The sequence below is a fragment of the Pseudomonas sp. GL93 genome (assembly GCF_003408955.1).
Taxonomy (GTDB): Bacteria; Pseudomonadota; Gammaproteobacteria; order Pseudomonadales; family Pseudomonadaceae; genus Aquipseudomonas; species Aquipseudomonas paracarnis.
Window position 1 is genome coordinate 1 of record NZ_NKRF01000061.1, and the last position, 56,965, is coordinate 56,965.

Consider the following 56,965-nt stretch of genomic DNA (forward strand, 5'->3'; position numbering starts at 1 on the left):
TCCACATATCTGCGCAGGGACAGTTGATGTGTGGCGATGTCTTACGGAACGCAGGGTGTGCGCGTAACCGATGAGGTAATCGAAAGCATGCCACATCACTGCCATTACTTTCATTGTCACGGCCGCCCCCCCCGGGGTGTTGCGCTCGGCTTATCGGCGGACGCGTAGGATGTATAGGAGAGACAGCTTCTGAATATCCTCAAACCCGCCGTTTAGCCTTTTGCCTCCATTGACGCTCCCCGGCCAACCCTCTTATCTAGCGCCTTGAGGATTGGATCCCATCCCGGCTACTGACTGAATCGTTCCTTTCGAATCGCCCTGTGCCTATGCGCCGAAGGTTCGGAACGATTACTGCTGGCTGCAACAAGGAGATTACTTATGACACACACTCAAACCCTGGCCATGCTGCCTGCCCCAAAGCTGCCCCAGGCGGTAGGAAACGGCATCAGCGCCCTGGCCTCCACCCATCTGCAGGTCGACATATCCCCCTACTCGAGCATGGAAGAAGGCGACCTGATCGAACTGTTCTGGAATAACTGTTTCGCCGCCTCGCGCAAGGTGACGGCGTGCAAGATCGGCACCTTCACTCATCTGTGGGTACCGGAAAGCTTCGTGCAGGACGGGCCGGCACGCGTCCACTACCAGGTCCTGCAAATCGGCCATGGCCCGATGCGCTCGGCCGTCGCCCTGGTGCGGGTCAAGACCAACTACCCCGGAGGCCAGCCTGCGCCATGCCTCAACCACGAAAGTGATGAAAACCAGAATCTCGCCCCCGTGGGTTTGCCCGAGACGATCCGCCGCTATGGCGTCAACACCAACCAGGTTCGGCGCGGCATTCCGCTGACCATCGAACCTTACTTGAACATGAGTACCGGCGATGCCATCACACTGCGCTGGGGTGATGTGCGCCTGGACCTGCCGAAAATCCAGGCCAAAAACGTTGGCCTGGCAGTGCAGGTGTGGGTGCCGTCCCAGATCATTGTAGAAGCAGGCGACGACTGCCGGTTGGAAGTCACGTACTGCATTCTCGATCGCGTGGGCAATAATTCCCGCTGGGCACCGGCCCGCACGCTACGTATCGCCGCCTGCACGCCAGTCGCGCCAATCCCACCTGCCTCGCCCGCGCCGGGCTATCAACCGCGGCGCTTCAACTCACCCTGTGAACCGGGGTGACAGCCTTCTATGCATATTCCTAAAAGTTAGTTTATTTAAATAATTAACACGCTTAGGGTATATGCACCGGACCACCGGACATTCCTGATTTTTCTGTTTATTTCATTGAATGCGAGGTCGGTATGGTCAGAATTACCCCGGTGCGCAACGCCAGGGCATTGCGTGCAGCCAAGGAGCGGCGCTGATGTCTAACTTGGCTCTAACACCCCCCCAGAGTGATCTGGACGTAGCTCCCCTGCTGTTGCCCGCCACAGTGCTGCGCAACGACGCCCAGGCGCTGAGCGCCGCCCACGAGCTGGCCCAGGCTGCGCGCGCGCAGGCCGCCCAGCGCGACCAGCAACGCAAACTGCCCTGGGCGCAGCTCGAACAGTTCACCCGCAGCGGCTTGGGCAGTATTTCCATTCCCCGTGAATACGGCGGCCCCCAGGTGTCGTTTGTGACCCTGGCCGAAGTCTTCGCGATTATCAGCGCGGCCGACCCGGCACTCGGGCAGATCCCGCAAAACCATTTCGGCATCTTGCACGTATTGCAGGGCACCGCCACCGAGCGTCAGAAAAAGCAGCTGTTCCAGAGCGTGCTCGATGGCTGGCGCATCGGCAACGGCGGCCCGGAACGCGGCACCAAAAATACCCTGGAGCTCAAGGCGCGCCTCACGGCCGAAGGTGACGGTTACGTGCTCAGCGGGCAGAAGTTCTACTCCACAGGCGCCCTGTTCGCCCACTGGGTGGCAATCAAGGCCCTGAACGATGACGGCAAGCAGGTCATGGCATTTGTGCGTCGCGGCAGCGAAGGGCTGCGCATCGTTGATGACTGGTCCGGCTTTGGCCAACGCACCACCGCCAGCGGCACCGTGCTGCTTGATCGCGTAGCGGTGGACCCGGACTTGGTCATCGACAACTGGCGCCTGGGCGAAAGCCCGAATATCCAGGGTGCCGTGTCACAACTGATCCAGGCCGCCATCGACGCCGGCATCGCCCGTGGCGCCCTCGACGACGCCATTGCCTTCGTGCGGGAGCGTTCACGCCCGTGGATCGACGCCAAGGTCGAGCGAGCCAGCGACGACCTGTATGTGATCGCCGATATCGGCAAGCTGAAGATCGAACTGCACGCCGCCGAAGCCCTGCTGCGCAAGGCCGGCCAGGTACTGGACCAGGTCAGCGCCGCACCGATCACCGCGCAGTCCGCCGCCCACGCCTCGATTGCCGTGGCCGAGGCCAAGGTGCTGACCACCGAAGTGGCATTGCAGGTCACCGAGAAGCTCTTCGAACTGGCGGGCAGCCGCGCCACCCTGGCCGAATTCAACCTTGACCGTCACTGGCGCAACGCCCGGGTGCACACCCTGCACGACCCGGTGCGCTGGAAATATCACGCCATCGGCGCCTATCGACTCAACGGCACCTTACCGGCTCGTCATTCCTGGATTTAACCAACCAGAACACTTTTTCCACGAGCTTCTGGAGAAACTCATGACCCTTTCTCACCCCGTCGCGGTCATCACCAGCGACGAACAAGCGCTTATTGTCGCCAGCGACCTTGCTGAAGACTTGCGCCGCGACAGCGCTCAACGCGACCGCGAACGCCGCCTGCCACTGCCCGAGCTGGACGTGTTTTCCCGCTCTGGGCTGTGGGGTATCAGCGTGCCCAAGGCCTACGGCGGCGCGGGCGTGTCCAACGTCACCCTGGCCAAGGTCATCGCACTGATCGCCCAGGCCGATGGCTCGTTGGGCCAGATTCCGCAAAACCATTTCTATGCCCTCGAAGTACTGCGGGTGAACGCCAGCCCCGAACAGCAGCAACGCCTGTACGCCGAAGTACTGGCCGGCCAACGCTTCGGCAACGCCTTGGCGGAGCTGGGCACCAAGACCGCACACGACCGTATCACCAGCCTCACCCGCGACGGCGACGGTTTTCGCATTAACGGGCGCAAGTTCTACGCCACCGGCGCGATCTATGCCCAGCGCATCCCCACCTCGGTGGTGGATGCAAATGGCGTGCAGCAACTGGCCTTCGTCCCGCGTGACAGCGCGGGCCTGACGGTGATCGACGACTGGAGCGGCTTCGGCCAGCGCACCACCGGCAGCGGCTCAGTAGTGTTCGACAACGTGTGGGTCGCGGCGCAAGACGTGGTGCCGTTCCAGAGCGCCTTCGAACGCCCCACCACCGTCGGCCCGCTGGCGCAGATCCTCCACGCAGCCATCGACACCGGCATCGCCCGCGCAGCCTTTGAGGACGCCTTGCATTTTGTGCGCACCAAGACCCGCCCGTGGATCGACGCCGGCAACGACAAGGCCACCGAAGACCCGCTGACACTCAAGAGCTTCGGCCACCTGAGCATTCGCTTGCACGCCGCCGAGGCGTTGCTGGAGCGCTCGGGTGAATTCCTCGACCGCGCCCAGGCCGACAGCAATGCCCAGACAGTCGCCGCAGCCTCCATCGCCGTCGCCGAAGTACGCGCCTTGAGCACCGAGATCTCCCTGGCGGCCGGGAGCACCCTGTTCGAACTGGCCGGCAGCCAGGCGACCCTGGCCGAGCATGGCCTGGACCGCCACTGGCGTAACGCCCGGGTGCACACCCTGCACGACCCGGTGCGCTGGAAATACCACGCGGTCGGCAACTACTACCTCAACGATGAAAACCCACCGCTGCGGGGGACCATCTGATGAGCAAAAAAAAGATCCTGCTCAATGCCTTCAACATGAACTGCATCGGGCATATCAACCACGGTATGTGGACTCACCCACGGGACACGTCCACCCAATACAACAGCGTCGAATACTGGACTGAACTGGCGCAGATCCTGGAGCGCGGGTTGTTCGACGGTTTGTTTATCGCCGATATCGTCGGCGTGTATGACGTATACCAGGGCTCCGTCGACGTGCCGCTCAAGGAGTCGATCCAGTTACCGGTCAACGACCCGCTGCTGCTGGTGTCGGCCATGGCCGCCGTTACAAAACACCTTGGCTTCGGCCTCACCGCCAACCTCACCTACGAACCGCCGTACCTGTTCGCCCGGCGCATGTCGACGCTGGATCACCTGAGCCGTGGCCGGGTGGGTTGGAACATTGTCACCGGCTACCTCGACAGCGCCGCCAAGGCCATGGGCCTCACCGAACAGGTCGAGCATGACCGACGCTACGACCAGGCTGATGAATACCTGCAGGTGTTGTACAAACTCTGGGAAGGCAGCTGGGAAGACGACGCGGTGCGCAACGATCGCCAAGCGCGGGTGTACGCGCAACCGGGCAAGGTGCACAAGGTAGAGCACCACGGCGAGTTCTATCAGGTGGAGGGTTATCACCTGTGCGAGCCCTCGCCCCAGCGCACGCCGGTGCTGTTCCAGGCCGGCAGTTCCGAGCGTGGCTTGCTGTTCGCAGGGCAACATGCCGAGTGCGTGTTTATCAGCGGGCAAAACAAAGCTGCGACCAAGCGCCAGGTGGACAAGGTGCGCGCCAGCGCAGTGGAGGCTGGGCGCAACCCGGACGACATCAAGGTGTTCATGGGTCTTAACGTCATAGTGGGCGCCACTGAGGCGCTGGCCTGGAAGAAGCACGCCGAGTACCTCAGCTACGCCAGCGCGGAAGCCGGCGTGGCGCATTTCTCGGCCTCGACCGGAATTGATTTTGCCCAGTACTCATTGGACGAGCCGATCCAGTACGTCAAGAGCAACGCGATCCAGTCGGCCACCCAGAACCTGCAGAACAACGACTGGACCCGGCGCAAGTTGCTCGACCAGCATGCCCTGGGCGGGCGCTATATCACCCTGGTGGGCTCGCCTGAACAGGTGGCCGATGAGCTGGAATCCTGGATCAGCGAAACCGGGCTGGATGGTTTCAACCTGACGCGCATTGTGACGCCGGAGAGCTATGTGGATTTCATTGAGCTGGTGATACCGGAGTTGCAACGACGGGGCTCGTACAAGACGGAATATGCGCCGGGAACGCTGCGGGAAAAAGTCTTCCACGACACGGCCCGCTTACCCAACCAACACACCGGCTCTACCTACCGCCACCACGCCCTGTTTTGATCGTTCCCACGCTCCGCGTGGGAATGCCTCTTGGACGCTCTGCGTTCGCTTATGGGACGCGGAGCGTCCCTGGCTGCATTACCACGCGGAGCGTGGGAACGATCTCGCTACCTAAGACCTTATGACTGGAAAACCACTATGAAAAAGACGTTCTTAAACCACCCAGTCAAAGCACTGGCCCTGGCCTTCGGCTTATTCAGCTCGGCGGTATTCGCCGCCGACGCCCCGTTGAAAATCGGCACCACCGCTGCCTTCGCCATTCCGCTGGAAGCCGCCGTAGAAGAGGCCGGCAAGCAGGGCCTGAAGGTCGAACTGGTGGAGTTCACCGACTGGATCGCGCCCAACGTCAGCCTCGCCGCCGGCGATATCGACGTGAACTACTTCCAGCACATCCCCTTCCTGGAAAACGCCAAGGCCGCCGCCGGGTTTGACCTGGTGCCGTACGCGCCGGGCATCATCAATAACGTCGGGCTGTATTCGAAAAAATACAAAAGCTTTAACGAGCTGCCCGCAGGCGCCAGCGTGGCGATTGCCAATGACCCGATCAACAGCGGTCGCGGCCTGCAACTGCTGGCCAAGGCCGGGCTGATCACCCTCAAGCCGGGCGTGGGCTACAAAGCCACCGAAGAAGACATCGTCGCCAACCCGAAAAACATCAAGATCCTGCAAGTGGAAGCGGTGCAACTGGTACGCGCCTATGACGACGCCGATCTGGTGCAGGGCTACCCGGCATACATCCGCCTGTCCAAGACCTTCGATGCCGAGTCGGCGCTGCTGTTCGACGGCCTCGACCACCCGGAATACGTGATTCAGTTCGTCATCCAGCCCAAGAGCAAAACTGACCCACGGGTGATCAAGTTCGTCGATATCTACCAGCACTCGCCGGTGGTGCGTGCGGCTTTGGACAAGTCCCTCGGCAAGCTCTACCAGGTCGGCTGGGAAGCTAAACCATGAGTGCCGCCAACGCCCGATTGCGCGACCTGGACCCTGCGCCCAGCCACGCCGAACAGACTGAACTGCACCCGGACTTGAACCGCGCCCATGTGCGCTTCATCAATCTGGGCAAAACCTATGACGGCACGGTGCATGCGCTGCAAGGCATTGACCTGGCGATCCAGCGTGGCGAAGTGTTCGGCATCATCGGCCGCAGCGGCGCCGGCAAGTCATCGCTGATCCGCACCATCAATCGCCTGGAACAACCCAGCAACGGACGGGTGCTGATCGACCAGGTGGACATCGGCAGCTTCGATGAAGACCACTTGGTGGCGTTGCGGCGACGCATCGGCATGATCTTCCAGCACTTCAACCTGATGTCGGCCAAGACCGTGTGGCAGAACGTCGAGTTGCCGCTCAAGGTCGCCGGTGTGCCCCAGGCACAACGCGCGCGAAAGGTGCATGAACTGCTGGAGCTGGTAGGCCTGCAAGACAAACACAAGGCGTACCCGGCGCAGCTGTCCGGCGGGCAGAAACAGCGCGTCGGCATCGCCCGCGCGCTGGTGCACGACCCCGAGATTCTGCTGTGCGACGAAGCCACTTCGGCCCTCGACCCGGAAACCACCCAGTCGATCCTCGGCCTGCTGCGCGAGATCAACCAGCGCCTGGGCCTGACCATCGTGCTGATCACCCATGAGATGGCGGTGATTCGCGACATCTGCGACCGCGTGGTGGTGCTGGAACACGGGCGTATCGTCGAGCAAGGCCCGGTGTGGCAGGTGTTTGGCAACCCACAACATGAGGTCAGCAAGACCCTGCTCGCACCGCTGCAACACGGCTTGCCGCCAGAGTTGCAAAGCCGCCTGCAACCCACGCCAGCCTCGGCCGACGCCGCACTGGTGCTGCGCCTGCAGTTCACCGGCAGCGACACCCTGGAGCCAGATCTCGCGGCGCTGTTCAGTGCCCTCGGCGGCCGTGTGCGTTTACTGCAAGGAGGCGTGGAACGCATCCAGGGGCATGCCTTGGGGCAACTGCTGCTGGCGGTGAATGGATCGCTGCACAACGCCGAAGAATTGCGCAAACGCGCGGCCAACTGGGCACAACAGGTGGAGGTGCTGGGCTATGTGGTTTGATCGTTTAGTGCAGGGCGCCATCGACACGTTGTTGATGGTGGGGGTGTCATCGCTGATCGCGCTGCTGGTGGGCATTCCGCTGGCGGTCTTCCTGGTCACCAGTGACAAGGGCGGCATCTACCAGGCACCGGCCCTTAACCGCGTGCTGGGAGCGTTCGTGAATCTGTTCCGCTCCATACCGTTCCTGATCCTGATGGTGGCGCTGATCCCGTTCACGCGCCTGATCGTCGGCACCACCTATGGCGTCTGGGCGGCAGTGGTACCGCTGACCATCGCCGCCACGCCGTTCTTTGCACGCATCGCTGAAGTGAGCCTGCGCGAGGTCGACCATGGCCTGATCGAAGCCGCGCAGGCCATGGGTTGCCGCCGCTGGCACATCATCTGGCATGTGCTGTTGCCAGAGGCGTTGCCCGGCATCGTCGGCGGCTTCACCATCACCCTGGTGACCATGATCAACTCATCGGCCATGGCCGGGGCGATCGGCGCCGGTGGCCTGGGCGATATTGCCTACCGCTATGGCTACCAGCGCTTCGATACGCAGATCATGCTCACGGTGATTGTGCTGCTGGTGGTGCTGGTGGCGGTGATCCAGCTGAGCGGGGACCGATTGGCGCGGGTACTGAACAAGCGCTGACGTCACGGGCACTCATCCAGCTGGGCAACGCTGGCGCGGGGCACGAAGGTGATGGTTTTTTCCTTGGCCTGCCAGCGCCGCACGATATAGCTGCCATCCGAGTCGGCCATCACCCGCAGTTTTACGCTGCGCTTGGGGTTGTCGGCGTCTACCAGCGCGCCGGGAACCTTGGCCTCTGCCGCCCAGGTCATCAACGTACAAACGCGCCCTCCCGAGGCGGAGCCTTGCAGCGGCAGGCCACCCAACTTGGCCCCGCTCGCCGGGATCAGCCCGAGTAAAACGATGAGCGCAAAGGCCACCAATGAGGCGAACGCCACCGGGTTTTTCTGAACGCGCATGCGCACCACCAGGCAGGCGGCGCTCCCCTGGATCAGGAACAGCACGGCCATTTCGGCGGCCATGAACGGCGCAAAGAACACGGCGCTGTCGGAGTACTCACTAAAGGCGCGGGAGACCGGCACCGTCACCATCAGAATGACCACCATTTGAACGACCCCGGCGCCAGCACTGGCCAGCCAGAACTCGCCGGACAACTCACGCAAAGCAACATGGGCGGGGCGCGCACGAAGGATGATGCCGACATAGGCCACTACCGCCGCCATGATCGCCACGATCCAACTGAGCGTCAGCAAAAGCCCACTTTCGGCGTTCACGGACAGGTATACGGCGGACATCCAGAACACAAACATCACCAACAGGCTGGCCGCCCAATGTCCCAGTAACCTCCTGTGCTGGGCCGTCTCTTGCGGCGACTGCGGGCTGAGATTGAGTTGATCACTCAGGCGCACACCCGTGCCGTTCAGGCGCGTGAACAAGATGAACGTGGGCACCAGGATCGATGCGCCCATCATGCCAATGACAAATACCAACATGGCGAACATGGCCGGCAATGCGGTGAACGCCGATGCCGACAGGATACTCAGCGGCACCTTTTCCACCTGGATGTACTGGTACAGGTACAGGCCTGCCACCGAGAGAACCCCCACCGTCAGCGGCCAGGCACGTTCATTGAGCCAGAACAGCCCATTGCTCAATCTCGTGGCGTATTGGTCGACCTTGTTCGGCGCGGTGTCGTTGCCAACGGTGGGACGTTTTTCCTCTTCCATGGATGTATAACCCTCTGCAAATGAGGGCCGAATCTTACCCACAATTTCCCGTGGCGGTCTGTCGGAGGCGCGCACTGCGACCGCCGTGAAGTGCCCTACAGCGGATACACGGTTTTCAACTCATGAATGGGCCGGGGTATAGTCCCGCTACCTCAGCCGCAGCCGTGCGCCATGCCATGAAACTTGCTCCCGACGACCTCAACCAGATCACCTCCACCACCCTGGGCCATTACAACAAGGTGGCCGAAGACTTCCGTGAAGGCACCCGCGATCACGATGTGAGCCAGAACATCGACGCGATGCTGCGGCATATCCAGGGCACGCCGCCGTTCACCGTGCTGGATTTCGGCTGTGGGCCAGGGCGGGATTTGCAGACGTTTACGCGCATGGGGCATATCGCCGTGGGCCTGGATGGCTCCGAGCGGTTTGCGCAGATGGCCCGCGAAGACAGTGGCTGTGAGGTATTGCAGCAGGACTTTCTCAAGCTGGACCTGCCCGCCGAACGCTTCGATGGAGTGTTTGCCAATGCGGTGCTGTTTCATATTCCCAAGCAGGAGTTGCCCCGAGTGCTCAAAGAGCTGCACGGCGCGTTGAAGCCTGGGGGCGTGCTGTTCAGCTCCAACCCTAGGGGTAACAACCAGGAGGGCTGGAATGGGCCAAGGTATGGCTCTTATCACGATCTGCAGGCGTGGCAGGCCTTGCTGATTGCGGCCGGGTTTGAAGAGCTGGAACACTACTACCGTCCGGCCGGATTGCCACGGGAACAGCAGCCTTGGTTGGCGAGTGTGTGGCGCAAGCCTGCCTGATCAGCGAGCCAGTGAGAGACCATCCACAAAGACTTCACGAATGTCTTTCACTCCACCTGCAAACACTAGCGCGGCATAAGGCTCCTGCCAGGGTGTGAAGCTACCTGGGTCCACCAGGAGCATGTCAGCACGTTTACCCAACTTGAGACTGCCCAGCTTGTCCTCCACCCCCAGCACCTCGGCGCTACCCAGCGTGTGCATGCGCATCACTTCATAGGCTTGCATCGCGGCCGCCCGTTGATGGACGGCGCGCACCTGATACAAGCCCATGCGCATATTCTCGAAGGGATCCGCTCGGTCGGCACTGGCTTCGCCATCCACGCCCATGCCCACGTTCATGCCCGCGGCGCGATAAGCCAGCACATCCGCCATTCCGGACCCCAGGCGACCGTTAGACATCGGATTCCAGACCATTGCGACACCCGCCTTGGCCGCCGCAGCAGTCAGCTCGGGTGTTGAGTGAATGAAGTGGCCAAAGATCAAGCGCGGCCCGATGATACCCGCCTGTTCAAGTACCGGATAACGGGCGCGCTCCCCCGCGGAATCTGCTGCGGACTCAAGATAGTGCTGCTGGTTGCCCAAAGAAAATTCATGCATCAGGTCGCCTTCAACCTGGGCCTGCCCGACCGCAGCGTCGACGAACCCAGCGCCGCCGGCAAGCATCGTGCCCAAATAACGCCCTGACTCAGATTGCGCGTCGGCCCACATCAGGAATGCCGCAGTACGCTCACGGGCCATGGCGGGAGTCCAGCTTTCGCTGATGGTGCGTACATTGAACCCGTGTATCACACCCCCTCCCGCGTCGAGCGCGCCGCGCAGTTGTTGGCGGTCCACTTCGCCGCTGCGGTCCGCCCCGGTATAGGTAAAGTTGAACATTGTGGTAATACCGTTGCGCAGGGACTGACTCGCACCGCGCCGGGTCAGTTGATAGAGCTGCGCGGCGTCCAGTTTTGGCGCTTCAACGCCGTAAAGCCGGGCAAGCCAACCTTCAAGGTTTTCATCCGCGGCAATCCCGTAGAACCCGCTTTGCCACAGGTGGCTGTGCGCCGACACAAACCCCGGCATCACCCATTGCCCCCTTGCATCAATACGGCGTTGCGCCACTAACCCGGGGGGCGCTTTGCCGGCGGCCAATCCGCTGATGGCACCGGCCTGATCCACCAGCAGGTAGCCCATGAACGGACGGGGCTGGTCCGGCTCCATGGTAAAGATGTAGGCGTTCTCGATCAGAAGCCGTGGGCCAGCCTGGGGAGACTCGTGCTGGCACGCGATGACAATCAGCAAGCAAAATGCCAACAACGCAGATTTGATATACATGAGGATAACTCCCTTCCTGACCGGCAAGGGTGCCCTCGCTCAATGTAGAGGGTTGCCGGCGCGATACTGCATTACGTTGTCGCCTGCCTCGAACGCGGTAATGCTGTATTCATCAAGGGTGGCCCCAGCGATCTCACGGATTTGCCCAGAGAAGTTGGCAACCAGCCGAGTACCATCGGCAAACGTGGTTTGTTGCACCTGCCGGTCATCGCTCAACCAGCGAAAATCGATCATCGCCTGAGTAGCCAGACGCTGGTGTAGCTCACGGAAAAAGGCATCCTGGCGTTGTATCACCGGCAAGCGCTGTTTGAGTGTAGCTGTGCTCAGGTGATACAGCGGCGGCACGTTATAGAGCAGTTGGGTCAACTCGTTCTCGACCTGCACATTGCTCAGCTTGAGGCTGTCGAACAGCCAATGATGGGTGGTGATCACCGAGCCGTGGAACACTGCCTGATACAACGGCAGGCGCATCGTCGGCTCGAAATACACGGTGCGAAACGGCTCCTTCAACGGCACTGATTTGAAGAACACGGCAGGTTGCTCAGTTGGGTACCAGTTGCCTACAAAGTATGGCGACTGCGGGTCCTGGGTCATCTCGCGGTCACCCCAACCGATCACCGGGGTCTGCATGCCGTGGGCAAACAGGATGCCTTGGGCGGTGATCGCGTTGCCGTCTTCGGAGCCTGTGACCAGCTTAGGCACGGTGTTGATCCAGCGAGAGGCGTCGATATTGCCTTCGGCGTTTTGTGCCTGGGTCATGCTGGCGTTGCTGCGGTAGCTGTCGAACAGCATGCTGGTGGCGTAGGCATCGAGAAACCAGGCATTGAAGCCAGCCTTGGCTTGTACTGCCCTCACCCGCGCCTCCAGCAGCGGCCGCACACACCGCGGGTCGGTGTAGTGGCCGGACTTCTGGAAACCGGTTTTCAGCTTGCCGTCTTTCAACACGATCGCGCAGTCGCGATAGGCCTTGGCGCCGAGGTGGGCAGTGGTCCAATCGGGGTTTTCCGTGGCGGACAGGGCCGTTTCATAGGAGTCGTAAGGCGCCATCAGAAAACCGGCTTCCACCCCCGCGCGAATCGCTTCGGGATGCCAGAGGCCACCCTCCCAACCTTCGCCCAAGGTCAGCAACAGACGCTGCAGCCCGGCGTCGCGCAGGGTTTGAATGGCGCTACTGCCCCAGGTTTGCGGGCTGTCACTCAGGGCCCCTGCAAAGTCCACGGCCAGTTCACTGCGCAGCTCGCCGTAGCGGGCGGCAAGGCGGGTCATGTCAGGATCTTCGACTTGCCAGGCCTGCCGGGCCTTGGTGTTGATCGCCGCGTTGAGGCCGCGCAGCAGCACGGTTTGTTCATAGCGATTCAATGGGGTGGGCTGTGCCAGCAGCTGTGCGCTCTCTTTGTCCATCAGCGTCTTGAGTTCATGACTGCGCAGCCGTTTGATCAATGTTGGCCAATCACGCACATCGCCCAAAGCCAGCAGGCCGTTGTCCCAGAGGTACACATGGCTGGCGCCCAACAGCTTCTGGGCTTCAGGTGTTTGCCGCAGTTTGTCCGCCAACGGTTCATAGCGACCCTGCTCCACCAGCCACTGGCGGTAGCGCTTGGCGCCAGCCAACGGGTCGGCATCGCCCAGGGACAGGCGCAGCGTCATCGGCGCGTCGGACGCCAGCGGGGTGAATTCATGGGAAGCGGAGAGGGCCAGGCCGTTGCCGTCGACTTGCCATTGCAGGCGGTTGTTGTAGGGGTTGGTCAACAGCCAGTTCAAGGTGAAGCCAGCGTGATCCACGCCCCACAGCGGCAGGCTCAGGTCCTGGGTGGTATTGAACCCGCCCCGCTCCAGCAGAAACGCCTTCCAGAGGGCATTGCCGGCAGGCACGTAATGCCCCTCGGCCAAGGGCCAGATCAACCCTCGCCCAATGGCCTCGGCAGGCTGGCGCAGCAGGGCCAGCTCACCGGGCTCGCGGGCGTTGATGGTCAGGGCCAGGTCGCGCTGTTGCAGGCGGGCGGTCAGGCTATAGGCGCCGTTGTCCCATTGCCAAGTGGCTTGGTCAGACGTGTTTTGCAATTGGCTGACGGCATGCGTGGCAACACCGCTGGATGCCTGCACCGAAGCCTGGCCTGCGGGTGTCACGCGCAGCGCCAGGGTGGCGGGGTCGAGTTCGACGCGCCATAAGGCGTTTTCCAGTACGGTGGCGGCGAAGGTGGGCGGCGCAAGAAGCAACGCGCAAAACAGCAAGGTGAAACGCAGGCACTGCATGAGGATCGACCTGGGTTTGGAATGAGGACCAGAGGGTACAACATGCAGTAGCGAGCCAGGACGACATGGGGATTTTTCAGAAACTTCACACAGCTTCAACCAGAATGAAGATCCAAGTGTGGGAGCTGGCTTGCCTGCGAAAGCGATAGTTCAGTCACAGATGCTGCGACTGACGCACCGCCTTCGCGGGCAAGCCCGCTCCCACAGGGGATCTGCGCTTAACTGACAGCCCCTCTCTCAGTGTTAATCCTGTTGTGGCTGATGGCCCTGTTTCGGCTCGCGGATTTTGTACCAGGCCACATACAGCGCCGGCAGAAACAGCAACGTCAGCAACGTCGCAATGATGATCCCGCCAATCATCGCGTAGGCCATCGGCCCCCAGAATACTTCCCGTGCAATGGGGATCATGCCCAGGCTCGCGGCAGCGGCCGTCAGCAAGATCGGGCGGCGCCGGTGCTCGGTGGCTTCCACCACCGCATCCCACGGCGTGTAGCCGGCCTCTTCGTACTCGTGGATCTGTGTGACCAGAATTACCGAGTTGCGGATGATGATACCGATCAGCGCCAGGATCCCCAGGATCGCCACAAAGCCCATGGGCGTGCCCGTGGGGATCAACGCCAGCACCACGCCGATCAGCCCCAGTGGCGCGACGCTGGCCACCAGGAACATCTTCTGCACGCTGTGCAACTGGATCATCAGGAAGGTGGCCATCAGGAACAGCATCAACGGCACCACCTTGGCGATAGGCCCCTGAGCCTTGCCACTTTCTCCCACGGTACCGCCGGTGGCGACTTTGTAGCCCACCGGCAAGCCTTCGCTGAATTTCTCGATGGTCGGCGCCAACTGCTTGACCAGGTCAGTCGGCTGCATCTCATCGCGCACGGCGGCCTTGATGGTGATGGTCGGCTTGCGGTCGCGGCGCCACACCAGCGGCTGCTCCAGCTCGTAACGCACGGTGGCGAACGCCAGCAGTGGAATCGAGGTGCCGTTGGGCGTGACGATCTGCAGGTTCTGCAAGGTCTCCGGGGTGCCCCGCTCGGCATCTTCGGCGCGGCCGACCACGTTGATCAGGTAGATATCGTCGTGCACCTGGGTCACCGCAGCGCCGCTGACTACGCTGTTCATCAACTGCGCCACGTCTTCCGACGACAGCCCCAATTGCCGCGCCTTGTCCTGGGCGATGTCCACCCGCAGGACTTTGCCGGGCTCGTTCCAGTCGTAGATGATCTCGCCCAGGTGGGTGTTCTGGTCCAGCAAGGTCGCCAGTTCGATGGCGTGTTTGCGCACCTGGTCGATGTCTTTGCCGGACACGCGGTACTGGATCGGCCGCCCTACCGGCGGGCCCATTTCCAGCGGCTGCACGTAGCTGCCGATACCCACAAAATCATCGCGCAAGCGTTGTTGCAGGCGGGCGATCAGGGCGCCACGCTCTTCCAGGCCCTTGCTCACAATCACCAGCTGCGCGTAGTAGGGGTTTTCCAACTGCTGGTCCAGCGGCAGGTAGAAACGAATCGCGCCCTGGCCGATGTAGGTGCTCCAACGGGCGATGTCCGGGTCGTCCTTGATGATCGCTTCAAGGCGGTCAACGGCCTTGCGCGTCTCGTTGATCGAGGCGTTTTGCGGCAGGTTCAGGTCGACGAGGATTTCCGGGCGGTCCGACGACGGGAAGAACTGGTTCTGCACAAACTGCATGGAAAACACTGAGGCCACGAACAGCGCCACGGTGATGCCAATCGCCCACCAGCGGTTGCGCATGGCCCACAGCATGCCGCCATTGAAGGCCCGGCCAATGCGCCCTGGCTCGGCATTGTGCGGTTTCACATTGGCGCTGAGGATATGCACGCCGATCACTGGCGCAAACAGCACCGCCACCACCCACGACACCAGCATCGCCACGGCAATCACCGCGAACAAGGTAAAGGTGTACTCGCCCGCCGAACTGGCGTTGAGGCCAATCGGCACGAAGCCGGCCACGGTCACCAGCGTGCCGGTGAGCATCGGGAACGCCGTGGAGGTATAGGCGTAAGTCGCCGCCTGTTCCTTGGTTTCGCCTTTTTCCAGGCGCGTGATCATCATCTCCACGGTGATCATCGCGTCATCCACCAGCAGGCCGAGGGCGATGATCAACGCGCCCAACGACACGCGCTGCATGGTGATGCCGCTGTATTCCATGAACACGAATACCAGCGCCAGCACCAACGGGATCGAGCACGCCACCACCAACCCGGCGCGCATGCCGAGGCTGATAAAGCTCACCACCAGCACGATGATCACCGCCTCGAACAATGCGCTGGTGAAGCCGCCGACGGCCTCTTCCACCACTTCGGCCTGGTCGGAGACCTTGTGCACGCCGACGCCCACCGGCAGGTCGGCGGTCAGCTCGTCCATGCGCCCGTGCAGGGCCTTGCCGAACGACTGGATATTGCCGCCCTTCTGCATGGCGATGGCCAAGCCAATCGCCGGTTTGCCGTTGAAGCGGAACATCGGCCGCGCCGGGTCCACATAGCCACGGCTGATGTCAGCAATATCCGCCAGCCGGTAGAAACGGTCATTGAGGCGCAGGTTGACGTTGGCCAGGTCCTTCTCCGAAGCGAACTGCCCGGAGGTGCGCACGGAAATGCGTTCCGGCCCTGCCTCGATCACCCCGGCGGGGGTCACGGCGTTTTGCGATTGCAGGCTTTGCACGACCTGGCGCTGATCAATCCCAAGGGCCGCGAGTTTGCGCGTGGAGAAATTCAGGTAAATCACTTCGTCTTGCTGGCCGATCATCTCGACCTTGCCCAGCCCAGGCACCGAACGGATTTCGGCGCGCACCTGCTCCACGTAGTCACGCAGCTGGCGCATCGACAGGCCATCGCCGGTAAAGGCGTACACCGAGCCGAACACGTCACCGAATTCATCGTTGAACGACGGCCCCTGCAAGCCCTGGGGGAAGGTCCCGCGAATGTCATCGATCTTCTTGCGAACCTGGTACCAAATCTCCGGGATGGCCTTGGCACTGGTGGTGTCCTTGAGGAACACGAACACCGTGGACTCGCCGGGCCGGGTGTAGCTTTTCACGTAGTCGAGGGAGTCGAGTTCCTCGAGTTTTTTCTCGATGCGGTCGGTGACCTGCTTGAGGGTTTCTTCCTGGGTCGCGCCCGGCCAGCGGGTCTGGATCACCATGGTTTTGATGGTGAACGACGGGTCTTCTTCACGGCCCAGGTTCATGTAGGAGAACACGCCCATCAGCAGCGCGACGAACATCAGGTACCAGACGAAGGACTGATGCTTGAGGGCCCAGTCGGATAAGTTGAAGCTCCCTTTCATCGCGGGCTGTCCTCGTCGATTTTGACTTTTTGCCCGGGTTTCAGGCTGTTCACGCCGGCAGTGACAATGCGCTCGCCGGGTTTGACGCTGCCATTGAGCAAGGCGCTGTGAGCATCACGGCTGATAACCGTGACCTCGCGGGGTTGCACGGTCTGGCTCTGGGTGTCGAGCAGCCAGATACGGGTCTTGCCGTCGACTTCCTGCAAGGCGCTCAGGGGCAGCTCGATGCGCGGGGCGATGGCAGTGCTCAAGGTCACGCTGATTGCCGTGCCCAGGCGGAACGCGGGCGGGGTTTCGGCCAGGCTCAGGCGTGCGCGACGGGTGCGCGTGGCGCTTTGGGCCTGAGGCTCGATCTCACGCACCACCGCGGTGGTGTGCACGCTGGGGTCCAGTTGCCCGGCGACCAGGAACACCACATCGGCAGGCAAGCGTTCAGCCAGGCCGGCGGGCAGGTCGATCACCGCTTCCTTGATGTCCGGACGGGCCAGGGTCACCACCTGCTGGCCAGCGCTGACCACTTGGCCGGCCTCGGCATTCCAGGCGGTGACGATGCCGGCATGGTCGGTGCGCAGTTCGGCGTAGTTGAGTTGGTCCTTGGCCTGGTTGACCGAAGCACGGGCCTGGTCGAGGGTCGCCTGGGTGGTTTTCAAGTCGGTCTGTGCCACATCCAACTGGGCCTGGGCGCCGACGCCACGGTTAAACAGTTCCTGTTGCCGCCGAGCGTTGGCCTGGGCGTTGATGAACTGCGCCTGTACGCGTGCCAGGTCGCCCTGGGCGGCGCGCAATTGGTTCTGCTGGTCGGTGGGGTCAAGCACGGCGAGCAAGGCGCCCTTCTCGACTTCGGCGCCGACATCCACGGCGCGACGGGCGATGCGGCCAGGCACACGGAAACCCAGGTTGCTTTCGTAGCGGGCCTGGATGGTGCCGGCAAAACGACCGAGGTTTTCCTGGTCTTCGGCCTTCACTTGCATGGACAGCACCGGGCGTATGGGTTCGGGCGGCGCCTCTTCCTTGGAGCAGGCCATCAGCAACAGGCTGGCGGCGACAATGAGCGTCAGTTGCTTCATGGCTGCGCTCCGGGTTGGGCGATCTCGACGACCATGCCGGGGTGCAGCAATTGCCCACCGGCTATCACGACTTTTTCACCGCCTTGGAGGCCCTCGCCGATGATCACTTTGCCGGTGAGGTAGCGCGCCACGGTGACCTTGTGCAACTGCGCCTTGCCTTCGCCGTCCACCAGCCACACGGCCGGCTCGTTGAGGTCTTTGGTCAGGGCCGACCAAGGCAGCTCGATGCTCGCCTTGGCCGGGCCATTGGCGGTGGCACTCACCACCGACCCCAGCTCCATACCCTTGGGCAGGCTTTGCAGGGCGATCTTCACTTGCACGGTGCCGGTATTGGCGGCCACGGCGGGCGTGACTTCGCGGACTTTGCCCACGGCCTTGATGCTCGGGTTGTCCAGCAGGCTGACGGTAATCGGCGCATCGGGCGGCGGCTCCACCAGCAAGGACTCATACACATTGAACACGGCGTCACGCTCGCCATCGCGGGCCAGGCTGAAGATCGGCACGGTGGCTTGTACCACTTGGCCAACTTCGGCCTGGCGCGCCGTGATGATCCCCGGTGCATCGGCAATCAACGCGGTGTAGCCCAATTGTTCACGGGCATTGGCCAACTGCGCCTGAGCAGCGGCCAGGGCACTTTGACTGCTGCGCAGCGCGGCCTGGGCGGCGTCGTATTCGCTGCGGCTGGTATAGCCTTTGGGCAAGAGTTTTTCCTGGCGCACGAAGGCGGCTGCGGTCTGCTTGACCCGCGCCTGTTCGGCCACAACCTGAGCCTGGGCGGAATCGACATTGGTTTGCAGGTCCTTGGGGTCGAGCTTGGCCAGGACTTGCTTGGCCGTTACTCGGTCGCCCACGTCGACCATGCGCTGGATGATCTTGCCGCCCACGCGAAAGGACAGATCGGTTTGCACCCGCGCCTGGATATCACCGGTCAACGTGACCGCCGCGGCAAAATCCGCCGACTGCACGGTTTGCACGAACACCCGTGAATGTTGCTTGGGCTCGGCCTTGTCTTGGCCACAGCCACTGAGCAGCGCCAGGAGGCTAAGGCTGAAAATAAATGTCGAGGTGCGACCGCCCATGCAGGCTCCTTTTGCGTGATGCCGACGTTCAAGTGTGTATGCGACTGTGAGCTTAGATCAGGGTTCCTTATCTGCATGGAGGATCCCATACTCCAATGGTTCCCACGCTGACTAAATACATATGCTTAAAACCCTCGCGGTGGCCAATTACCGCTCGATCAACAAATTGGTGGTGCCCCTGGACCGACTGAACCTGGTGACCGGGCCCAATGGCAGCGGCAAGTCCAACCTGTATCGCGCCCTGCGCCTGTTGGCCGAGACCGCCCAGGGCGGGGTGATCAATGCGCTGGCCCGCGAAGGCGGGCTGGATTCGACCTTCTGGGCCGGGCCGGAAAACATCAGCCGGCGCATGCGCAATGGCGAAGTACCGGTGGAGGCCGTGGTCGCCCAGGGTGTCAAACGCTTGCGCCTGGGCTTTGCCGGGGAGGACTTCAGCTACGCCATCTCCCTGGGCATGCCCATACCGGTTCCCGGCAGCGAGTTCAAACTGGACCCGGAGATTAAAAAGGAATGTATCTGGGCCGGTCCCCTCTACCGTCCGGCCAGCCTGCTGGTTCAGCGCTCGGGGCCGATGGTACGCGCCCGTGATGGGCGCGCCTGGGATGTACTGGCCCAGCACACGCCCAACTATCACAGCCTGTTCGATCAGGTGGGCAGCCTGCGCGGTTCGCCGGAAGTATTGCTGCTGCGCGAAAGCATCCGTGGCTGGCGCTTTTATGACCATTTTCGCAGCGATGTGGATGCGCCGGTGCGCCAACCGCAATTAGGCACGCGCACGCCGGTGCTGCATCACGACGGTCGGGACTTGGCGGCCGCATTACAGACGATTCGTGAAGTGGGCGATACCGAGGCCTTGCAGCACGCGGTCAGCGATGCCTTCCCCGGCGCACGGTTGCATATCGAACCCTTGCAGGGCGGCCGCTTTGCCATCGAGTTTTATCAGGAAGGCTTGCTGCGCCCATTGTCGGCGGCGGAACTGTCAGACGGCACCCTGCGCTACTTGCTGTTGATTGCCGCGCTGCTGACCCCCCGGCCACCGACCATGATGGTGCTGAACGAGCCGGAGACCAGCCTGCACCCCGACCTGTTGCCGGCGCTGGCGCGCTTGATTATCCAGGCGTCGAAGCAGTGCCAGGTGTGGGTGGTGAGCCACGCCAGCCGCTTGATTGCGGCGTTGCAGCAGGATGAGGGGTGTAACTCGATTGTGTTGGAGAAGGTGATGGGGGAAACGCGGATTGTGGGACAAGGCATTTTGGATGCGCCGGCGTGGCATTGGCCGGAGTAGGCGGTGACTGCACTGGCCTCATCGGGGGCAAGCCCCCTCCCACATTTTGATTTGTGAATACATTCAAAGGTGGGAGCTGGCTTGCCTGCGATAGCTATTTCAGCCCTGCCACTTACCGCCTTCAACAATCACACTCTCAGGCTTGGTGTCATCGCTCAGTTCTTTGCGCACATATTGGTCATAGAGCTTGAGCAGGAACTTCTCCTCACCCAACTTCGCCAGCTCGGCATTCACCCAGTCGCGCAGCTCGGTATTGCCCTTCTTCACCGCCGGAGCAATCGGTGCTTCATCCCCCAGTTTCTCTTCCAGCACGCGGTAGCCTGGGTTCTGCTTGGCCCAGCTGAACAGCACCAGGTTGTCTTGCGCGTAGGCATCCCCACGGCCAGCCGACAATGCTTGCAGCGACTCGGAGTTCTTCTCGAACTTGAGCAGCTTCCAGTCCGGGTGGTTCTTGGTCAGCCAGATATCGGCAGTGGTGCCGGTGGTGACGATAGTGGTACGGGTTGCCAGGTCGTCCAGGCTTTTCACCGCACTGTCATTCGGCACCAGGGCCTGGACCGCGACTTTCAGGTTGGGGTTGGTGAAGTCCACCGCTTCCTTGCGTTCAGGCGTCACGGTCATGTTGGCGAGAATCAGGTCGACCTTGTCGCTTTGCAGGAAGGGGATACGGCTGGCAGGTTCCACGGCGACAAATTCCACCTTGTTTTCGTCGCCCAACAGGTCCTTGGCGAATTGACGGCCAATGTCGGTATCGAAGCCGACATAACGACCGGCTTCATCCACAAAACCGAATGGCGGCTTGTCGGTAAACACGCCCACAATCAGCTTGTCCCGCGCTTTGATTTTGTCGATGTAGCTCACAGCGGCGGGTTTTTCCGGCTCCTCGGCCTTTTTTTCGCAGCCGGCCAGCAAGGCGACGGCAAACAGTGGCAGCAGTAACTTTTTCATATCAGCTCCAGTTCCTTGATCTTTTTGGGCAGTGTTGAAACAAAGGAGAACTTCTCCAGGAACTGCTGCGCGCGTGCGGTCTGCGGGTTCGTAAAGAATGCCTCGGGGGTGTTGTGTTCGAGGATGCGACCGGCCTCCATGAACACCACGCGGTCAGCGACGGCGCGGGCGAAGGCCATTTCGTGGGTGACTATCAACAAGGTCATGCCATCGCGGGCCAGGTCCTGGATCACTTCCAGCACTTCCTTGACCATCTCCGGGTCGAGGGCCGCGGTGACTTCGTCAAACAGCATGACCTGAGGGTTCATGCACAACGAGCGCACGATAGCGATGCGTTGTTGCTGTCCACCGGAAAGCTGGCGTGGGAAGGCGTCGCGCTTGTCGGCCAGGCCCACGCGTTCCAGCAGTTTTTGCGCCTGCTCACGAGCCTCGCGGGGGTCACGTTTTTGCACTTTGAGCGGGCCGAGCAGGATGTTGTCGAGCACGCTCATGTGCGGGAACAGGTGGTAGCTCTGGAACACCATGCCAATGTCCTGGCGTACCTGGCGCCAGTCGGTGGTTTTATCCAGCAGCTCAATGCCTGCAAAGCGCAAGTGTCCGCTGTGAGCAACCTCCAACCCATTTAGGCAGCGCAGCAAGGTGCTTTTGCCACAGCCGCTGGGGCCGAGGATCACCACCACTTCGCCGCGTTGCACGCTCAGATCGATGCCCTTGAGCACCTGCGCCTCGCCAAAGAATTTGTTGAAACCCTGAAACTCGATCAATGCGCTCATGCTTGGGCCCAGCGCCGCTCCAGCACCTTGGAGGCGGCTGACAGCGGGTAGCAGATAAAGAAGAAAAACAGGAACAGCGCACCGTAGATCAATACCGACTCATAGGTGCGCTCGATGATTTGCTGGCCGACCTTGATCACATCCACCACACCAATCAGCACCGCCAGGGAGCTGGTCTTGATGATGCGCGTGTACACGTTGATGGTCGGCGGCGTCATGCGCTTGAGGGCCTGGGGCAGCAGTACATAGCCGTACAACTGTGGGCCGGACAGGCCAATCGACAGCCCCGCTTCGCGCTGGCCACGGGGCAGCGAATGCAACGCGCCACGCACCACTTCGCCCACCTCGCTGGCGCCCCACAACGACAGCACCAGCACCGCGCACCAGAAACTCGGGATGCTCAGCCCGAAGAAGATCGGCACGCCAAAAAACAGCAGGTACAACCACACCAGCACCGGAATGGCGCGAAACAGTTCCAGGTAGACCCGCAGCACGCCGTTGATCGCCCTGTTATTCAAGGTGCGCAGCACGCCGTAGAGCACGCCACCAACCGTACTGAAGGCGATGCTCAAAAACGAAATCGACAGGGTTTGCGCAGCGCCCTTGCCCAATTGCGGCAACGACACCCACAACAACTCAAGACCCGAACTGGCCATGCTGGAGCCTCCTTTCCAGGCGGCTGAGCAACAGCGACAACGGCAGGAACAACAGCACGCAAATCAGCGTCAGCACAGCGAGCATTTCGTAGGTTTTGTAGTAGAGAGCGATGTAGCTCTTGGTGGTGTAGAAAATTTCCGGCACCGCCACCGCCGACACCACGGTGGTTTCCTTGAGCAGGAAAATGAAATTGGCGAACAGCGCCGGCAGGCTGAGGATCCCGGCCTGGGGCAGGATCACGTGGCGCAGCAGCTGCCAATCGGACAGGCCAATGGACTTGCCCGACTCGATTTGCGCCAGCGGCACCGCTTCCACACCGGCGCGCAGTACTTCGGTGAGGTAGGCGCCGCCCAGAAAGGTCATGGTGATGATCGCCGCCCAGAACCCGGAAATATTGAAACCCAGGGCCGGCAGCGCGAAGTAGACGAAGAACAGTTGGATCAACAACGGCGTGTTACGCGCCAGCTCCACATAGAGCGCCACCAGGCGCGACAGGTAAGGCGTGCGAAACACCAGCAGCGCAGCATTGATCAGCGCCACCAGCAAGGACGTGGCAATGGCGATCAGACCAACTTGCAGCGTCACACCCACGGCCTTGAGAAACGCCGGCAGGGTGCTGAGGATAAAAGCGAAATCGAAGGTCATGTGCAGTCCATATCGCCGCATGGGTAATGCCGCGAGCGCAGTCCGTGCCGACGTGGATAACGTCAGCTAGCGCGAACTTTAAAGGTATAAAAATCAAATTTTAAATACCTAGATAGCATATCCATATCACCAAAAAACTTACCTCTGTGGGAGCTGGCTTGCCTGCGATAGCGGTCCGTCAGATACAGCGGGGATTCTGACCCACCACTATCGCAGGCAAGCCAGCTCCCACAGTTTTGAATGTATTTCAGATAAAAAAACGCCGACGCTGTAGTAGCCGTCGGCGTTGAAACCTTGAAGGGGGTTTTGGCTTACATCAGAACGCTGGCACCACCGCGCCGTTGTACTTCTTCTCGATGAAAGCTTTGACTTCCGGGCTGGTCAGGGCCTTGGCCAGCTTCTGGATAGCATCGCTGTCCTTGTTGTCCGGGCGTGCCACCAGGAAGTTCACGTACGGCGACTTGGCATCTTCGATGATCAACGCGTCCTTGGCCGGGTTCAGGCCAGCTTCCAGGGCGTAGTTGGTGTTGATCAGGTCGAGGTCAACCTGGTCCAGCACCCGTGGCAACAGGGCCGATTCCAGCTCTTTGAACTTCAGGTTCTTGGGGTTGCTGGCGATGTCTTTCGGCGTAGCCAAGGCGTTGGTCGGATCTTTCAGGGTGATCACCCCGGCCTTTTGCAGCAGCAACAGGGCACGGCCGCTGTTGGAGCCTTCATTCGGGATAGCCACGGTGGCGCCGTCTTTCAGATCTTCGATTTTCTTGATCTTTTTCGAGTAGCCGCCGAAGGGTTCAACGTGCACGCCCACCACAGTAATCAGGTTGGTGCCCTTGCCCTTGTTGAAGTTTTCCAGGTACGGCAGGGTCTGGAAATAGTTGGCGTCCAGGCGTTTCTCAGCGACTTGCACGTTGGGCTGTACGTAGTCAGTAAAGACTTTGATCTGCAGGTCCACGCCTTCCTTGGCCAGGGTCGGCTTGATCAGCTCGAGGATTTCGGCGTGCGGGATCGGCGTAGCGGCCACCACCAGTTTCTCGTTGGCCTGGGCGAAGCCGGCAGTCAGAGCAGCCGCCAGAGCGGTAAACAACAGAACCTTTTTCATGCAATGTCCTTCTAACGACCGTTTTTATGTGAGGTGCCAGCGAAGTGCTATCGCGGCGTGAGAGGGACAATACCTAGATTTTTTATTCCCGAACAATATCTTTTATTCACGTTGATATTCCATTTTGCTCATACAGGAATTTACGCAACGACTCCCGCTCGGCTGGGCTGGCGCTGGCAAAAATTCGTCGCACTTGCTCCAGCGGCGAACCCGCCACCGGCAAGTTCAAATGCTCGGGCAAGATTTCATCGCCACTGCTCACCAGCAAGGCAAAGTGAATGACGTTTTCCAATTCTCGCGTATTGCCCGGCCAGGTGTGGTGTTCCAGCACCTGCTGGGCGGCGTCGCTGATCAGCGGCACCGGCAGGTCCAGGCGCTGGCTGTAGATGCCCAGGAAATATTCGGCCAGGGACAAGATATCTCCCACCCGCTCGCGCAACGCCGGCAGGTCCAACCGGCCCTCACTCAAATAATGGAACAGACGCTCGTGAAACTTGCCGACGGCCACGGCCTGCGCCAGGTCGATGCTGGTGGCGGCCACCAGGCGCACATCCACCGGGCTGGGCTGATGAGCGCCGACGCGGGTGACTTCGTGGTTTTCCAGGGCCGCGAGCAATTTCACCTGGATCGGCAGCGGCAAGTCACCAATCTCATCCAGGTACAAGGTGCCGCCATTGGCCGAGCCGAACCAACCCGCCCGGCTGCTCGCCGCGCCGCTGTGGCTACCGGCGGCATAGCCGAACAACTCGGCATCCGCATAGGTGGGGCTGATAGCGCCACAGTTGACCGAGACAAACAGGCCAGTACGGTCGCTGCCACGGTGAATGTGCCGCGCCAGCAATTCTTTACCGCTGCCGGTTTCTCCGCGAATCAGTACGGGTAAGGCACGCGGCGCAAGGCTTTCCAACTCTTCACGCAGTTGGCGTGAGCGTGGGTCGACGAACACCAGCGCTTTGGCGCGGATGCTCAACGGGCTTTTTTCAGCATCGGGAAAGGTCAGCAGCGGCTGGCCGTAGGTTTCATGCAGACTCATGGCAGGCTCCCGCCCCAATCCACACAGGGACGGGGCGTTGAAAAATATTAGGCGCTGCGCCGAGCGTGGTGCTCGAGGCGATGTTGCAAGCGATAGAGGTAAGCAAACCCTTGCTCCCAGCGCCGGTGGCCGGACTTCACATTGATATGCCCGGCGCCCGACAAGATGCCGGCTTCGGCGCCCCACTGACGCGCCAGTTCCAGAGCCCTGGGGGCGCTCACGGCACTGTCGTTATCGGAGCTGACCACCTGGCTGGGAAATGGCAGCAGGTCAGTTGGAATAGGGGCGAAATTGCGCAGAGCAGGGGCACACGCAGGGCGCTCGACATCCGCCGGTGCCACGAGCAACGCGCCGCGTACCTGCCGCAAGAAGTGCACGGGGGCAGTGGCGGCCCAGTGGGCCACGGTGATGCAACCCAGGCTATGAGCGATCAGGATGACCGGCGTGCTGTCGGCAGCGATGGCCTCGGCCAGTGCGGCAACCCAGTCCTCGCGACGCGGCGTCAGCCAATCGGCCTGTTCCACCCGTGCGCTATTGGGCAGGCTGTTCTGCCAATGGGTTTGCCAATGATCTTCTGGCGATCCTTGCCAGCCCGGCACGATCAGATAACGAATCGACTCGCTGTGCATGGGTGTGCCCTCCTGCAACGTTTAGCGTTGCAGCTCAGTATAGGGATGACCTTCAAACAGAATAAGGAATAAAAAAGAATTTATTAATAACAAAATAGAATTTAGCCATATCTCCCCGCCCACACCTCAGGAAACGCCATCGCTCGCCCCGACACCCAGGTGTCAGAGCGAGACGATGCCCTTCTCTTTGGCGAAGCTGGATTACTTTCCAGATGAGCAATCAGTGGTCACGTTTAAGCGTCCAGCGCTCACTATTGCTCATGCCGTCAAGCCTATACCCGGATTAACGAGAATGCTGCATGGAGTGCTCCGCCCCGATAGAAACCCCAAACTTATGATTCATCGGCATATAATAATCTCTCAACTCAGTGTATTTTTTTGCATAATTTTCGGGAAGAAGAACACGAGCATTCAAGAGCTCGTTTATTTCATCGACAATCGGAAAGAAACCGTAATTCTCTCGTTCGAGCACATCCCCAAACATTCTCGGACCGGTTATTTCAAAAATCCTTGTTTCATACTCTTTATAAGCCTGTTGCTCTGCGGTTGTCGCTTCCTCAGGCAGGAACGGACGATTTACCTGCAACCAGGATTCATTAGCCTTGTATCGCTGATAAGATTCTTCCATAAGGGTATCGAGCAAAGGATTGTCGGGATGGCTCGCAAAATTACTTGTATTGAACCCATTGAAGTCCGTGGCAGCGTAAGTAACGGGCGAATTCATCAGAATATCATTTGGGGTGGCTTTCAGCGTGACATCGCCTACCCCCTTAGTCAGAACATCGTCAGTATCGAGATAAATACCACCGTATTTTTTTATCAGCGCAACGCGCATGACGTCAGATGAGGCCGATAAATTCTGCCCTTGTCCTGAGCGAAAATACTGATACATCTCCCCATACTTGCCGGCATGGAGTTCTCGAAAAGCCTCCTCTTCTTTCAAATCGTGAACTTCAAGCCCACCCACTCGGTGATCCAGAGCGGATTTTATCTTCTGAAAGGCCCCAGCGTTATTGGCATCCACGTGAACGATAGACTTATACCCCGGGCTTTTCCTGGAGTTCTCAATAATATTTTCGAGCAAATGCTCTGGCATCTCATTGCCTGCCCAAAAATAGTGGATGACTTTTGGCACTTCTGTAGCGGCGGAAGGCAGCGACGGCAGTGGCGGTACTTTCAGTGTTTTATTAATAGTCGAAACCGGTGCACTTTTACTCCCGGCAGTCGCCTCGGCTTTAGTACCACTCAGCCACTTTCCTTGCCCCTTACGCCAATAAAAAATGTCATTCACTTGCCCGTTCTCGTTGAGCCCACGCCAGAGGCGTGCCTCTACGTCATACGTAACTTTTGTACCGTACTGACCTACAAAAACCATGTAGTCTTGCGAGAACATTTGATGGATATCGTCCATCGGAATCGTGAATTCCTCGAGGATCTTCGGAGGCGCAACAGGGCTCATCGGATATCCTATCTGGCCATTGACACGTCGTGGCGGGTTGAAGTTTGGCCGCCCTTGTTCGGGGACTTGAGTGGGCGCCTGGGCTGCAATATCACCCCCTGCAACAATGCCCTCCCCGGAGACCCGCTCTGTCAGCACCTTCGCAAGCGGCGCCCCCGCATGAGTGGCTAATGGCGGCACGGCGTTCAATACGCCAAAAACGATACGGTCAGCCCCCGTCGCTTTGCCTTTGACGGCATCATCAATACCGATGCCTGCCTGGGTGACCCCGGCAGCCAGGAAGAAAATATCCAGCCCTATGGCTACTTCCGGCATGACCAGCGCCAGTGGTGTCATGAACATTGCGACCTTTGTGGCCTCTTCCACACCCTGCAGTATCTTGTTCTTGGTGTAGTCGCCATCGCTGACAATGGCATTGTCGGCATCCGAGTAAGAACGCTCTTTTTGCCGAACCTTGACCGCTTCAAAAGGATCGCCACTTAATGGCTCAACGGTGATAAAACGATCCGGCACCCAGCCATTGAGCCCCGAAAGAAACGCGTTCCCTGACGCCTGCGCTTCGGACCAATTGGCCATCCCTTCCAAGGTTTGACGCACACCATCTGAAAACGACCTTCTGGCCTGGTCCTTGAGGGAGAAATGCGTCAACAGTGATTCACGCTTTACAGGATCCCTGGCTTGCTCGGCCAGCCACGTTTTCATTTGTTCCGGATTGTCGAAGCGATGGATCGGCGAGGAATTGCCAGGGATGTAAAGCAATGTGAGCTGGGTTTTGCGGTCGGTCACACACATCAAGTCGGTGGACTGAAAGCCATTGATGCTCAGCATACCGACATCCAGATCCGGGTCCTTGACCGCAGGCGTTGTAAAATCCTGGGCGGTCAGCTCGGACCATTCCTTTTGCGCAACAGGCCCCAACGCACGCTGGGCGAGTGCTGCCTCGGTAGGCTTAAGCGAGCCTTCCAAGCGTTGTAGATTGATCGCTTTAACAAAAGAGATTTTACTCAATGATGTATATGAGCCGCTGTGCTTGTCCCAAAAGCTATCAAGGGTATTTTTATACAGTTTAGTCCGGTCTGTATCCCAGACTAATGTTTTAAAATCATCAACGGGTATGGATACCTGAGTATCCGAAGTATAAGGCGCAGCCCCCTGAGCACTCGGCTCCCGGTAAATACCTTGCCGACTGTTTGCCTCTTCGACCCAGCCGTCAATTTTATTGTAAACATACACTACCGGAGAAAAATATTTTGCAATTTTTCGAAACCAACCCTCATTATCCTCAATCGTTACATCTTGCCTGTTCTTCAGCGCCGCCTGTGTCAGTGTTATTTTTTCGACGACGTCTTTTTCGTCTTCCCCATTATCTTTAAATGTAACCAGAAACGTTTTATCGGGATCAAGATCCAATCCCCAGCGCTGCTTTATCGCTGCGGACAAAATTGTTGAAATTTCTTTTTCGGGGGTTATAAAATCGCCAGAATGCTTACCAATATAAGACTCTATATTAGCGTTTTTCTTCAATGTCGAACTTCCGTTGTTCGTCGCCCTGGAGACGCCGGCAGACTCACCCCCTTTTGATGCACCGTATTTTCTCTGGTAGTCAACCAAACTTGGCGGCTTACAGGCTGAAGGATGTTTGAGACGTGGTGAACCGGAGGGTGGAGAGACCACCACCGGGGAATTTTCTACAGGCTTATCAGTTGACACCTGCGGATTTACAAACGTGTTTACCAGCTGAACAGGAAACCGTATAGGCATGTAATTTCTCCATTAATTAAATTGCTCCATGCACTGCCCAGCATAATCATATCGTCCAGAATTGCACGCTTGGAAATACTCGAAAACATGTAAATTCTTTTCCTGTGCAACATCCATAAATACCTGACCCTTAAATAAAAAAAGGCCGCACCCTGCCAAGGAAAGCGGCCCAAAAACTGTTGAGATTTTTTGAAACTAACGTGCGGTAATCACCGACAACTTGGTAATCCCCGCGCGCTCGATCGACGCCATGGCGCGCGCCACTTCGCCATAATTCACACCGTCATCGGCCTGCAGTTGCACCCGTACATCGGGGTCCTTGGCCTTGGCCGCCTGCAGGTTGAATTCCAGCAGGTCCGGCTGGATGGCGTCCTTGTTGATAAACACTTTGCCTGCGCCGTCGATGCTCACCACCAGCGGGTCTTTCTGCTCGACCGGCGCTACGGCCTGGGTCTTGGGCAGGTTGATCGGGATGGAGTTGGTCAACAGCGGCGCGGTAACGATAAACACCACCAGCAGCACCAGCATCACGTCCACCAGCGGCGTGACGTTGATCTCGCTCAGCACCTCATCACTGTCTTGCGTGGAGAAGGCCATTCAGGACGCCTCCTTCACTTTCTGCGGGCTGCCAGCGCTGGCCTTGGCCAATGTCGGGTGCAGCAGCACGCGGAACGCGTTTTTCTGCGCCAGGCTGTAGAAGTCGTGGGCAAAGTCATCCAGGTCCGCCGCCGTCAGCTTCAGGCGACGCAGAAAATAGTTGTAGACCAGCACCGCAGGCACCGCGACGGCGATCCCCACGCCGGTTGCAACCAGCGCCGCACCAATCGGCCCGGCCACGGTTTCCAGGCTGGCGGACCCGGCGGCGCTGATCCCCTTCAGCGCTTCCATGATGCCCCACACGGTGCCAAACAGGCCGATAAACGGCGAGGTGCTGCCGATACTGGCGACTACGGCCAGGCCGGTCTCCAGGGAGCGGCGCTCGCGCACGATTTGCTGGCGCAGGGCGCGTTCGAGGCGGTCCTGGTGATTGATCGCCTGGCTCAAATCCGCAGCGTGGGTGGTATCGCCCACCTGGATCGCGGCATAGCCAGCTTGGGCTACACGGGCGGCGGCGCCAGGCTGGGTGTCGGCGAGTTCGGCGGCCGAGTCGAGGCTCGATGCCGCCCAGAACTGTTTGTGAAACTTGCGATCCTGGGCCTTGAGGCGACCGAACTGCACGCCCTTGAGCAAGGCCAGGCCCCAGGTGGCGACCGAAAAGGCCACCAGCAGCCAGATCACCGCGCTTTCGATGGATTCAAGTGGAGATGCCAATGCCATGATGTTTTCCCTCTGCGCCGCTGAATAATTAATGAATCTTGAAATCGATGGGCACGCTCACCCAGCCGTTCTGGGCCACATCGCCCTGCTTGGCAGGCACGAAACTCCAGCGCTTCACCGCTGCCAATGCCGCGTCATCCAACTGCTGGCGACCGCTGCTTTTTTGCACCTGGATCTCACCCGGTTTACCGCTGGCCAGCACCTGCACGCGCAGCAACACCGTGCCTTCCCAACCGCGACGCTGAGCCAGTGACGGGTATTCCGGCGCCGGGTTTTTCAGGTACGCGGCGTTGGCCGAAGCAGGCGTCACCGGCGCTGGCGCCGCAGGTGCGGGCGGAGCAGGTGGGGCTGCCGTCGGTGGTGCAGGTGGCTGCTCGACGGCCTTGGGGGCCGGCTTGGGCTCAGGTTTAGGCACGGGCTTGGGCTTGGGTTTCACAATGGGTTTGGGCGGCGCCGGCTTGGCCGCCAACTCATCCACCACCGGCGGCGGTGGCTCGACCACAGGTGGCGGCGGTGGTGGTGGTACAGGTGGTGGCGGCTCAACCACCGGCGGCGCCGGCTGGGAAAATTCGATGGTCATCGGTGGAATTTCCGGCGGCACAATCGGCAGCACCGGCGTGGGTTTCTGGCTCACCCAATAGATCACTGCGCCATGCAGCGCCAACACCAGCAACCCGAGCAAAATCCCTTCGCGGCGGCTGGAAAAACGCTTCGGGGTCTTCTGCAGGCGCAATTGCCCCAACGGCGCGCGATGCGGCCGGCCAAGGTCGACCAACTCACCACTCGGTGCCTGGCGCCACTGCGCCTCGGGTGCACTGGCGGCGGTCTGGACATTGCCCATTGATTCACTCCCTGCGGTTTTGAAAAACCGACGGGGCCTACGTGAAGGCCCGTCGAGGGCTGAATCATCGGGGCCAGACACTTATCTCTTAAAGTAATCTTTAAAGTTATAAATAGAACAAAATTGCATATATAAAACAGCCGCTAACGCCAAAGCCACGGGGTACGTGGCCTGGCTTCAATCCGTCGTTTTTCAATGCCCTAAAGGCATACAAAATATTCAGCAAAGGTATGGCTCAGTGCGAGTTTCCACTGCACAAAGCCAGCAATTCACCCAGCAAACTCTTGCCCGCGGCGCCCAAACCACTGCGGCCATACAGGGCCAATCGCACGCCATGAACAGGTGGCAAGCCACTCTCTGGGCCGAGTATGCGATGGCCCGGTTGCAACACCCGTTCCGGCAATAAACTGATGCCCAAGCCTGCCGCCACCGCCGAACACACGCTGGCCAGGCTGGCACTGGAATAGCCGATGCGCCAACGCCAACCGGCACGCTCAAGATGGTGCAGCATGTCGTTGCGATACAGGCCGCCCACGGGGAAAGCCACCAGCGGCAGCGGGTCACGGCCCAGGGCCGGGGTGCTTAGGCTGTCGACCCAGTACAAGGGCTCCGGCCACGACGCCACACAGTCGTCGCTGTCACCCATCTGCTTGACCAGCAACACATCGAACTCACCGCCCCGGTACTGTCGCTGCAATTCAGGGCCCAGCCCGCTGGTGACTTCCAGTCGCACCCGTGGATAAGCCACCACAAATGCCGAAAGCAGCGGCATCAGGCGCTCGGCAGCAAAATCCTCCGGCACGCCGAGGCGCAACACGCCGTCGCTTTGCTGGTTGATCAGCACATCGGCGGCTTCTTCGTGCAGCGCGAGGATGCGGCGCGCATATGCGAGCAGGCGCTCCCCCTCCGCGGTGGCCACTACCCGGCGCTGGTCGCGGTCGAGTAACTGATAAGCCACTGCGTCTTCCAGGCGGCGGATCTGTTGGCTGACGGTAGACTGGGTCAAGTGCAGGCGCTCGGCGGCGCGGGTGAAATTGCCGCAGTCCACCACGGCGACAAAGCTGCGCAACAACACGGGATCGAACAACGCCATCACCATTGTGTTTGCCACTGATTGGCATGTTTATATTTAATTTCAGAATACCTTGCTGGCTGACCATACTTCACCTTTCATCGCATCCGGGGGCCTTGTATGACCAACGATCAACCACACCTGCAACGCGCTATTGCCTTGGCCCGCGCCAACGTCGCCCAAGGTGGCCGCCCCTTCGGCGCGGTGCTGACGCGCAACGATGAGGTGTTGGTGGAAGCCGTGAATGAGATCCACCTGATCCAGGACCCCACTGCTCACGCCGAGCTGCTGGCGATCCGCGCAGCGAGCCGACAACTGGGTGCGCGCCTGGAAGGGTGCGTGATCTATGCCAGCGGACAGCCTTGCCCAATGTGCTTGAGCGCCATGTACCTGTGCGGTGTAGAACGCGTAGTGTTTGCCGCCAGCAACGAAATGGCCGAGCCGTTCGGCCTGTCGACCGCCGCCATCAGTCAACAGGTCGGCCTGCCTATCGGCGCGCAACGCCTGCCCATCCAGCACCTGCCCGACGCCGCAATGACTGCGCTTTATCACCAGTGGAAAACCCTGCATGACCCTGAATAAATCCCTCGCCGGCTGGGGCCTGCTGGTGGTGCTCGGACTGAACCTGCGCCCCATTCTCAGTTCCATCAGCCCGCTGCTCGGCGAGATTCGCCAGGCCACCGGCCTGAGTTTTCAGAGCAGTGCCCTGCTCACCAGCCTGCCGGTGATCTGTATGGGGTTGGTGGCACTGGTCGGCGTGCGCGTGGAGGCTCGCTTGGGCGAGCGTCGCGGCATCGCCCTGGGCTTGTTGATGATTCTGCTGGCGTGCCTGGCGCGCTGGCTGATGGGCCAGGCTTCGGCACTGCTGGTGACCGCGCTGCTCGGCGGCGCGGGCGTGGCCCTGATCCAGGCGCTGGTGCCGGCGATGATCAAGCGCGAATTCCATCACCGTGTGCCCGTGGCGATGGGGGTGTATTCGGCGTCACTGATGGCCGGCGGCGGGTTGGCGGCGCTGCTCAGCCCGGTGGTGGCCACGCACTTCCAGCAATGGCAGGCAGGCCTGGGGGTGTGGCTCTTGCCGGCGCTGGGTGCGTTGCTGCTGTGGGCCTGGCTGCCGCTGGGCGCCGCACGCAATCCACAGCAGGCGCCTGCGTTCAAAGGGTTACGCAACCGCCGCGCCTGGCTACTGGCGCTGTATTTCGGCCTGGTCAATTGCGGCTACATGAGCATGGTCGCGTGGCTGCCGGCCTACTATCAGCAACTGGGTTGGGGCGTGCTGCCCAGCGGGTCGTTGCTGGCGTTCATGACGATTTTTCAGGTGACGGCCGCCCTGCTGATGCCGGTGCTGGCGCAACGCAGTATCGACCGCCGCCCATTGCTCAGCATCAGCCTGCTGGCGCAAACCATCGGCTACCTGGGCCTGATCGTTGCGCCGCAGGAATATCCTCACCTGTGGGTGGCCTTGTGCGGCTTCGGGTTAGGGGCGTGCTTTGCCCTGAGCCTGCTGCTGACCCTCGACCACCATCGCGACCCACGCCAAGCCGGGCAACTGGCGGCGTTCGTGCAAGGCGTGGGCTTTTTGATCAATGCGATTTCGCCGTGGCTGACCGGTTGGCTGCGCGAGCTTACCGGCAATTTCGTCAGCGCCTGGGTGGTGCTGACGGTGACGGTGGTGGCGATGCTGCTGGTGACGCGGGTGTTCAGCCCGGCCACCTATCGCACCGACCTAGAAGTCGTAGCGCCCAGTCACGCCTAGGGTGCGTGGCGTGCCCAGCAGGCCCTCGTAACCGCCATTACCACCGGTCCACAGGGTGGTGTAGTAGGTTTTGTCGAAGGCGTTTTTCAGCCACAGCGACACATCCCACTGCCCTTGGTCATAGTCGCCGCGCAAACCGGTAGACAGGTTGACCACCGCATACGCCGGGATCTGCCCGTAGTCGGAATCTTCCACCGTGCCCACCGCCTTGGAACGGAACGCGTAGCTGGCGGTGACGTAGGGTTCGAAGCCGTTCGCCAGGTTCCACTTGTACTCGCCGTTGGCGTTGGCGATCCACTTGGACGCGCCCACCACCTGATGGCCACTCAAGTCGCAGGACGCCGGCGCACCGGGACGCAGGCTGGTTTCCGGCGGGCATGGCGCATCCTTGTAAGACAGGTACGTCACGTCATTGAAGGAGCCGTTGATGTTCAGGGTCAGGCCCTTGATCGGCACCAGGGTGCTTTCCACTTCCACGCCCCGCGAGCGCACCGAGCCGGCGTTGGTCAGGTACTGCACGCGGTTGTCCTGGTCGTAGGCGTTGGTCTGGTAGCCGTTGACCTGAGTCCAGAACAGGTTGGCATTGAGCTGCAGGCGGCGGTCCCACAACGTGCTCTTGAAGCCCAGCTCGGCGTTGTTGGCGCGCTCGGTGCCGATCAGCAACGAGTCGGCTCCGGCTGTCGGCGCAGAACCCACCGCCAAGTTCACACCGCCGGACTTCTCGCCATGGGACAGCGTCGCGTAGCCCAGCAGGTTTTCAGTGAAGTGATAACTGAGGTTGAGCAGCCCCGACGGCGTCGCGCTGTATTGCGACAGGTCACCCGAGTCATAGGCCCCGGTACGCCCACGCCGCGCCGTGGCGGCGGCCCCGCTGACCGCCGCGCCACCGACTGGCGCATTGCGCGTGACCCAGGCGCTTTTCTCTTCGTAGGTGCCGCGCACACCGGCAGTGAAATCCAGGCGCTCGGTCAGGTGCCAGGTGCCTTGGGCGAACAGCGCGAAGCTGTCGGTGCGGATATGCCCGTTGCCCACACTGCTCACGTTGCTCAGCGCACCGGCAGGCGTGCCGTTCCAGATATCGGCCTTGGGCCCGTAGTAGGCAAAGGATTTGTTATCCAGGTCGGAGCCGAAGTAGTAGGCGCCGAGCACGTAATCGAAGAAACCACCGCTGGGCGACGCCAGTCGGAATTCCTGAGACCACTGCTTATCTTCCACCGAAACCCCGGCGTTATACGACGCCGGTACGTTGAGGCCGTCATCGTTGCGCGGGGTGAAATTCCACCAGCGGTAAGCACTCACCGAGGTCAGGGTGAAGTCGCTGGGCAGCGTCCAATTGGCTTCCAGCGAGGTACCGCCCTGGAACACCGTGACGTGCTGGTCGTTGTCCAGGTTGACCTTGCGATGAGTGCCGTCCACCAAGGTTGCGCCCGCCGCGTTGGCCCGGGATTGATACAGGTTGGTGCCATTGATGGTCGGCCCGGTGCTGTACAGCACGCGGGTGCCGGCGCTGGAGTCTTCTTCGTTGTAGTCGCCGATCCAGCGCAGGTTGAAGGCCTCGCTGGGCTTGTACAGCAGTTGCCCGCGAAAGCCCTGGCGTGAACCGCCGTTCAGATCATGGCCGTCGTGTTCATTTTTGATGTCGCCGTCGCTGCGCGTGCGGTAGGCCGAGAAACGCCCCGCCAGCTCATCGGTCAGGGGGCCGGAAATCGTGCCCTTGGTCTGAAAATAACCATCCTCGCCCAGGGAGGTTTCGATGCTGCGCTCCGGGGTAAAACTCGGCGCGCGGGTGCTGATATTGATCACGCCAGCGGTGGTGTTCTTGCCGAACAACGTGCCCTGGGGGCCGCGCAAAACCTCAAGCTGCTCAATGTCCATCAGGTCGAACACCGCCATGCCCGGGCGCCCGAGGTAGACGTTGTCGATATACAGCCCCACGCTGCCTTCCAGGCCATCGCTGGCCGGGTTGTTGCCCAGGCCGCGGATCGACACGCTGGACTGGCGCGCATGCATATAGGCGACGTTGACGCTGGGCACCAATTGCTGCAAATCCTGGATGCGATACACCCGCTGGGTTTCCAGGGCCTGGCCGCCGACCACGCTCATGGGCGTCGGCACGGCCTGGGCACTTTCGGTACGCCGCCGGGCAGTGACCGTGACAGTTTCCAGTTGGCCACTGGCGCTTTCGCCCTTGCCGGCAGGCGCGGGGTTTTCAGCGGCCTGGGCCGGCGACCAACTGGTGCTGCCGGCCACCAACATAGCCAGGGGCAAGGATTTGAACAGACTCATAAGCGGCTCCAAAACCCCGGAATACTCGTCGCCTTATATTCCAAAAGGTTATTTATTTATGTTTTTACGAACATTTACTGCATAAGAGATAGCCTTTATAAGGAGTCGACGTAATGCATAGCCAATGCATTTCCCGGATATTTTTGATGTGAAAAATGCATATCGACTTGCGCCAGCTTCGCCACTTCATCGCCCTCGCCGAACAGCGCAGTTTCGTCGCGGCAGCCGCAGCGGTGAACCTGTCGCAGTCGGCGTTCAGCCGTAGCATCCAGGCCCTGGAACACAGTGCCGGCTGCCAACTGGTGGACCGTGGCCGCAAAGACCTGGCGCCCACCAAGCAAGGCCAGGTGCTGCTCGAACATGCACGGCGCCTGGTCAGCGGCGCACAACAACTGGCCAACGAAATCAGCCAGTTCAACGGCCTGGAAGCCGGTGAACTGCGTTTCGGTTGCGGCCCCGCGCCGGCAGCTGGGTTAGTCCCACGTGCCATCGGCAGTTTTATCGGGCGCTACCCCAAGGCCCGTGTGCAGTTCCAGGGGGACGACTGGCAAAGCCTGAGCAAGCGCCTGCTCAGCGAAGAGTTCGAATTCTTCGTCGCCGACACCCGCCACTTCGAAGCCAACCCGGACTACCACACCCACCGCCTGCGCCCGCGCCGTTGGCACTTCTGCTGCCGCGCCGGGCACCCCCTGGCCGCGCGCAACAGCGTCAGCGCCGCCGAACTGATGAGTTACCCGCTGGCAGTAACCATCCGCCCGCCGAACCTACGCAAAGTCATCGTCGACCTCAGCGGCCGGCCGGATTACCAGCCCAATGTGGAGTGCGAAAACGGCTACAGCCTGATGGGCGTGGTGCTGCGCTCGGACGCCATCGGCATCGTCAGCGCCAACAGCGACGTGCTGCACATGGCTCGCGGCGAACTGGTGTGTTTGCAGATTGAGGGATTGGACGAAAACCTGGAGGAGCGCTACACCCGCTACGGGATCGTCAGCCGCGCAGGGTATCGGTTGTCGCCGTTGGCGCAGGCGATGATTGAACAGATCAAGGAGATAGATGAGAGAGACGAGGATGCTTACGCGTTGGAAAATATTGCGGTCTGAGTCAGCGGTGAACGCAGGCCTGCCAAATTATTCCCGATGCACGGGACCGGGGAAGATAGCGCCTTCAAAAAATCAGCTCGACCCAGGACAAATATTTTGAGCGTTATGAAGGCTATGTCTCCTCCCATGACGCTGCCAGGGCAGATGATAAAGCGCTGGCAGAGCTGGCTGCTCACATCAGGTCCTTCGCCGGGTAAGCCTGCTCCCACCATTTGATCGCGGGGTGCCAGGTAGATATGTATCTGCTGTCAGGCCGTCATCGCAGGCAAGCCAGCTCCCACAGGGGAATGCATTTCAACTGTGGGAGCTGGCTTGCCTGCGATGACGTCAGCAGCCACACCCATGCACTCAATGCATCGAACCCAGTCCCCAAATGCACTTGCCAGAGCGCCCCTCGAACGGCGAAAAAACCCACCTGTCCTCCGTTCGGTAAATTCCTATGTCTGACCCAAAACCCGTGCGCAACGTGCTCTACATCATGTGCGACCAACTGCGCCGCGACTACCTGTCCTGCTACGGCCATGCCCATCTGCACACGCCGAATATCGACCGCCTGGCCGCCGCTGGCGTGCGTTTCAGTCGGGCCTATACACAGGGCACCATCTGCGGCCCGTCGCGTATGTCGGCCTACACCGGGCGCTATGTCAGCAGCCATCAGGTGGCCTGGAATGCGGTGCCGCTGCCGCTCGAAGAGCTGACGATCGGCGACTACCTGCGCCCCTACGGCATCCGCACCGCCCTGGTGGGCAAGACCCACGCCACGCCAAACCTTGAGGCCTTGCAGCGCCTGCAGATAGACCCCGACAGTGCCCAGGCCGAGCCGCTCAATGAGGTCGGTTTCGACGCGTATCTGCGTCACGACGGCATCTACCCCGACAGCCCGCTGTTTGACGATAAGCGCGAGTCCGCGCCCTACACCCAGTACTTGCGTGAACACGGCTACAGCGGCCGCAACCCTTGGCATGAATGGGCCAACGCCGCCGAAGGTGAACATGGCGAAGTGCTCAGCGGCTGGCACATGCGCAACGCTGGCAAGCCTGCACGGGTGGCCGAGGAGCATTCGGAGACCGTCTACACCACTGACCGCGCCATCGACTTTATCCGCGAGCAGGCCGAACAGCCTTGGTGCCTGCACCTGTCGTATATCAAGCCGCACTGGCCCTACATCGCGCCGGCGCCTTATCACGCCCTGTACGGTACCGAGCATGTGCAGGCGCCGATTCAACCTGAGCACACCAGCGATCACCCGGTGTACCAGGCATTTCGCCAACACCAGGAGAGCCAGAATTTTTCCCGTGACGAGGTGCGCCTCACGGTGATTCCGACCTACATGGGCCTGATCAAACAGATCGACGATCAACTCGGGCGGCTGTTCGATTTTCTGCAAAGCACTGGCCGCTGGGACGACACGCTGATCGTGTTCACCAGCGACCACGGCGACTTCCTCGGCGATCATTTCCTCGGTGAAAAAGAATTCTTGCTGGAGCCTGCGGTGGGTGTACCGCTGATCGTGCGCGACCCGCGTGCCAGCGCCGATATCAGCCGCGGCACCGTAGACGAGCGCCTGGTGGAAACCATCGACGCCCTGCCCACCTTCCTCGACGCCTTGGGCTTGCCCGCCGCCGACCATCGCCTGGAAGGCCGCTCATTGATTCCATTGCTGCAGGGCGCACAACCCACCTGGCGCCGCTATGCCATTGCCGAATATGACTACGCCTTCCAGGCCCCCGCTCGCGAGCGCCTGGAGCAACCCATCGACCGTTGCCGCATGACCATGGTGCGCAGCGAGCGCTGGAAGTACCTGGCGTACGACGGCTTTCGCCCGCAACTGTTCGACCTGGAAAACGACCCGCAAGAACTGCACGACCTGGGCAGCGATCCTGCCTATGCCGAGGTGCGCGAGACGCACCTGGGTTATCTGTTCGACTGGCTACGCGGTTTGAAGCGGCGCACCACCATCAGCCACACGGAGGTTGAAGTGCGCGGGCAGTGGTTTCGTTATGGTGAGCCAGAGGCAGAGAAAGTGGTGAAGATCGGAGTCTGGTAAACACCACGAATCCAAATGTGGGAGCGGGCTTGCTCGCGAATGCGCGGTGTCAGTCGAAGTATTCATCAACTGACCCACTGCATTCGCGAGCAAGCCCGCTCCCACATTTTTAATCCTCACCCGGCTTAAAGACCTTTAGTGGTTTTGCTTGATTGCCCCTGCACCCCCACCGGCACATCCCCCTTGAGCGTAACCCGGCGCACGATGCGCTCCTGGGTGCCGTAGTCGTCCACCGCGTAATGCTGGGTGGCGCGGTTATCCCAGATCGCCACGTCACCGGTGTTCCAGCGCCAGCGCACGGTGTTTTCCAGGCGGGTGACGTGGCCTTGCAGCAGGTTGAACAACTGCGCCGACTCTGCCTGTGAGTAGCCTTTCAGGCGTTTGACGAAGTGCCCCAACAGCAGGGTTTTCTCACCGCTGACCGGATGCACGCGCACCACCGGGTGTTCGGTTTCGTACACCGTGGAAGTGAACACTTTGCGGTATTCCTCCAGCTTCTCCACCGCCACATCCGGCTTGCGGGCGGCATAGTCGTATTCGTTGCTGTGCACCGCCCACAGGTGGTCAGCCAGTGCGCGCAGCTCCACGCTGAGGTCGTTGTAGGCCGCGGCTGTGTTGGCCCATACGGTGTCGCCGCCGGAAGCAGGCGCCAGCACCGAACGCAGGATCGAAGCCTTAGGGTAGGCATCGACGAAAGTCACGTCGGTGTGCCAGGAATTGGCGCGCTGGCCACGGGTGCCATCCAACTCCATCAAGAAGCGCGTGCCGTCCCGCACCGGCACCGTGGGGTGGGCAATCGGCTCGCCGAGCAAGTGAGCAAAGGCTTCCTGGCTCTGGTCATCGAGATGGGTTTGTTCGCGGAAGAAGATCACCTTGTATTGCACCAGCGCCTGCTGGATGGCCTCGACGGTGGCGGCATCCAGCTCACCGGACAGTTTGATGCCACGGATTTCGGCGCCGATCCGCCCGGCTACCGGGTGAATATCGAGTGGTTGGGCGACGGGTTGAACGGCTAATGCGGCGTTGCTCATTGTGATGACCCTCATGTGCCTGCGAAATGGTGGGGGACGCTTCCAGCAACGCTCTATCCATATGCAATTTAGGTCTAGCAAATGAATGAATGCTTCGTTGACGGAATAAGAGCTTGCATTTAAAACCTCACCTTGCTCGGTCGCAAATGCCTTCGACCTATTTTTAAAATGCCGGGAAAGCATATGGATCTTCGCCAACTGCGCTACTTCATCGCCCTCAACGAACACCGCAGTTTCGTGCGTGCCGCGGACGCCATGGGCATCACCCAACCAGCGTTCAGCCGCAGCATCCAGGGGCTGGAACAGGAGTTCGGTTGCGTGTTGGTAGACCGTGGCCACAAGGACTTGCGCCCCACGCCGGAAGGCCAAGTGGTGTTGCAGCACGCCCTGAGCCTGGTGCATGGCGCAGCGCTGCTGAGCAGTGAAGTGACGCGCATGACCAAGCTCGACGCCGGCGACCTGCGCTTCGGCTGTGGCCCGGCGCCAGCCGTGAAACTGGTGCCGGATGCGGTGGCGCGGTTTATCAGCGCCCACCCGAAAATCCGCACCACGTTTCAGGTGGATAACTGGGAAACCCTTAGCCGCCGCTTGAGCCGTGAAGAGATCGAATTCTTTATCGCCGACATCCGCCAGTTCGAGGCCGACCCGAACTTCCAGACCCGCGCACTCACGCCCAAACGCGGGGTGTTTTTCTGCCGGCCCGGCCACCCCTTGCTGGCCAAGGACAGCCTGTCGACCAACGACATGTTCGACTACCCGCTGGCGGCGCCGCTGATCTCCCAGGGCATTCGCAAACTGCTGGCGAACCTGAGTGGGCGTATGGATTTTTCACCCAGTATCCAGACCGAGCACTTCCCGGCACTGGTGAGCATCGTGCTGCAAACCAATGCCATCGGCGTCGGCACTGAAGAAGCCTTTGCCGAGGACATTGCCAGGGGGGCACTGGTGCTGCTGCACTGGCGCAATTTGCCGCAGCACATGGACACCCTGAGTGCACGCTGCGGGATTGTCAGCCGCACGGGGTCGCGGTTGTCGCCGGCGGCGAAGGCGATGATCGAGACGTTGGTGGAGGTGGATAGCCAGCAGGTAAGTGTGGCGGTTTGAAGGGCCTCATCGCAGGCAAGCCAGCTCCCACATTTGAGCGGTGTACACATTCAAGTGTGGGAGCTGGCTTGCCTGCGATAGCGATAGCCCAGGCGCCGACAAGCTCAGAGCCCCGCCGCCACCAACCCAGGCGCCACCCAATCACTCACCTGAAACGACTTGCGAATCAACTTCTCCCTGGACGCCAAGTCCACCGCATCCTGCAATTTGCCAAGGAACACCGGGTCCAGTGTGGAGGGGAAAACCTCGCTGAGCTTCTGGTCTTTCAAATCATTGGTGAGGATCACCGGCGGGTAACTGGCCAGCCCGGATACCAGCGCGATGTACGCCTGTTTGTTGTTGTCATCGGTCAACCACTGCACCGCTTGCTGCTGAGCCTTGAGCAACGTGGCCACGGCGTCTGGGTGTTCATCGACGAATTTGGCGCTGCCCACCAGCACGGCCTGGATGCTGCCGGCATCGCCCAGGTCCTTGGTGGTCAGCGGTATCTCTGCCAAACCTTTGGCCTGCAACGCCGTCAGGGTGGAACCGCCCCAGGTGGCGTCAATCTGCTTGGCGGCGAGGGCGGCAGCGGCCGCATTGAAGTCCAGGTTGATCACCTTCAGGTCCTTCTCGCTCAAGCCCTGGCTGGCCAATGCGCTGTCGAACGACAACTGGCTGGCCGTGCCACGGAACACCGCCACGCGCTTGCCCTTGAGGTCTTGCAAGGTCTTGATGCCGGAGCCCGGCACCACGCCGAGGTAGTGTTTCACTCCTCGTGCAGAGGCGCTGAGCAGCCGCGTATCCAGGCCATTGGAGCGGCCGATGATCGCTGCCAGGTCGCCCAGATAGGCCAGGTCCACCTGGCCGTTGGCGAACGCTTCATTGATCACCGGGCCGGCGCCCTTGAAGTAATTCCACTGGATCTGGATGCCTTGGTCGGCAAAGGCTTTTTCAAAGATCTGCTGTTCACGCAACACGTCGGTGATGCCACCGCCGCTGTGCTGGCTGCCGGCACTGAGGTCGGGCACTGCGATGCGGATTTCCTTGAGGTCGGCAGCATGCACCAACCCGGCCAGGGCGGTGCCGACGAACAGGCTGATCAGACGTTTAAAGGGCAGTTTCATAAGCGCAGCTCCTGGTGGGCGACGGTCGCCTGGGGAGCAAAAAGTAGGCACAGACTGAACAAAACTTTAAATACTATAAATTCACACTTTAATAGCTTTTAGAACTATGCAAGAAAACACGCAGGCTCCAGCGGGGTATGCACAAACAGCATCGAAAATATTCTTCGAATGCATTGGATGCGTGAGGGCGTGAGGCTTTAAATGACTTTTCTTATCACGCAATCATCTTGATCACACTTTTATAAGATCGAAATCACATAACGCATTCGGAGGTCCTCCATGGCCCGGATTTCACTTCTGAGCCTGCCGCTGGCGGCCCCGTCCAAAGGCTTCGCGTCGCGCTGGCCGCAGCTGGGCGAGCGTTTATTGCCGTGGCTGCTGCCGCTCACGCTGTTTGCCTTATGGTGGCTGGCCAGCCGCAATCATTGGATGAGCGAGCAGATTCTGCCCACCCCCGCCCTGGTGTGGAGCAGTGCGGTGGAACTGGCCGGCGGCGAGTTATGGAGCCATCTGGCGATCAGCTTGCAGCGCCTGTTCTGGGGCCTGCTGGCCGGTATCAGTGCCGGCGCGATACTGGGTGCGTTCCTGGGCTTCAGTGCGCGCGCCGAGCGCTTGGTATTCCCGACCTTCAGCGCGCTGGCGCAAGTGCCGACCCTGGCCTGGATTCCTCTATTCATGGTGTTTTTCGGCATTGGCGAAACCCTCAAACTGGTGGTGCTGGTCAAGGCCATCGTGGTGCCCGTGACCCTGCATACCCTGGTGGGCGTTCGCGACGCCCAGCCCAACCTGCGCGAAGCCGCCCGTGTACTGCGCCTGCCTGGCCACTTGCTGATCCGCCGCCTGGTCCTGCCCGCCGCACTGCCTGCGTTCATGGCCGGCGTGCGTCTGGCCCTGGCCGCCGGCTGGACCTCCCTGCTGGCCGTGGAGTTGCTGGCCTCCAGCGAAGGCATCGGCTACCTGATGGTGTGGGCGCGCCAGTTGTTCATGCTCGATATCGTCTTCGTGTGCATCGTGGTCATTGGCGTGCTGGGTGTGGTGATGGACCGCGGCATCGGCTGGCTGGATCGCAAGTGGGTGCACTGGCCTCACCCCGCCACTGCGCAGATCCGCCGCGGGCCACACTATGAAGGCTGGCAACGCCTGCAGCCCTGGTTGTTACCCTTGCTGTTGTTGGCGCTGTGGCAGGCAGCGACGCAACAGGGCTGGGTAGACCCGAACATTCTGGTCAGCCCCTGGACCGTGCTGCAAACCACCCTGGCCGGCGTGCTGGATGGCAGCTTGACCACCGCCCTGGGCAAAAGCCTGGGCCGGGCCCTGGGCGGCTTGTTGCTCGGCGGCAGCCTGGGGTTTGCCATGGGTTTGTGGCTGGGGTTGTCGCGGCGTAGTGAACGACTGCTCGGCCCAACCTTGTCCGCGCTGCGTCAGATTGCGATTTTCGCCTGGGTGCCGCTGTTGACCGCCTGGTTCGGCCTGGGTGAACTGGCCAAGTGGGTGTTTATCGCCCTCGCCGCCTTCTTCCCGTTGTTTATCGCCACCCAGCGCAGCGTGCTCAACCTGTCGCCCCAGCTGCGCGAAGCCGCGCAGGTGCTGCGCCTGAACCTCTGGCAACGCTTGCGCCGTCTGGTGCTGCCGGGCGCTGCGTCGGGGATTTTCGCCGGCCTGCGCCTGAGCCTGATCTACGCGTGGATGGGCACCCTCGGCGCCGAATATTTCATGCCCTCCAATGGCGGCATCGGCAGCCTGATGATCGGTGCCCAACAGCTGCTGCGCATGGACCTGATCATGAGCGGCATGCTGCTGGTCGGCCTCACCGGCGCCACCCTCAACCTGCTCGGCCAACGCCTCGAAACCCGCGCCACTCGCTGGAGACACGCATGAACGCACCGATTGTCAGCTTCAACCATGTGGGCAAGTCCTTCGACGTCGATGGCTTCGAACTGGAAGCCATCCGCGAATTCAACCTGGAGGTGGCCGAAGGGGAATTTGTCGCGATTGTCGGCGCCAGCGGTTGCGGCAAGTCCACCCTGCTGCGCCTGCTGGTGGGGCTCGATACGCAATATCGCGGCGAGATCCGGGTGGATGGCAACGCCGTCAGCGGGATCGGCGGCGAACGCGGCATTGTGTTCCAGGAACACCGGCTGTTCCCATGGCTGACCGTGGCGCAAAACATCGGCCTGGGCCTGGTCAACGAGCCGCTGAGCGAGGCCGAGCGCACGCGGCGCATCGGTGATTTTATCGAGCTGGTGGGCCTCACCGACTTCACCCGCGCCTACCCCCACCAACTCTCCGGCGGCATGGCGCAACGGGTGGCGATTGCCCGCGGCCTGGTGGCCAGCCCGCGCATCCTGTTGCTGGACGAACCCTTCGGCGCCCTCGACGCGCTGACCCGCCAGCAGATGCAGGATGAACTGTTGGCAATTCGCGCCCGCGCCAGGATCACCACGGTGCTGGTCACCCATGACGTGGAAGAGGCGATTTTCCTCGCCGACCGCGTGGTGGTGATGGAGCCCAGGCCCGGGCGCATCAAGCAAATAGTCGACATCGCCCTGCCCCATCCGCGCCAGCGCAGCAGCTTTGAATTCCACCAATTGCGCGAAGAACTGCTGCACGAACTGATCAGCGATGACCACTACCAACCGCCCGTGCGCGAACAGATTCGCGATTTGCCCCTGGCGTTTATTGCCTGCTGAGGTGAGCTAAATCGCTGTGTGCCTGCTCGAGTCGCTCGAAGCGGTTGGCGCGGGCAAAGGTGCCAAAATCATTGAAGCGCACCCCCATCTCGGCCATCACCTTATGCGCCACCTTGGTGGTCATCTGGCGGATGTAGAACGGCTCTTTCACCACAAAGTGATGGATGCCATGGGTGCTGCCGAAGTTGAAGCAGAACGCCTGCAACGGCCACAGCCACCAAGGGTTCAGCACTTGGGTTTGCTGGATCACATTGCCCAGCTCCACATCGCCGTAGTAGTGCATGTTGGAGCTGACAAAGTGCAGGCAGAAGGTGCGCAACACATTCGGGCCGATGATCACCACCGCAGCGATATCGATCACCTGCATCACCTGCAAGGTACCGGCTGACCACTGAATGGGCGCGCCCATCAAACTGGCAATCCCATTGGCGGCATGAAAGCCCAGGAAGACGTACCACGCGCCCCAATGCAGCAAGGCCAGCGGTGCGTACACCAGCAGCACGCGCTTGAGGATGCTGAACCTGTGCGGCCAGGTCTTGGCGCGCAACAGGCGGATCAAGGCCGACATCATGTTGTCCCCCACCATCAGCAACCGCGCGATGCCCCAGGGTTCGCCATTGGTGATCGCGCGCTCTTCCATGTCGGCTTCGGTGCCCGAGACCTTGTGATGGTTGAGGTGCAAATGCCGGCGTATCCACGGGTTGATGGTGCTTGGCCGCGCCAGCCACACCAGGCCCATCATCACGTTGTGGGGAACGCGCTGTTTGCGAAAGTACATGCTGTGGATCAGGTCGTGTTCCAGCTCGTGGGTGAGCGAGGCGAAGAAGGCATTGAGCAGCAGACACACCCACCAGGCCATATGACCGCTGATATAGAGCGCTGCCGAGCCGAACATACCCAGCAGGGCAAAGGCCAGGATGCCTGCGCCCAGTGCGTCCTGATGCAACAACCAGGGGTGCCGCTGGCGCAAGCGCACGCCTTCGGCCATCACGACCTCGCGGATATGTGCCGAACGCTGTTGTGCGTTCAACGGCTGGGGGCTTGCAGAAGTACCGTCCATGCTTCCATTCTCTTGTGAAGTGATGCCTGAATCCTGCACCTAACCCTAGCGCAGGACGCTAGCCGCGCACGCCAATCTGTTGACCCCAAGCGCCAATTGCCATGACCGAACCCACTTCCCTCGCCAGCTGGACCCGTGCCCTGCGCAAGCAGCTCGACGCCTTGGGCCTCGACAGCGCCGCGCTGTGCGCCGAAGCCGGGCTCGACCCGCAGCAGATGGACGACCCCAACGCCCGCTACCGGTTGTCGGCCACCACGCGCTTATGGGCGCTGGCGGTACAGGCCAGTGGCGACCCGGCGATTGGGTTGCGGGTGTCGCGGTTTGTCAGCCCCACCACCTTTCATGCGCTGGGTTACGCATTGGTGGCCAGCGGCAGCTTGCGCGAGGTGTTCGAGCGCATCGTGCGCTATCACCAGGTGGTCAGTGATGCCTTGGACCTGGAGCTGAGCCGCCACGGCGACGTCTACCGTTTTCGCCTGCTCCAACCCCCAGGCAGCCCTGCGCCCGCGCCGGAAGCGATCGATGCGTTTGCGGCGATCTACGTACGCACCTGCCGCAACCGCCTCGGGCGCGACTATGCGCCGTTGGCCGTTTACCTGCGGCGCCCGGAACCCGCCGACCCCAAGCCGTGGCACACGGTATTTCGCGCGCCGGTATGGTTTGCCGCCGACGAAGACCGCCTGGAGTTCGCCGCCCACGACTTCGACAGCCACCTGGACGACGCCAACCCGGAGCTGGCCGAACACAACGAAACCGTGCTCAAGCGCACCCTCGCCCAACTGCAACCGCTAACCTGGGAACGCAAGGTGCGCGCCGCCATCGAGGCGCAATTGCCGGACGGCGAGCCAAGCGCCGAACGCATCGCCCAAGCGCTGCACTTGAGCCTGCGCAGCTTGCAGCGGCATCTGGCCGATGAAGGGTGTCGATTCGACGCCTTGCTCAATGAGTGCCGGCAAAACCTGGCGTTATTACACCTGCGCGACCCGCAGTGCTCATTGGCCGAGATCAGCCATTTGCTGGGGTTTGCCGATACCAGCAGTTTCAATCGTGCGTTCAAGCGCTGGACGGGGATGACGCCGGGGCAGTTTCGCGAGGGGTTGCAGTAGAAAGGGCCTCATCGCAGGCAAGCCAGCTCCCACATTTGGATCCTGGGGTGTCAGGTAGAGATGCGTCGGCTGTCAGGCCGTCACGGGAGCAAGCTCCCTCGCCACAGGTCCAGCGTCACCCCAAAGTTGTGTAGATACCTATGCTGCGATGAGGCCAGTACAACCACCAAAATTCCCTGAGTTTGATTACAAACCTGTCATCCAATTGTGCGGCTTTTGTCCGCGTCCGCTGGTTACCGTGACGGCCTGCTTTCTGGAGCCCTCACTATGTACCGCACTGCCTTGTTCCTGAGCCTCGCCGTGGCCACCGTCGCCCAGGCGGCGCCACAGTTACCACGCCACGCCGAGCTGGATTTGCACACCGCTCGCCAACTGGCCGACGCCAGCCTGGCCCATTGCACCGCGGCGCTGACCGTACTCGACCGCGGTGGCAACCTGTTGCTGGGCCTGCGCGCTGACGGTGTCGGCCCGCACAACAGCCTCGCCAGCCAACGCAAGGCGTACACGGCGCTGTCGACAAAAAACCCGACCCGGTTGTTTGCCGAACGGGCGCGTAATAACCCCGAGGCCGCCAACCTCAACAGCTTGCCCGAACTGCTGTTGCTCGGCGGTGGCGTGCCGCTGTTTGCCGATGCCGAACTGGTCGGTGCCCTCGGCATCGCCGGTGCCGGTGGCGCCGCGCAGGATGAAGCCTGCGCCGTACAGGCCGCCGAGCAACTGGGCTTGAAAATCACCCCTTGATTCCCCCTCCCTCAAAAGGACTTCGCGATGAAAACCTTGAGCATGACCCTCGCCGCACTGAGCCTGAGTGGCCTGTGCAACCTGGCCCTGGCCGACGGCAACCCCCTGAGCGTGCACGTACTCAACCTGGAAAATGGCCTGCCAAGCGCCGGGGTCAATGTCACCCTTGAACAGCACGTGGGCGATAAATGGCAGTCGCTGTCTGAAGGTGTGACCAACCAGCAGGGCCGCATCGCCGAACTGTTCCCGGCCAACCGCAGCATGCAACCGGGCGAGTACCGCGTGGTGTTCAAGACTGGCGATTACTACAAGAAGGCGAACCGCGAGACGTTCTTCCCCGAGGTGCCGGTGATTTTCCAGGTCAAGCAGGCCGACCAGCACTACCACATCCCGCTGCTGCTCAGCCCTTACGGCTTCTCCACCTATCGCGGTTCATAGGCCCGCGGCCAGCCGCAGCCCATTGAGGTCGCGTATCTCGATGGCGCCGTAACTCAAGCCGATAATGCCCTGTTGCTCCAGCGCTTTGAGCAGACTGTTGATGGTCTGGCGCGACAGGCCCAGCATCGCCGCCAGATCCTCCTGGGGCAGTTGCAGCACGCGGCGCGCCTGCTCCACTTCGCCGTAGCCTTGGGCGATCATCAGCAACCGATGAGCCAGGCGCACCGACGCAGGCATCAGGCTTATCTGTTCGATATTGATCAACGACAGCCGCAGTTTATGGCTCATCAACAGGGCCATCTCTCGCCAGAACAGCGGACGCTGTTCGAGAATGCCGAGCATCGCCGCCTGCGGTACCTGCAACAGCCTGCATGCGCCGGTGGCCAGGGCATCGTGGGTGCGCGGCAGATTGTCGAACAGGCAGATCTCGCCGAACCAGTAGGGCGTTTCCACCAGGCTCAACACCGCTTCCTTGCCTTGGGCACTGACCGCACTGATGCGCACCGTGCCTTCCAGCACCGCATACACGCCGCACGGCGGGTCACCGCGCTTGAACGGGTCCTGCCCCGCCGTCAGCACACGCAACCGTGCCGCCTCCAGCAAGCTACGCTGCAAGTCAGGCGGCAAATGGCTGAACCAATGACCGCGAGCCAATTGCGCATGCCATGTCGCTGTGTCCATGCGAACTCCGAAGATTGTCGCCCAGTTGACAGTTAGGCACCGACTGACAGGGCATGATCAAACATCCTACAGGAGGAACAACAATGAAAAGCCTCGTCGACCACCTCAGTCAATACGCCGCGTACCACCGCGACCCACGCAACATCGCCAGCCACTTCATCGGTATTCCGTTGATTGTAGTGGCGGTGGCCGTGCTGCTGTCGCGCCCCGAATGGTCAGTGGGCGGGCTGTGGCTATCACCTGCGGTGCTGTTGGCGCTGTTTTCGGCGTGGTTTTATCTGCGCCTGGAACTGGCCTTGGGCGTGTTGATGACGGTGCTGATGGGCTTGTCGGTGTGGGCCGGGCATGTGCTGGCGGCGCAAAGCACGGTGGTGTGGCTGAGCAGCGGCGTGGGCATGTTTGTGGTGGGCTGGGTGATTCAGTTCGTCGGGCATTACTACGAAGGCAGGAAGCCTGCGTTTGTGGACGATGTGTCGGGGCTGATCGTGGGGCCGTTGTTTGTGGTGGCGGAGTTGGCGTTTTTGCTGGGGTTGCGGCAGGACCTCAAGCGGCAGATTGAAGAGCGTTCGGGGCCCATGACTCGCCGCGACCTTAAGCCAAGCGAGGTCTAAATGTGGGAGCGGGCTTGCTCGCGAATGCGATGTGTCAATCACTGCATCTGTTACTGCACTACCGCTTTCGCAGGCAAGCCAGCTCCCACAGGAGTTTTGTGTTGGGCTTAGGTTTTGGGTTTGAAGAACAGGGTCTCGCCCCGCGCCAGGCCGGTGAGGCTGTCATGGTCTTTCACCACTTCAGCCTCGATCAGTTCACTTTGGCCCTCAACCTTGAGCGTAACCCGCGTGGTCGCGCCCAACGGCCGAATATCCCGCACCTGCGCCGCATGGTGATCCTCCAGCTCATGGCGCGACAGCGACACTTCGTGAGGGCGGAACAGCAGGTGCTTGTCTTCGCCCAAATGCAAGCGGTTGGAGTCACCCAGGAAGTGATAAACAAAATCGCTGGCCGGGTTTTCGTAGACGTCGCCCGGTGAACCGATCTGCTCGATCACGCCCTTGTTCATCACCACGATACGGTCGGCAACTTCCATGGCCTCTTCCTGGTCGTGGGTCACGAATACCGAGGTCAGGTTAATGTCTTCGTGCAGGCGCGCCAGCCAGCGGCGCAGTTCTTTACGCACCTTGGCGTCGAGGGCGCCGAAGGGTTCGTCGAGCAGCAACACCTTGGGCTCCACCGCCAGGGCGCGGGCCAGGGCGATACGCTGGCGCTGGCCACCGGAGAGTTGTTCCGGGTAACGGTCGGACAGCCAATCAAGCTGCACCATGTTCAGCAGCTCATGAACCTTGCTCGCGATCTGGCTTTCGGTGGGGCGTTGGTTTTTCGGCTTCATGCGCAGGCCGAAAGCGACGTTGTCGAACACGGTCATGTGACGGAACAACGCGTAGTGCTGGAACACAAAGCCCACGTTGCGATCACGCACATCGTGGCCGGAGACGTCTTCGCCATGGAACACGATGCTGCCAGCATCCGGGGTTTCCAGGCCGGCAATGATGCGCAGCAGCGTGGTCTTGCCGCAGCCGGACGGGCCCAGCAACGCCACCAGCTCGCCACTCTGGATATCCAGGTTGATGCTGTCCAGGGCCTTGAAGGCGTTGAAGTTCTTGCTGACATTACGGACTTCGATCGACATGACTTATTCCTCACCCGCGCTGTTGCGCAGGCGGTTGATTCGGTTCTCGCTCCACTGCTTGAGCAGCAGGATGAAGAGCGCCAGGATCAGCAACAGGCTGGCCACCGCAAACGCGGCAACGTGGTTGTATTCGTTGTAAAGAATCTCGACATGCAGCGGCAGCGTGTTGGTGACGCCGCGAATGTGACCGGACACCACCGACACCGCGCCGAACTCACCCATGGCCCGCGCCGTACACAGCACCACGCCGTAGATCAGGCCCCACTTGATGTTCGGCACGGTGACATGCCAGAACATCTGCCAGCCATTGGCGCCCAGCAGGCGCGCGGCTTCTTCTTCCTGGGTGCCCTGCTCCTGCATCAGCGGGATCAACTCACGGGCCACGAACGGCACGGTGACGAAGATGGTCGCCAGCACGATGCCCGGCAGGGCGAACACGATCTGGATGTCATGCTCTTGCAGCCACGGCCCGAAGAAGCCCTGGGCGCCGAACATCAACACGTACACCAGGCCGGCGATCACCGGCGAGACCGAGAACGGCAGGTCGATCAGCGTGACCAGGATGCTCTTGCCACGGAACGAGTACTTGCTCACGCACCAGGCGGCGCTGACGCCGAACACCAGGTTGAGCGGCACCGAAATCAGCACGGCGATCACCGTGAGCTTCAGCGCCGACAGCGCGTCTGGTTCAAGGATTGCGGTGAAGAACGTGCCGAGGCCGTTCTTCAAGCCCTGGGACACCACCACCAGCAATGGCAGCAGCAGGAACAGCACGAACACCAGCCAGCCAAGGCCGATCAGGATACGTCGCGAGGTCGCGCTGCCACGACGGGCGGCGTTGGCCGAGGACGCGGCGGAAATAGACGATTGGGACATGTTCCGCGCCTCCTTATGGACGTTCGATGCGCCGCTGCAACAGGTTGATCAGCAGCAGCAAGACAAAGGACACCACCAGCATCAGCACACCAATGGAGGTGGCGCCGCGGTAGTCGTATTGGTCGAGCTTGACCATGATCAGCAATGGCAGGATTTCGGTTTTCATCGGCATGTTGCCGGCGATGAAGATCACCGAACCGTACTCACCCACGCCTCGGGCAAACGCCAGGGCGAAGCCGGTCAGCCAGGCGGGCAACAATGCCGGCACAAGGATGTAGCGGAACACTTGCAACGGCTTGGCACCGAGGCAGGCGGCGGCCTCTTCGATTTCCCGGGGGATATCGGCCAGTACCGGCTGCACCGTGCGCACCACGAAGGGCAACGTAACGAACGTCAGCGCCAGGGTGATACCCAGGGGGGTGTAGGCGATCTTGAAACCCAGGTCGGCGGCAAACTGGCCAACCAGGCCGTTGGGCGCGTACAGCGCCGTCAGCGCGATACCGGCGACGGCGGTGGGCAGGGCGAACGGCAGGTCGATCATCGCGTCGATGACCTTGCGCCCGGGGAAGGTGTAGCGCACCAGCACCCAGGCCAGCAGCGTGCCGATCACGCCGTTGATGAGTGCGGCGTACAGCGCGGTGCTGAAGCTCAGCTTCAAGGCCGCCAGTACGCGAGGTGCGGAAATGATGTTCCAGAACTGATCCCAGGTGAGTTGAGCGGCGTGTACAAACATCGCCGCCAGGGGGATGAGTACGATCAGGCTGAGGTACACCACGGTGTAGCCCAGCGTCAGCCCGAAGCCGGGTATGACGGGGGAGATACGACGCGACATAAGAGTCCTTGGTTAAAGGGTAAACACTACTGTAGGAGCGAGCTTGCTCGCGAAGAACTCAAAGGCACCGCGCTCATTCAGCCTGTACGCGTTATCGTTGAAGATCTTCGCGAGCAAGCTCGCTCCTACAGGTACTTTGGCTTATTGCGCCGTGTAGATCTGGTCGAACACGCCACCGTCATTGAAGAATTTCGGTTGGGCAGTTTTCCAGCCGCCGAAGTCTTTGTCGATAGTCACCAGGTCCAGTTTCGGGAACTGCTGGGCGTATTTGGCGGCGACTTTTTCATCCCGTGGACGGTAGAAGTTCTTCGCCGCAATCTCCTGGCCCGCCGGGCTGTACAGGTGGTTGAGGTACGCCGTGGCGATCTCGGTGTTGCCCTTTTTCTCGGCGTTCTTGTCGACCACGGCCACAGGCGGTTCCGCCAGGATCGACAGGGACGGCACTACGATGTCGAACTTGTCGGCGCCGCCGTCTTCCTTCAAGGCGAGGAACGCCTCGTTTTCCCATGCCAGCAGCACATCACCCTGGCCGTTGTTGACGAAGGTAATGGTAGAACCGCGCGCGCCGGTGTCCAGTATCGGGACGTGCTTGAACAGCTCTTTGACGTATTCCTGGGCCTTGGCTTCGCTGCCGCCGGCCTTGAGGCCGTAGGCCCAGGCGGCGAGGAAGTTCCAGCGTGCACCGCCGGAGGTTTTCGGGTTGGGCGTGATCACCGACACGTCTTTCTTGATCAGGTCGCCCCAGTCCTTGATGCCCTTGGGGTTGCCCTTGCGCACCAGGAACACAATGGTGGAAGTGTACGGCGTGCTGGCGTCCGGCAGGCGGGTCTGCCAGTTCTCCGGCAGGGTTTTGCCCAGCTTGGCGATTTCGTCGATGTCACCGGCCAGGGCCAGGGTGACGACGTCGGCGCGCAGGCCATCGATCACCGCCCGGCCTTGTTTGCCCGAGCCACCGTGGGACTGCTGGATCTTGACGTTGTCGCCGGGGTGGGACTGTTTCCAGAAGCTGGTGAATTCAGCGTTGTAGTCCTGGTACAGCTCACGGGTGGGGTCGTACGAGACGTTGAGCAACTCGTAGTCCTTGGCAACGGCGGAACCGGCAAACACGGCACTGGCCAATGCGGCCAAGGCATAACGGCGAATCGACGACATAGAAGCTCCTGAAATTCTTGAGTGTTGGCTTTTCTTGTAATTGCGGGTCTATCGCCGTTCTTGCTCAGCTCGGTTTGTTACCGGGGTTCTGCAGACGGAATTTTTCCTTGCGTTCGATCTGTACCACTTGGGCGTTGTGTACGGTGATTTCCACCGCGCCAAACCGCAGGTCGCGCAGGGCGCTCTGGATTTCACGCAAAATGGCTGCTTCGTCCTGGCCGTCAACGCTACGTAGAGATGCGCTCATGGTCTCGCTCCTGAAATGAGAAGTGCCTGGCAGTGGCGGCACTGCTTGCGGCGTGAGGGCGATAGTAGATAAGCGCGGATATTCTTAAAAATACTATTTAAGAATGTTTATATAACCAGAAAGAATTTTCTGACGGGGCATGGGGTTGCAAGGGTTTCGACAGAAAAAACTCTCCTGCACAGGCGCCGCAGAACCCTGTGGGAGCTGGCTTGCCTGCGAAAGCGGTGGTGCAGTTACAGATGCAGTGACTGACACACCGCCTTCGCGGGCAAGCCCGGCTCCCACATTGACCGCGTCAGTCCTGGCGGATCAGCGGTGCCCGCGTCCAATCAATCTCCTGGGCCGGCATCGGCCGTCCAAACCAATACCCCTGACCCATGTCGCATTCCTGATCCAGAAGGAATCGCGCCTGTTCCACCTGCTCGATCCCTTCGGCATGCACCTGCATGCCCATGCTTTTGGCCAGGGCGATCACCACGCGCACAATCGCCGCGTCGTCTTCGTCCCACGGCAAGCCCGCCACAAAGCCCTGGTCGATCTTGAGCTTCTGCACCGGCAGGCGTTTGAGGCGCAGCAACGAGGAATAGCCGGTGCCAAAGTCGTCGATCGCCAGGCGCAGGCCCAGTTCGCGCAGGCGGTGCAGTTGCTCCAGCGCGACTTCCGGGTCGTCCATCACTGCGCTCTCGGTGACTTCCAGCTCCAGGAAGGCCGGATCCAGCCCAGTGGCGTGCAGCACTTGGGCCACTTGCTCATACAGCTCGCGCCGGGCAAACAGGCGGCTGGAGACATTGATTGCGATAAAGCTCAGCGGCGCGCCGTCGGCCAGCCATTGGCGCATCTGGCGGCAGGCCTGGTCCATCACCCATGCATCGATGTCGGCAATCAGCCCGGTGCGCTCGGCGATGGGAATGAATTCGCCCGGGGGTACCAGGCCGCGTTCCGGGTGCTGCCAGCGCACCAGTGCTTCAACGCCGACCAAACGGCTGTCGTGCAGGTCGTGCACCGGCTGGTAATAGACGCGCAGCTCATGTTGGTCGAGGGCGCGGCGCAGTTCGCCGGCGATTTCCACCCGGTGCTGGGCGTGGGCGGTCAGCTCTTCGGTATACAACGCGTAGCCTTCGCGCCCGGCGCTCTTGGCCTTGAACAACGCGGAATCGGCGTTGCGCAGCAATTGTTCGGCGCTCAGGGCGTCACTGGGGAACAGGCTGATACCGATACTGGCGCTGATAAACAGCTGGTTGCCGTCAAAAATGAACGGATCCTTCATGGCGTTGAGCATGCGCTGCGCCAAGGCCGCCGCTTGCACCACCTGCGGGCAGCTTTCTGCCAGCACGGCAAATTCGTCGCCCCCCAGGCGCGCCAGGGTAACCCCCGGCCCAAACAGGCCGCCGAGGCGTTCGGCCACCAGCTTGAGCAACTGATCGCCGACGTTATGGCCCAGGCTGTCGTTGATGATCTTGAAGTGGTCCAGGTCCATCAACAGCAGAGCGCAGCCACGCTTGTGCACCTGGGCAGAGGCCAGGGCCTGCTCGGCGCGATCGGTAAACAAGAGGCGGTTGGGCAGGTCGGTGAGCGGGTCGTGATGGGCCAGGTGCGCCAATTCGTGCTCAGAGTTCTTCATGGCGCTGATGTCCGAGAACACCGCGACGTAGTGGCTGACCTTGCCCTGGTCGTCGTGAATCACGCGGATGGTTTGCCACTGGGGGTAAACCTCGCCGCTTTTACGTCGGTTCCAAATTTCGCCGCTCCATTCGCCGGTGCTTTCCAGGGCCTGGAACATTTGCTGGTAGAAATGCGCCGAGTGGCGCCCGGACTTGAACAGGCTTGGCCGCTGGCCCATCACGTCGTGGCGCTGGTAGCCGGTGATCTCCATGAACGCGCGGTTGACGTGCACGATCAGCCCCTGAGTATCGGTGACCAGCACCCCTTCGCGGGTGCAATCGAACACCGCAGCGGCCTGGCGCAGGCGCTCGCGATTTTCTTTCAGGGGTTGTTGCAACGCGTGGGCGCGGGCAAAACGCCGGCCTATCCAGTAAATGAGCAACGCGCTGAGGCTGACCCCCACGTACCCACGCGCCTGCAGCCAGTGCCCCAGCTCCATGGGTTCATCGATAAAGTTGATTAATAGGTAATTGCTGAGCTGGAGCCAAACGATAGAAACCAGCAGGTACACCAACCCCGCACGTAGGGCACCTCGGTATGAAAACAGCATATGCTTAGTAATCCTTACTAAATAACCAGAATCGCCCTACAAAGGATCCGGATTATAGAGGAGGAAACACTTTGTAAGTCTTATCTGAAACGGTGACTGGTTTTATCTGCAAAGGAAGTGATAATGCGGGTGCTGTTTTTTTCTTTATCTGAGGGCCATACAGCCTATGTGGTACAACGGTTTTCTTGATCTGTCCGCCTGGCAACTGGTGGCAGTCACGCTGTTGATGACCCACGTGACCATTATTGGGGTCACTGTCTATCTGCACCGTTATTCGGCCCATCGCTCGCTCGAGCTCAATGCCGGCCTTAAACATTTCTTCCGCTTCTGGCTGTGGCTGACCACGGCGCAGAACACCCGCGAATGGACCGCCATCCACCGCAAGCACCACGCCAAGTGCGAAACCATCGATGACCCGCACAGCCCGGTGATCAAGGGCTTGTCCACCGTGCTACGCAAA

50 protein-coding genes and 1 pseudogene (1 of these 51 cut by a window edge) are annotated in these 56,965 nt (G+C 60.9%); 22 read left to right on the forward strand and 29 right to left on the reverse strand.

Annotation, left to right across the window (positions count from 1 at the left end):
- Positions 1-378 precede the first annotated feature (378 nt).
- The 7 genes from CER19_RS10140 to CER19_RS10170 all read left to right on the forward strand — a co-directional run bounded on the left by CER19_RS10140 (position 379) and on the right by CER19_RS10170 (position 7,897).
- Positions 379-1,173 (forward strand): hypothetical protein, encoded by a 795-nt coding sequence (locus tag CER19_RS10140; RefSeq protein ID WP_116666316.1) that lies wholly within the window; start codon positions 379-381, stop codon positions 1,171-1,173.
- Between the two features lie 184 nt (positions 1,174-1,357).
- Positions 1,358-2,599 (forward strand): SfnB family sulfur acquisition oxidoreductase, encoded by a 1,242-nt coding sequence (locus CER19_RS10145; RefSeq protein ID WP_116666317.1) that lies wholly within the window; start codon positions 1,358-1,360, stop codon positions 2,597-2,599.
- 40 nt (positions 2,600-2,639) lie between these two features.
- Positions 2,640-3,833: an SfnB family sulfur acquisition oxidoreductase gene (locus CER19_RS10150; protein WP_116666318.1), complete on the forward strand. Its 1,194-nt coding sequence runs from the start codon at positions 2,640-2,642 to the stop codon at positions 3,831-3,833.
- Positions 3,833-5,197: an LLM class flavin-dependent oxidoreductase gene (locus tag CER19_RS10155; protein ID WP_116666319.1), complete on the forward strand. Its 1,365-nt coding sequence runs from the start codon at positions 3,833-3,835 to the stop codon at positions 5,195-5,197. Before CER19_RS10150 ends, CER19_RS10155 begins: the two co-directional genes overlap by 1 nt.
- 138 nt (positions 5,198-5,335) lie before the next feature.
- Entirely contained in the window at positions 5,336-6,151 is an 816-nt protein-coding gene (locus CER19_RS10160; protein ID WP_116666320.1) for a MetQ/NlpA family ABC transporter substrate-binding protein, read from the forward strand.
- On the forward strand, positions 6,148-7,263 hold the full coding sequence (locus CER19_RS10165) for a methionine ABC transporter ATP-binding protein (protein WP_116666321.1): 1,116 nt from the start codon (positions 6,148-6,150) through the stop codon (positions 7,261-7,263). The genes CER19_RS10160 and CER19_RS10165 overlap by 4 nt, the downstream gene beginning before the upstream one ends.
- Positions 7,253-7,897, forward strand: a complete 645-nt coding sequence (locus tag CER19_RS10170; RefSeq protein WP_003187635.1) for a methionine ABC transporter permease — start codon at positions 7,253-7,255, stop codon at positions 7,895-7,897. Before CER19_RS10165 ends, CER19_RS10170 begins: the two co-directional genes overlap by 11 nt.
- 2 nt (positions 7,898-7,899) lie before the next feature.
- On the opposite strand, the gene CER19_RS10175 is transcribed toward CER19_RS10170, so the two are convergent.
- The gene (locus CER19_RS10175) at positions 7,900-9,003 is read right to left on the reverse strand and encodes a hypothetical protein (RefSeq protein ID WP_116666322.1); all 1,104 of its coding nucleotides are present in this window, start codon (positions 9,001-9,003) and stop codon (positions 7,900-7,902) included.
- 176 nt (positions 9,004-9,179) lie between these two features.
- Between CER19_RS10175 and CER19_RS10180 the strand changes: the two genes are divergently transcribed.
- The gene (locus CER19_RS10180) at positions 9,180-9,809 is read left to right on the forward strand and encodes a bifunctional 2-polyprenyl-6-hydroxyphenol methylase/3-demethylubiquinol 3-O-methyltransferase UbiG (RefSeq protein ID WP_116666323.1); all 630 of its coding nucleotides are present in this window, start codon (positions 9,180-9,182) and stop codon (positions 9,807-9,809) included.
- On the opposite strand, the gene CER19_RS10185 is transcribed toward CER19_RS10180, so the two are convergent.
- From CER19_RS10185 to CER19_RS10205, 5 genes are all read right to left on the reverse strand, one after another.
- Positions 9,810-11,126 (reverse strand): amidohydrolase family protein, encoded by a 1,317-nt coding sequence (locus tag CER19_RS10185; protein ID WP_116666324.1) that lies wholly within the window; start codon positions 11,124-11,126, stop codon positions 9,810-9,812. It lies immediately after the preceding gene.
- A gap of 39 nt (positions 11,127-11,165) precedes the next feature.
- Positions 11,166-13,379, reverse strand: a complete 2,214-nt coding sequence (locus CER19_RS10190) for a glycoside hydrolase (RefSeq protein WP_116666325.1) — start codon at positions 13,377-13,379, stop codon at positions 11,166-11,168.
- Between the two features lie 243 nt (positions 13,380-13,622).
- Complete coding sequence (locus CER19_RS10195) at positions 13,623-16,688, reverse strand: efflux RND transporter permease subunit (protein ID WP_116666326.1); 3,066 nt, start codon at positions 16,686-16,688, stop codon at positions 13,623-13,625.
- The gene (locus CER19_RS10200; RefSeq protein ID WP_116666327.1) at positions 16,685-17,755 is read right to left on the reverse strand and encodes an efflux RND transporter periplasmic adaptor subunit; all 1,071 of its coding nucleotides are present in this window, start codon (positions 17,753-17,755) and stop codon (positions 16,685-16,687) included. Before CER19_RS10200 ends, CER19_RS10195 begins: the two co-directional genes overlap by 4 nt.
- Positions 17,752-18,834, reverse strand: a complete 1,083-nt coding sequence (locus CER19_RS10205; protein ID WP_116666328.1) for an efflux RND transporter periplasmic adaptor subunit — start codon at positions 18,832-18,834, stop codon at positions 17,752-17,754. The genes CER19_RS10200 and CER19_RS10205 overlap by 4 nt, the downstream gene beginning before the upstream one ends.
- A gap of 121 nt (positions 18,835-18,955) precedes the next feature.
- On the opposite strand from CER19_RS10205, the gene CER19_RS10210 reads away from it, so the two are divergent.
- On the forward strand, positions 18,956-20,119 hold the full coding sequence (locus CER19_RS10210; RefSeq protein WP_116666329.1) for an AAA family ATPase: 1,164 nt from the start codon (positions 18,956-18,958) through the stop codon (positions 20,117-20,119).
- A 99-nt stretch (positions 20,120-20,218) separates the two neighbouring features.
- On the opposite strand, the gene CER19_RS10215 is transcribed toward CER19_RS10210, so the two are convergent.
- From CER19_RS10215 to CER19_RS10270, 12 genes are all read right to left on the reverse strand, one after another.
- Positions 20,219-21,067, reverse strand: coding sequence for a transporter substrate-binding domain-containing protein (locus tag CER19_RS10215; RefSeq protein ID WP_116666330.1), 849 nt, complete (start codon positions 21,065-21,067; stop codon positions 20,219-20,221).
- Positions 21,064-21,840, reverse strand: a complete 777-nt coding sequence (locus CER19_RS10220) for an amino acid ABC transporter ATP-binding protein (RefSeq protein ID WP_116666331.1) — start codon at positions 21,838-21,840, stop codon at positions 21,064-21,066. The genes CER19_RS10215 and CER19_RS10220 overlap by 4 nt, the downstream gene beginning before the upstream one ends.
- On the reverse strand, positions 21,837-22,496 hold the full coding sequence (locus tag CER19_RS10225; RefSeq protein ID WP_116666332.1) for an amino acid ABC transporter permease: 660 nt from the start codon (positions 22,494-22,496) through the stop codon (positions 21,837-21,839). Before CER19_RS10225 ends, CER19_RS10220 begins: the two co-directional genes overlap by 4 nt.
- Positions 22,477-23,142, reverse strand: coding sequence for an amino acid ABC transporter permease (locus CER19_RS10230; protein ID WP_116666333.1), 666 nt, complete (start codon positions 23,140-23,142; stop codon positions 22,477-22,479). Before CER19_RS10230 ends, CER19_RS10225 begins: the two co-directional genes overlap by 20 nt.
- A 316-nt stretch (positions 23,143-23,458) precedes the next feature.
- A complete protein-coding gene (locus CER19_RS10235) occupies positions 23,459-24,241 on the reverse strand; it encodes a MetQ/NlpA family ABC transporter substrate-binding protein (RefSeq protein ID WP_003187613.1) in 783 nt (260 codons plus the stop codon).
- Between the two features lie 106 nt (positions 24,242-24,347).
- Complete coding sequence (locus tag CER19_RS10240) at positions 24,348-25,274, reverse strand: sigma 54-interacting transcriptional regulator (protein ID WP_116666334.1); 927 nt, start codon at positions 25,272-25,274, stop codon at positions 24,348-24,350.
- 47 nt (positions 25,275-25,321) lie between these two features.
- Positions 25,322-25,903: an alpha/beta hydrolase gene (locus CER19_RS10245; protein ID WP_034125468.1), complete on the reverse strand. Its 582-nt coding sequence runs from the start codon at positions 25,901-25,903 to the stop codon at positions 25,322-25,324.
- A 283-nt stretch (positions 25,904-26,186) separates the two neighbouring features.
- A complete protein-coding gene (locus CER19_RS10250) occupies positions 26,187-29,123 on the reverse strand; it encodes a dermonecrotic toxin domain-containing protein (protein ID WP_116666335.1) in 2,937 nt (978 codons plus the stop codon).
- Between the two features lie 195 nt (positions 29,124-29,318).
- Positions 29,319-29,720 (reverse strand): biopolymer transporter ExbD, encoded by a 402-nt coding sequence (locus CER19_RS10255; protein WP_003187607.1) that lies wholly within the window; start codon positions 29,718-29,720, stop codon positions 29,319-29,321.
- Positions 29,721-30,443 carry a MotA/TolQ/ExbB proton channel family protein gene (locus CER19_RS10260; RefSeq protein ID WP_116666336.1) on the reverse strand — a complete coding sequence of 241 codons (723 nt, stop codon included), beginning with the start codon at positions 30,441-30,443 and terminating at the stop codon, positions 29,721-29,723. It abuts the gene before it with no gap.
- A gap of 25 nt (positions 30,444-30,468) precedes the next feature.
- Positions 30,469-31,281, reverse strand: a complete 813-nt coding sequence (locus CER19_RS10265; RefSeq protein WP_116666337.1) for an energy transducer TonB — start codon at positions 31,279-31,281, stop codon at positions 30,469-30,471.
- 235 nt (positions 31,282-31,516) lie between these two features.
- Complete coding sequence (locus CER19_RS10270) at positions 31,517-32,368, reverse strand: LysR family transcriptional regulator (RefSeq protein ID WP_116666402.1); 852 nt, start codon at positions 32,366-32,368, stop codon at positions 31,517-31,519.
- A 105-nt stretch (positions 32,369-32,473) separates the two neighbouring features.
- Between CER19_RS10270 and CER19_RS10275 the strand changes: the two genes are divergently transcribed.
- The gene (locus CER19_RS10275; protein WP_116666338.1) at positions 32,474-32,935 is read left to right on the forward strand and encodes a nucleoside deaminase; all 462 of its coding nucleotides are present in this window, start codon (positions 32,474-32,476) and stop codon (positions 32,933-32,935) included.
- Positions 32,922-34,109, forward strand: coding sequence for a CynX/NimT family MFS transporter (locus CER19_RS10280; protein ID WP_116666339.1), 1,188 nt, complete (start codon positions 32,922-32,924; stop codon positions 34,107-34,109). The genes CER19_RS10275 and CER19_RS10280 overlap by 14 nt, the downstream gene beginning before the upstream one ends.
- Here CER19_RS10280 and CER19_RS10285 read toward each other — a convergent pair.
- Positions 34,080-36,395: a TonB-dependent receptor gene (locus tag CER19_RS10285; RefSeq protein ID WP_116666340.1), complete on the reverse strand. Its 2,316-nt coding sequence runs from the start codon at positions 36,393-36,395 to the stop codon at positions 34,080-34,082. The two genes, CER19_RS10280 and CER19_RS10285, sit on opposite strands and share 30 nt — an antisense overlap.
- 155 nt (positions 36,396-36,550) lie before the next feature.
- Between CER19_RS10285 and CER19_RS10290 the strand changes: the two genes are divergently transcribed.
- From CER19_RS10290 to CER19_RS10300, 3 genes and pseudogenes are all read left to right on the forward strand, one after another.
- Entirely contained in the window at positions 36,551-37,495 is a 945-nt protein-coding gene (locus tag CER19_RS10290) for a LysR family transcriptional regulator (RefSeq protein WP_116666341.1), read from the forward strand.
- Between the two features lie 21 nt (positions 37,496-37,516).
- A pseudogene (locus CER19_RS29045) lies at positions 37,517-37,692 on the forward strand (diadenosine tetraphosphate hydrolase); the annotation flags it as partial.
- Positions 37,693-37,934: 242 nt separating this feature from the next.
- A complete protein-coding gene (locus tag CER19_RS10300; protein WP_116666342.1) occupies positions 37,935-39,542 on the forward strand; it encodes an alkaline phosphatase family protein in 1,608 nt (535 codons plus the stop codon).
- Positions 39,543-39,667: 125 nt separating this feature from the next.
- On the opposite strand, the gene CER19_RS10305 is transcribed toward CER19_RS10300, so the two are convergent.
- Complete coding sequence (locus tag CER19_RS10305) at positions 39,668-40,573, reverse strand: TauD/TfdA family dioxygenase (RefSeq protein WP_116666343.1); 906 nt, start codon at positions 40,571-40,573, stop codon at positions 39,668-39,670.
- Positions 40,574-40,756: 183 nt separating this feature from the next.
- On the opposite strand from CER19_RS10305, the gene CER19_RS10310 reads away from it, so the two are divergent.
- Entirely contained in the window at positions 40,757-41,677 is a 921-nt protein-coding gene (locus CER19_RS10310) for a LysR family transcriptional regulator (protein ID WP_116666344.1), read from the forward strand.
- Positions 41,678-41,781: 104 nt separating this feature from the next.
- Here the strand turns inward: CER19_RS10310 and CER19_RS10315 are convergent, their stop codons facing one another.
- Positions 41,782-42,783 carry an ABC transporter substrate-binding protein gene (locus CER19_RS10315; RefSeq protein ID WP_003187584.1) on the reverse strand — a complete coding sequence of 334 codons (1,002 nt, stop codon included), beginning with the start codon at positions 42,781-42,783 and terminating at the stop codon, positions 41,782-41,784.
- Positions 42,784-43,062: 279 nt separating this feature from the next.
- Here CER19_RS10315 and CER19_RS10320 point away from each other — a divergent pair, with 279 nt between their 5' ends.
- Positions 43,063-44,661: an ABC transporter permease gene (locus CER19_RS10320; protein WP_116666345.1), complete on the forward strand. Its 1,599-nt coding sequence runs from the start codon at positions 43,063-43,065 to the stop codon at positions 44,659-44,661.
- Entirely contained in the window at positions 44,658-45,473 is an 816-nt protein-coding gene (locus CER19_RS10325; protein WP_116666346.1) for an ABC transporter ATP-binding protein, read from the forward strand. The genes CER19_RS10320 and CER19_RS10325 overlap by 4 nt, the downstream gene beginning before the upstream one ends.
- On the opposite strand, the gene CER19_RS10330 is transcribed toward CER19_RS10325, so the two are convergent.
- Entirely contained in the window at positions 45,460-46,533 is a 1,074-nt protein-coding gene (locus CER19_RS10330; protein ID WP_116666347.1) for a fatty acid desaturase, read from the reverse strand. The genes CER19_RS10325 and CER19_RS10330 overlap by 14 nt on opposite strands.
- Before the next feature lie 101 nt (positions 46,534-46,634).
- On the opposite strand from CER19_RS10330, the gene CER19_RS10335 reads away from it, so the two are divergent.
- From CER19_RS10335 to uraH, 3 genes are all read left to right on the forward strand, one after another.
- Complete coding sequence (locus tag CER19_RS10335; protein WP_116666348.1) at positions 46,635-47,639, forward strand: AraC family transcriptional regulator; 1,005 nt, start codon at positions 46,635-46,637, stop codon at positions 47,637-47,639.
- Between the two features lie 267 nt (positions 47,640-47,906).
- Complete coding sequence (locus CER19_RS10340) at positions 47,907-48,380, forward strand: heme-binding protein (RefSeq protein WP_116666349.1); 474 nt, start codon at positions 47,907-47,909, stop codon at positions 48,378-48,380.
- A gap of 27 nt (positions 48,381-48,407) precedes the next feature.
- Positions 48,408-48,818 (forward strand): hydroxyisourate hydrolase, encoded by a 411-nt coding sequence (gene uraH, locus CER19_RS10345; RefSeq protein WP_014716425.1) that lies wholly within the window; start codon positions 48,408-48,410, stop codon positions 48,816-48,818.
- Here the strand turns inward: uraH and CER19_RS10350 are convergent.
- Positions 48,813-49,499: a Crp/Fnr family transcriptional regulator gene (locus tag CER19_RS10350; RefSeq protein ID WP_116666350.1), complete on the reverse strand. Its 687-nt coding sequence runs from the start codon at positions 49,497-49,499 to the stop codon at positions 48,813-48,815. The genes uraH and CER19_RS10350 overlap by 6 nt on opposite strands.
- An 83-nt stretch (positions 49,500-49,582) precedes the next feature.
- Here CER19_RS10350 and CER19_RS10355 point away from each other — a divergent pair, with 83 nt between their 5' ends.
- A complete protein-coding gene (locus tag CER19_RS10355; protein WP_116666351.1) occupies positions 49,583-50,110 on the forward strand; it encodes a DUF962 domain-containing protein in 528 nt (175 codons plus the stop codon).
- A gap of 107 nt (positions 50,111-50,217) precedes the next feature.
- On the opposite strand, the gene CER19_RS10360 is transcribed toward CER19_RS10355, so the two are convergent.
- The 6 genes from CER19_RS10360 to dibA all read right to left on the reverse strand — a co-directional run bounded on the left by CER19_RS10360 (position 50,218) and on the right by dibA (position 56,505).
- Positions 50,218-51,186: a sulfate/molybdate ABC transporter ATP-binding protein gene (locus CER19_RS10360; protein WP_072434693.1), complete on the reverse strand. Its 969-nt coding sequence runs from the start codon at positions 51,184-51,186 to the stop codon at positions 50,218-50,220.
- A 3-nt stretch (positions 51,187-51,189) separates the two neighbouring features.
- Positions 51,190-52,062 (reverse strand): sulfate ABC transporter permease subunit CysW, encoded by an 873-nt coding sequence (gene cysW / locus CER19_RS10365; protein WP_014716421.1) that lies wholly within the window; start codon positions 52,060-52,062, stop codon positions 51,190-51,192.
- Between the two features lie 13 nt (positions 52,063-52,075).
- Entirely contained in the window at positions 52,076-52,894 is an 819-nt protein-coding gene (gene cysT, locus CER19_RS10370) for a sulfate ABC transporter permease subunit CysT (RefSeq protein WP_003187564.1), read from the reverse strand.
- A 141-nt stretch (positions 52,895-53,035) separates the two neighbouring features.
- Positions 53,036-54,046: a sulfate ABC transporter substrate-binding protein gene (locus tag CER19_RS10375; protein WP_003187562.1), complete on the reverse strand. Its 1,011-nt coding sequence runs from the start codon at positions 54,044-54,046 to the stop codon at positions 53,036-53,038.
- Positions 54,047-54,110: 64 nt separating this feature from the next.
- On the reverse strand, positions 54,111-54,293 hold the full coding sequence (oscA, locus tag CER19_RS10380) for a sulfur starvation response protein OscA (RefSeq protein WP_003170956.1): 183 nt from the start codon (positions 54,291-54,293) through the stop codon (positions 54,111-54,113).
- A gap of 295 nt (positions 54,294-54,588) precedes the next feature.
- A complete protein-coding gene (gene dibA / locus CER19_RS10385; RefSeq protein ID WP_116666352.1) occupies positions 54,589-56,505 on the reverse strand; it encodes a phosphodiesterase DibA in 1,917 nt (638 codons plus the stop codon).
- A gap of 166 nt (positions 56,506-56,671) precedes the next feature.
- On the opposite strand from dibA, the gene desA reads away from it, so the two are divergent.
- A protein-coding gene (desA, locus tag CER19_RS10390; protein ID WP_116666353.1) for a delta-9 fatty acid desaturase DesA crosses the window boundary here: on the forward strand, positions 56,672-56,965 show its beginning. 891 nt of this gene lie beyond the right edge of the window; the window shows 294 of its 1,185 coding nt (coding positions 1-294); its start codon is at positions 56,672-56,674; its stop codon lies off the right edge, out of view.

What these genes read in the sequence shown, in the direction of transcription:
- CER19_RS10175 (WP_116666322.1), bottom strand. Translation starts at nt 9,003, where the DNA reads ATGGAAGAGGAAAAACGTCCCACCGTTGGCAACGACACCGCGCCGAAC.
- CER19_RS10265 (WP_116666337.1), bottom strand. Translation starts at nt 31,281, where the DNA reads ATGGGCAATGTCCAGACCGCCGCCAGTGCACCCGAGGCGCAGTGGCGC.
- CER19_RS10240 (WP_116666334.1), bottom strand. Translation starts at nt 25,274, where the DNA reads ATGAGTCTGCATGAAACCTACGGCCAGCCGCTGCTGACCTTTCCCGAT.
- CER19_RS10245 (WP_034125468.1), bottom strand. Translation starts at nt 25,903, where the DNA reads ATGCACAGCGAGTCGATTCGTTATCTGATCGTGCCGGGCTGGCAAGGA.
- CER19_RS10350 (WP_116666350.1), bottom strand. Translation starts at nt 49,499, where the DNA reads ATGGACACAGCGACATGGCATGCGCAATTGGCTCGCGGTCATTGGTTC.
- CER19_RS10200 (WP_116666327.1), bottom strand. Translation starts at nt 17,755, where the DNA reads ATGAAGCAACTGACGCTCATTGTCGCCGCCAGCCTGTTGCTGATGGCC.
- CER19_RS10310 (WP_116666344.1), top strand. Translation starts at nt 40,757, where the DNA reads ATGGATCTTCGCCAACTGCGCTACTTCATCGCCCTCAACGAACACCGC.
- CER19_RS10215 (WP_116666330.1), bottom strand. Translation starts at nt 21,067, where the DNA reads ATGAAAAAGTTACTGCTGCCACTGTTTGCCGTCGCCTTGCTGGCCGGC.
- CER19_RS10150 (WP_116666318.1), top strand. Translation starts at nt 2,640, where the DNA reads ATGACCCTTTCTCACCCCGTCGCGGTCATCACCAGCGACGAACAAGCG.
- CER19_RS10280 (WP_116666339.1), top strand. Translation starts at nt 32,922, where the DNA reads ATGACCCTGAATAAATCCCTCGCCGGCTGGGGCCTGCTGGTGGTGCTC.
- CER19_RS10375 (WP_003187562.1), bottom strand. Translation starts at nt 54,046, where the DNA reads ATGTCGTCGATTCGCCGTTATGCCTTGGCCGCATTGGCCAGTGCCGTG.
- oscA (WP_003170956.1), bottom strand. Translation starts at nt 54,293, where the DNA reads ATGAGCGCATCTCTACGTAGCGTTGACGGCCAGGACGAAGCAGCCATT.
- CER19_RS10210 (WP_116666329.1), top strand. Translation starts at nt 18,956, where the DNA reads ATGCTTAAAACCCTCGCGGTGGCCAATTACCGCTCGATCAACAAATTG.
- CER19_RS10285 (WP_116666340.1), bottom strand. Translation starts at nt 36,395, where the DNA reads ATGAGTCTGTTCAAATCCTTGCCCCTGGCTATGTTGGTGGCCGGCAGC.
- CER19_RS10330 (WP_116666347.1), bottom strand. Translation starts at nt 46,533, where the DNA reads ATGGACGGTACTTCTGCAAGCCCCCAGCCGTTGAACGCACAACAGCGT.
- cysW (WP_014716421.1), bottom strand. Translation starts at nt 52,062, where the DNA reads ATGTCCCAATCGTCTATTTCCGCCGCGTCCTCGGCCAACGCCGCCCGT.
- CER19_RS10185 (WP_116666324.1), bottom strand. Translation starts at nt 11,126, where the DNA reads ATGTATATCAAATCTGCGTTGTTGGCATTTTGCTTGCTGATTGTCATC.
- CER19_RS10315 (WP_003187584.1), bottom strand. Translation starts at nt 42,783, where the DNA reads ATGAAACTGCCCTTTAAACGTCTGATCAGCCTGTTCGTCGGCACCGCC.
- CER19_RS10220 (WP_116666331.1), bottom strand. Translation starts at nt 21,840, where the DNA reads ATGAGCGCATTGATCGAGTTTCAGGGTTTCAACAAATTCTTTGGCGAG.
- CER19_RS10325 (WP_116666346.1), top strand. Translation starts at nt 44,658, where the DNA reads ATGAACGCACCGATTGTCAGCTTCAACCATGTGGGCAAGTCCTTCGAC.
- CER19_RS10320 (WP_116666345.1), top strand. Translation starts at nt 43,063, where the DNA reads ATGGCCCGGATTTCACTTCTGAGCCTGCCGCTGGCGGCCCCGTCCAAA.
- CER19_RS10145 (WP_116666317.1), top strand. Translation starts at nt 1,358, where the DNA reads ATGTCTAACTTGGCTCTAACACCCCCCCAGAGTGATCTGGACGTAGCT.
- CER19_RS10250 (WP_116666335.1), bottom strand. Translation starts at nt 29,123, where the DNA reads ATGCCTATACGGTTTCCTGTTCAGCTGGTAAACACGTTTGTAAATCCG.
- CER19_RS10340 (WP_116666349.1), top strand. Translation starts at nt 47,907, where the DNA reads ATGTACCGCACTGCCTTGTTCCTGAGCCTCGCCGTGGCCACCGTCGCC.
- CER19_RS10275 (WP_116666338.1), top strand. Translation starts at nt 32,474, where the DNA reads ATGACCAACGATCAACCACACCTGCAACGCGCTATTGCCTTGGCCCGC.
- CER19_RS10170 (WP_003187635.1), top strand. Translation starts at nt 7,253, where the DNA reads ATGTGGTTTGATCGTTTAGTGCAGGGCGCCATCGACACGTTGTTGATG.
- CER19_RS10190 (WP_116666325.1), bottom strand. Translation starts at nt 13,379, where the DNA reads ATGCAGTGCCTGCGTTTCACCTTGCTGTTTTGCGCGTTGCTTCTTGCG.
- CER19_RS10300 (WP_116666342.1), top strand. Translation starts at nt 37,935, where the DNA reads ATGTCTGACCCAAAACCCGTGCGCAACGTGCTCTACATCATGTGCGAC.
- CER19_RS10165 (WP_116666321.1), top strand. Translation starts at nt 6,148, where the DNA reads ATGAGTGCCGCCAACGCCCGATTGCGCGACCTGGACCCTGCGCCCAGC.
- uraH (WP_014716425.1), top strand. Translation starts at nt 48,408, where the DNA reads ATGAAAACCTTGAGCATGACCCTCGCCGCACTGAGCCTGAGTGGCCTG.
- CER19_RS10290 (WP_116666341.1), top strand. Translation starts at nt 36,551, where the DNA reads ATGCATATCGACTTGCGCCAGCTTCGCCACTTCATCGCCCTCGCCGAA.
- CER19_RS10230 (WP_116666333.1), bottom strand. Translation starts at nt 23,142, where the DNA reads ATGACCTTCGATTTCGCTTTTATCCTCAGCACCCTGCCGGCGTTTCTC.
- CER19_RS10160 (WP_116666320.1), top strand. Translation starts at nt 5,336, where the DNA reads ATGAAAAAGACGTTCTTAAACCACCCAGTCAAAGCACTGGCCCTGGCC.
- CER19_RS10305 (WP_116666343.1), bottom strand. Translation starts at nt 40,573, where the DNA reads ATGAGCAACGCCGCATTAGCCGTTCAACCCGTCGCCCAACCACTCGAT.
- CER19_RS10180 (WP_116666323.1), top strand. Translation starts at nt 9,180, where the DNA reads ATGAAACTTGCTCCCGACGACCTCAACCAGATCACCTCCACCACCCTG.
- dibA (WP_116666352.1), bottom strand. Translation starts at nt 56,505, where the DNA reads ATGCTGTTTTCATACCGAGGTGCCCTACGTGCGGGGTTGGTGTACCTG.
- CER19_RS10335 (WP_116666348.1), top strand. Translation starts at nt 46,635, where the DNA reads ATGACCGAACCCACTTCCCTCGCCAGCTGGACCCGTGCCCTGCGCAAG.
- CER19_RS10155 (WP_116666319.1), top strand. Translation starts at nt 3,833, where the DNA reads ATGAGCAAAAAAAAGATCCTGCTCAATGCCTTCAACATGAACTGCATC.
- CER19_RS10360 (WP_072434693.1), bottom strand. Translation starts at nt 51,186, where the DNA reads ATGTCGATCGAAGTCCGTAATGTCAGCAAGAACTTCAACGCCTTCAAG.
- CER19_RS10205 (WP_116666328.1), bottom strand. Translation starts at nt 18,834, where the DNA reads ATGGGCGGTCGCACCTCGACATTTATTTTCAGCCTTAGCCTCCTGGCG.
- cysT (WP_003187564.1), bottom strand. Translation starts at nt 52,894, where the DNA reads ATGTCGCGTCGTATCTCCCCCGTCATACCCGGCTTCGGGCTGACGCTG.
- CER19_RS10355 (WP_116666351.1), top strand. Translation starts at nt 49,583, where the DNA reads ATGAAAAGCCTCGTCGACCACCTCAGTCAATACGCCGCGTACCACCGC.
- CER19_RS10255 (WP_003187607.1), bottom strand. Translation starts at nt 29,720, where the DNA reads ATGGCCTTCTCCACGCAAGACAGTGATGAGGTGCTGAGCGAGATCAAC.
- CER19_RS10235 (WP_003187613.1), bottom strand. Translation starts at nt 24,241, where the DNA reads ATGAAAAAGGTTCTGTTGTTTACCGCTCTGGCGGCTGCTCTGACTGCC.
- CER19_RS10195 (WP_116666326.1), bottom strand. Translation starts at nt 16,688, where the DNA reads ATGAAAGGGAGCTTCAACTTATCCGACTGGGCCCTCAAGCATCAGTCC.
- CER19_RS10225 (WP_116666332.1), bottom strand. Translation starts at nt 22,496, where the DNA reads ATGGCCAGTTCGGGTCTTGAGTTGTTGTGGGTGTCGTTGCCGCAATTG.
- CER19_RS10140 (WP_116666316.1), top strand. Translation starts at nt 379, where the DNA reads ATGACACACACTCAAACCCTGGCCATGCTGCCTGCCCCAAAGCTGCCC.